49 protein-coding genes and 1 pseudogene (2 of these 50 only partly in view) are annotated in these 57,671 nt (G+C 66.0%); 24 read left to right on the forward strand and 26 right to left on the reverse strand.

Going from position 1 to position 57,671, the window contains the following annotated elements:
- Together ACYVF3_RS13500 and ACYVF3_RS13505 are read right to left on the reverse strand one after the other, a co-directional pair.
- On the reverse strand, positions 1 to 1,080 hold the 5' portion of the coding sequence (locus ACYVF3_RS13500; protein WP_461154579.1) for an acyl-CoA dehydrogenase family protein. It extends 84 nt beyond the left edge of the window; only the first 1,080 of its 1,164 coding nucleotides appear in the window; it begins with the start codon at positions 1,078 to 1,080; its stop codon lies off the left edge, out of view.
- A gap of 46 nt (positions 1,081 to 1,126) precedes the next feature.
- Positions 1,127 to 1,600: a MaoC family dehydratase gene (locus ACYVF3_RS13505; RefSeq protein ID WP_461154580.1), complete on the reverse strand. Its 474-nt coding sequence runs from the start codon at positions 1,598 to 1,600 to the stop codon at positions 1,127 to 1,129.
- Positions 1,601 to 1,905: 305 nt separating this feature from the next.
- Here ACYVF3_RS13505 and ACYVF3_RS13510 point away from each other — a divergent pair, with 305 nt between their 5' ends.
- From ACYVF3_RS13510 to ACYVF3_RS13525, 4 genes are all read left to right on the forward strand, one after another.
- A complete protein-coding gene (locus ACYVF3_RS13510; RefSeq protein WP_461154581.1) occupies positions 1,906 to 3,075 on the forward strand; it encodes an acyl-CoA dehydrogenase family protein in 1,170 nt (389 codons plus the stop codon).
- 28 nt (positions 3,076 to 3,103) lie between these two features.
- A complete protein-coding gene (locus tag ACYVF3_RS13515) occupies positions 3,104 to 4,252 on the forward strand; it encodes an acyl-CoA dehydrogenase family protein (protein WP_281456930.1) in 1,149 nt (382 codons plus the stop codon).
- Between the two features lie 26 nt (positions 4,253 to 4,278).
- A complete protein-coding gene (gene fabG / locus ACYVF3_RS13520; RefSeq protein WP_461154582.1) occupies positions 4,279 to 5,025 on the forward strand; it encodes a 3-oxoacyl-ACP reductase FabG in 747 nt (248 codons plus the stop codon).
- A gap of 109 nt (positions 5,026 to 5,134) precedes the next feature.
- A complete protein-coding gene (locus tag ACYVF3_RS13525; protein ID WP_461154583.1) occupies positions 5,135 to 5,566 on the forward strand; it encodes a MaoC family dehydratase in 432 nt (143 codons plus the stop codon).
- A gap of 139 nt (positions 5,567 to 5,705) precedes the next feature.
- Here ACYVF3_RS13525 and ACYVF3_RS13530 read toward each other — a convergent pair whose 3' ends face one another.
- From ACYVF3_RS13530 to ACYVF3_RS13560, 7 genes are all read right to left on the reverse strand, one after another.
- Positions 5,706 to 6,593 carry an HpcH/HpaI aldolase/citrate lyase family protein gene (locus ACYVF3_RS13530; RefSeq protein ID WP_461154584.1) on the reverse strand — a complete coding sequence of 296 codons (888 nt, stop codon included), beginning with the start codon at positions 6,591 to 6,593 and terminating at the stop codon, positions 5,706 to 5,708.
- Between the two features lie 142 nt (positions 6,594 to 6,735).
- Complete coding sequence (locus tag ACYVF3_RS13535; RefSeq protein ID WP_461154585.1) at positions 6,736 to 7,872, reverse strand: CaiB/BaiF CoA transferase family protein; 1,137 nt, start codon at positions 7,870 to 7,872, stop codon at positions 6,736 to 6,738.
- A gap of 96 nt (positions 7,873 to 7,968) precedes the next feature.
- Positions 7,969 to 9,318, reverse strand: coding sequence for a phenylacetate--CoA ligase family protein (locus ACYVF3_RS13540; protein WP_461154586.1), 1,350 nt, complete (start codon positions 9,316 to 9,318; stop codon positions 7,969 to 7,971).
- 54 nt (positions 9,319 to 9,372) lie between these two features.
- Positions 9,373 to 10,599, reverse strand: coding sequence for an acetyl-CoA C-acetyltransferase (locus ACYVF3_RS13545; RefSeq protein WP_461154587.1), 1,227 nt, complete (start codon positions 10,597 to 10,599; stop codon positions 9,373 to 9,375).
- Between the two features lie 88 nt (positions 10,600 to 10,687).
- Positions 10,688 to 11,845 (reverse strand): CaiB/BaiF CoA transferase family protein, encoded by a 1,158-nt coding sequence (locus ACYVF3_RS13550; protein ID WP_461154588.1) that lies wholly within the window; start codon positions 11,843 to 11,845, stop codon positions 10,688 to 10,690.
- Between the two features lie 167 nt (positions 11,846 to 12,012).
- Positions 12,013 to 13,407: an MmgE/PrpD family protein gene (locus tag ACYVF3_RS13555; protein WP_461154589.1), complete on the reverse strand. Its 1,395-nt coding sequence runs from the start codon at positions 13,405 to 13,407 to the stop codon at positions 12,013 to 12,015.
- 41 nt (positions 13,408 to 13,448) lie between these two features.
- Positions 13,449 to 14,909, reverse strand: coding sequence for an aldehyde dehydrogenase (locus tag ACYVF3_RS13560; RefSeq protein ID WP_461154590.1), 1,461 nt, complete (start codon positions 14,907 to 14,909; stop codon positions 13,449 to 13,451).
- 348 nt (positions 14,910 to 15,257) lie between these two features.
- On the opposite strand from ACYVF3_RS13560, the gene ACYVF3_RS13565 reads away from it, so the two are divergent.
- Positions 15,258 to 16,433, forward strand: coding sequence for a CaiB/BaiF CoA transferase family protein (locus ACYVF3_RS13565; RefSeq protein WP_461154591.1), 1,176 nt, complete (start codon positions 15,258 to 15,260; stop codon positions 16,431 to 16,433).
- Positions 16,434 to 16,469: 36 nt separating this feature from the next.
- Here the strand turns inward: ACYVF3_RS13565 and ACYVF3_RS13570 are convergent, their stop codons facing one another.
- Together ACYVF3_RS13570 and ACYVF3_RS13575 are read right to left on the reverse strand one after the other, a co-directional pair.
- The gene (locus tag ACYVF3_RS13570; protein WP_461154592.1) at positions 16,470 to 17,642 is read right to left on the reverse strand and encodes a LuxR C-terminal-related transcriptional regulator; all 1,173 of its coding nucleotides are present in this window, start codon (positions 17,640 to 17,642) and stop codon (positions 16,470 to 16,472) included.
- A gap of 88 nt (positions 17,643 to 17,730) precedes the next feature.
- A complete protein-coding gene (locus ACYVF3_RS13575; protein ID WP_461154593.1) occupies positions 17,731 to 18,330 on the reverse strand; it encodes a TetR/AcrR family transcriptional regulator in 600 nt (199 codons plus the stop codon).
- A 133-nt stretch (positions 18,331 to 18,463) separates the two neighbouring features.
- Here ACYVF3_RS13575 and ACYVF3_RS13580 point away from each other — a divergent pair, with 133 nt between their 5' ends.
- The 8 genes and pseudogenes from ACYVF3_RS13580 to ACYVF3_RS13615 all read left to right on the forward strand — a co-directional run.
- Positions 18,464 to 19,321 carry a CoA transferase gene (locus tag ACYVF3_RS13580; RefSeq protein ID WP_461154594.1) on the forward strand — a complete coding sequence of 286 codons (858 nt, stop codon included), beginning with the start codon at positions 18,464 to 18,466 and terminating at the stop codon, positions 19,319 to 19,321.
- A gap of 154 nt (positions 19,322 to 19,475) precedes the next feature.
- A complete protein-coding gene (locus ACYVF3_RS13585; RefSeq protein WP_461154595.1) occupies positions 19,476 to 20,648 on the forward strand; it encodes a thiolase family protein in 1,173 nt (390 codons plus the stop codon).
- An 11-nt stretch (positions 20,649 to 20,659) separates the two neighbouring features.
- On the forward strand, positions 20,660 to 21,403 hold the full coding sequence (locus ACYVF3_RS13590) for a 3-hydroxyacyl-CoA dehydrogenase (RefSeq protein WP_461154596.1): 744 nt from the start codon (positions 20,660 to 20,662) through the stop codon (positions 21,401 to 21,403).
- Between the two features lie 13 nt (positions 21,404 to 21,416).
- Positions 21,417 to 23,102, forward strand: coding sequence for a long-chain-fatty-acid--CoA ligase (locus ACYVF3_RS13595; RefSeq protein ID WP_461154597.1), 1,686 nt, complete (start codon positions 21,417 to 21,419; stop codon positions 23,100 to 23,102).
- Entirely contained in the window at positions 23,095 to 23,868 is a 774-nt protein-coding gene (locus ACYVF3_RS13600) for an enoyl-CoA hydratase/isomerase family protein (RefSeq protein ID WP_461154598.1), read from the forward strand. The genes ACYVF3_RS13595 and ACYVF3_RS13600 overlap by 8 nt, the downstream gene beginning before the upstream one ends.
- 11 nt (positions 23,869 to 23,879) lie before the next feature.
- The gene (locus ACYVF3_RS13605; RefSeq protein ID WP_461154599.1) at positions 23,880 to 25,034 is read left to right on the forward strand and encodes an acyl-CoA dehydrogenase family protein; all 1,155 of its coding nucleotides are present in this window, start codon (positions 23,880 to 23,882) and stop codon (positions 25,032 to 25,034) included.
- The gene (locus tag ACYVF3_RS13610; RefSeq protein ID WP_461154600.1) at positions 25,031 to 25,498 is read left to right on the forward strand and encodes a MaoC/PaaZ C-terminal domain-containing protein; all 468 of its coding nucleotides are present in this window, start codon (positions 25,031 to 25,033) and stop codon (positions 25,496 to 25,498) included. The genes ACYVF3_RS13605 and ACYVF3_RS13610 overlap by 4 nt, the downstream gene beginning before the upstream one ends.
- Before the next feature lie 177 nt (positions 25,499 to 25,675).
- Positions 25,676 to 25,872 (forward strand): annotated as a pseudogene (locus ACYVF3_RS13615) (FAD-binding protein); the annotation flags it as partial.
- 55 nt (positions 25,873 to 25,927) lie between these two features.
- Here ACYVF3_RS13615 and ACYVF3_RS13620 read toward each other — a convergent pair.
- The 7 genes from ACYVF3_RS13620 to ACYVF3_RS13650 form a co-directional block, all read right to left on the reverse strand.
- Positions 25,928 to 26,167, reverse strand: a complete 240-nt coding sequence (locus ACYVF3_RS13620) for a hypothetical protein (protein WP_461154601.1) — start codon at positions 26,165 to 26,167, stop codon at positions 25,928 to 25,930.
- A 256-nt stretch (positions 26,168 to 26,423) separates the two neighbouring features.
- Complete coding sequence (locus ACYVF3_RS13625; RefSeq protein ID WP_461154602.1) at positions 26,424 to 28,244, reverse strand: recombinase family protein; 1,821 nt, start codon at positions 28,242 to 28,244, stop codon at positions 26,424 to 26,426.
- A gap of 151 nt (positions 28,245 to 28,395) precedes the next feature.
- Positions 28,396 to 30,546, reverse strand: coding sequence for a cell division protein FtsK (locus ACYVF3_RS13630; protein ID WP_461154603.1), 2,151 nt, complete (start codon positions 30,544 to 30,546; stop codon positions 28,396 to 28,398).
- The gene (locus ACYVF3_RS13635) at positions 30,543 to 31,235 is read right to left on the reverse strand and encodes a hypothetical protein (RefSeq protein WP_461154604.1); all 693 of its coding nucleotides are present in this window, start codon (positions 31,233 to 31,235) and stop codon (positions 30,543 to 30,545) included. The genes ACYVF3_RS13630 and ACYVF3_RS13635 overlap by 4 nt, the downstream gene beginning before the upstream one ends.
- Positions 31,232 to 31,564, reverse strand: a complete 333-nt coding sequence (locus ACYVF3_RS13640) for a hypothetical protein (protein WP_132684210.1) — start codon at positions 31,562 to 31,564, stop codon at positions 31,232 to 31,234. Before ACYVF3_RS13640 ends, ACYVF3_RS13635 begins: the two co-directional genes overlap by 4 nt.
- Complete coding sequence (locus tag ACYVF3_RS13645; RefSeq protein ID WP_461154605.1) at positions 31,561 to 31,911, reverse strand: WhiB family transcriptional regulator; 351 nt, start codon at positions 31,909 to 31,911, stop codon at positions 31,561 to 31,563. The genes ACYVF3_RS13640 and ACYVF3_RS13645 overlap by 4 nt, the downstream gene beginning before the upstream one ends.
- Positions 31,911 to 32,114, reverse strand: a complete 204-nt coding sequence (locus ACYVF3_RS13650; RefSeq protein WP_461154606.1) for a helix-turn-helix domain-containing protein — start codon at positions 32,112 to 32,114, stop codon at positions 31,911 to 31,913. The genes ACYVF3_RS13645 and ACYVF3_RS13650 overlap by 1 nt, the downstream gene beginning before the upstream one ends.
- Before the next feature lie 181 nt (positions 32,115 to 32,295).
- Here ACYVF3_RS13650 and ACYVF3_RS13655 point away from each other — a divergent pair, with 181 nt between their 5' ends.
- The 3 genes from ACYVF3_RS13655 to ACYVF3_RS13665 all read left to right on the forward strand — a co-directional run bounded on the left by ACYVF3_RS13655 (position 32,296) and on the right by ACYVF3_RS13665 (position 34,769).
- Positions 32,296 to 32,679: a helix-turn-helix domain-containing protein gene (locus tag ACYVF3_RS13655; protein WP_461154607.1), complete on the forward strand. Its 384-nt coding sequence runs from the start codon at positions 32,296 to 32,298 to the stop codon at positions 32,677 to 32,679.
- 210 nt (positions 32,680 to 32,889) lie between these two features.
- A complete protein-coding gene (locus tag ACYVF3_RS13660) occupies positions 32,890 to 34,413 on the forward strand; it encodes a transcriptional regulator (protein ID WP_461154608.1) in 1,524 nt (507 codons plus the stop codon).
- Positions 34,398 to 34,769, forward strand: coding sequence for a signal peptidase I (locus ACYVF3_RS13665; protein ID WP_461154609.1), 372 nt, complete (start codon positions 34,398 to 34,400; stop codon positions 34,767 to 34,769). Before ACYVF3_RS13660 ends, ACYVF3_RS13665 begins: the two co-directional genes overlap by 16 nt.
- Before the next feature lie 194 nt (positions 34,770 to 34,963).
- Here the strand turns inward: ACYVF3_RS13665 and ACYVF3_RS13670 are convergent, their stop codons facing one another.
- Positions 34,964 to 35,278, reverse strand: coding sequence for a hypothetical protein (locus tag ACYVF3_RS13670; RefSeq protein ID WP_461154610.1), 315 nt, complete (start codon positions 35,276 to 35,278; stop codon positions 34,964 to 34,966).
- Between the two features lie 1,250 nt (positions 35,279 to 36,528).
- On the opposite strand from ACYVF3_RS13670, the gene ACYVF3_RS13675 reads away from it, so the two are divergent.
- The 3 genes from ACYVF3_RS13675 to ACYVF3_RS13685 all read left to right on the forward strand — a co-directional run bounded on the left by ACYVF3_RS13675 (position 36,529) and on the right by ACYVF3_RS13685 (position 40,311).
- On the forward strand, positions 36,529 to 37,119 hold the full coding sequence (locus ACYVF3_RS13675; protein WP_461154611.1) for a hypothetical protein: 591 nt from the start codon (positions 36,529 to 36,531) through the stop codon (positions 37,117 to 37,119).
- A gap of 575 nt (positions 37,120 to 37,694) precedes the next feature.
- Entirely contained in the window at positions 37,695 to 39,524 is a 1,830-nt protein-coding gene (locus ACYVF3_RS13680) for an IS481 family transposase (RefSeq protein ID WP_461154612.1), read from the forward strand.
- Between the two features lie 166 nt (positions 39,525 to 39,690).
- Positions 39,691 to 40,311, forward strand: a complete 621-nt coding sequence (locus tag ACYVF3_RS13685) for a TMEM175 family protein (RefSeq protein ID WP_461154613.1) — start codon at positions 39,691 to 39,693, stop codon at positions 40,309 to 40,311.
- A 38-nt stretch (positions 40,312 to 40,349) separates the two neighbouring features.
- Here the strand turns inward: ACYVF3_RS13685 and ACYVF3_RS13690 are convergent, their stop codons facing one another.
- Entirely contained in the window at positions 40,350 to 41,984 is a 1,635-nt protein-coding gene (locus ACYVF3_RS13690; RefSeq protein WP_461154614.1) for a transcriptional regulator, read from the reverse strand.
- Between the two features lie 236 nt (positions 41,985 to 42,220).
- On the opposite strand from ACYVF3_RS13690, the gene ACYVF3_RS13695 reads away from it, so the two are divergent.
- The gene (locus ACYVF3_RS13695; RefSeq protein WP_461154615.1) at positions 42,221 to 42,712 is read left to right on the forward strand and encodes a hypothetical protein; all 492 of its coding nucleotides are present in this window, start codon (positions 42,221 to 42,223) and stop codon (positions 42,710 to 42,712) included.
- A 1,118-nt stretch (positions 42,713 to 43,830) separates the two neighbouring features.
- Here the strand turns inward: ACYVF3_RS13695 and ACYVF3_RS13700 are convergent.
- A complete protein-coding gene (locus tag ACYVF3_RS13700; RefSeq protein WP_461154616.1) occupies positions 43,831 to 44,829 on the reverse strand; it encodes an alcohol dehydrogenase in 999 nt (332 codons plus the stop codon).
- Between the two features lie 377 nt (positions 44,830 to 45,206).
- Here ACYVF3_RS13700 and ACYVF3_RS13705 point away from each other — a divergent pair, with 377 nt between their 5' ends.
- The gene (locus ACYVF3_RS13705; protein WP_461154617.1) at positions 45,207 to 46,580 is read left to right on the forward strand and encodes an NAD-dependent succinate-semialdehyde dehydrogenase; all 1,374 of its coding nucleotides are present in this window, start codon (positions 45,207 to 45,209) and stop codon (positions 46,578 to 46,580) included.
- Positions 46,581 to 46,827: 247 nt separating this feature from the next.
- Here ACYVF3_RS13705 and tnpC read toward each other — a convergent pair whose 3' ends face one another.
- Positions 46,828 to 48,273 carry an IS66 family transposase gene (gene tnpC, locus ACYVF3_RS13710; RefSeq protein ID WP_461154618.1) on the reverse strand — a complete coding sequence of 482 codons (1,446 nt, stop codon included), beginning with the start codon at positions 48,271 to 48,273 and terminating at the stop codon, positions 46,828 to 46,830.
- Between the two features lie 189 nt (positions 48,274 to 48,462).
- Here tnpC and ACYVF3_RS13715 point away from each other — a divergent pair, with 189 nt between their 5' ends.
- Positions 48,463 to 49,254, forward strand: a complete 792-nt coding sequence (locus ACYVF3_RS13715) for an NAD(P)-dependent oxidoreductase (protein WP_461154619.1) — start codon at positions 48,463 to 48,465, stop codon at positions 49,252 to 49,254.
- 198 nt (positions 49,255 to 49,452) lie between these two features.
- On the opposite strand, the gene ACYVF3_RS13720 is transcribed toward ACYVF3_RS13715, so the two are convergent.
- The 4 genes from ACYVF3_RS13720 to ACYVF3_RS13735 all read right to left on the reverse strand — a co-directional run bounded on the left by ACYVF3_RS13720 (position 49,453) and on the right by ACYVF3_RS13735 (position 54,986).
- Positions 49,453 to 50,250: an SDR family NAD(P)-dependent oxidoreductase gene (locus tag ACYVF3_RS13720; protein ID WP_461154620.1), complete on the reverse strand. Its 798-nt coding sequence runs from the start codon at positions 50,248 to 50,250 to the stop codon at positions 49,453 to 49,455.
- 194 nt (positions 50,251 to 50,444) lie between these two features.
- The gene (locus ACYVF3_RS13725; RefSeq protein ID WP_461154621.1) at positions 50,445 to 52,277 is read right to left on the reverse strand and encodes a sigma-54-dependent Fis family transcriptional regulator; all 1,833 of its coding nucleotides are present in this window, start codon (positions 52,275 to 52,277) and stop codon (positions 50,445 to 50,447) included.
- A gap of 187 nt (positions 52,278 to 52,464) precedes the next feature.
- Entirely contained in the window at positions 52,465 to 54,093 is a 1,629-nt protein-coding gene (locus tag ACYVF3_RS13730; RefSeq protein ID WP_461154622.1) for a flavin-containing monooxygenase, read from the reverse strand.
- Between the two features lie 50 nt (positions 54,094 to 54,143).
- Positions 54,144 to 54,986: an alpha/beta hydrolase gene (locus ACYVF3_RS13735; protein WP_461154623.1), complete on the reverse strand. Its 843-nt coding sequence runs from the start codon at positions 54,984 to 54,986 to the stop codon at positions 54,144 to 54,146.
- Between the two features lie 409 nt (positions 54,987 to 55,395).
- Between ACYVF3_RS13735 and ACYVF3_RS13740 the strand changes: the two genes are divergently transcribed.
- Both ACYVF3_RS13740 and ACYVF3_RS13745 read left to right on the forward strand, forming a co-directional pair.
- Positions 55,396 to 56,565: an acyl-CoA dehydrogenase family protein gene (locus ACYVF3_RS13740; RefSeq protein ID WP_461154624.1), complete on the forward strand. Its 1,170-nt coding sequence runs from the start codon at positions 55,396 to 55,398 to the stop codon at positions 56,563 to 56,565.
- On the forward strand, positions 56,562 to 57,671 hold the 5' portion of the coding sequence (locus ACYVF3_RS13745; RefSeq protein WP_461154625.1) for a CaiB/BaiF CoA transferase family protein. 84 nt of this gene lie beyond the right edge of the window; only the first 1,110 of its 1,194 coding nucleotides appear in the window; the start codon lies at positions 56,562 to 56,564; its stop codon lies off the right edge, out of view. The genes ACYVF3_RS13740 and ACYVF3_RS13745 overlap by 4 nt, the downstream gene beginning before the upstream one ends.

The following is a 57,671-nucleotide window of genomic DNA, read 5'->3' on the forward strand; positions in this document are numbered from 1 at the left end:
GCGGACCTCCCGCCACAGCCGCTCCACGTGGTACTCCTTCGCGTAGGCGTACCCACCGTGCGTCGACAGGGCTCGGTCACACGCTTCGAAACCCGCCTCAGCGCCGAGGAACTTGGCCGCGGCCGACTCGGGGCCACAGGGCTGGTCCGCGTCGAACAACTCGGCGGCCTTCATCGCCATCAGCTCGGCGGCTTCCAGTCGGATCCACGAGTCGGCGAGCGGGTGGGCGACCGCCTGGTTCTTCCCGATCGGGCGGTCGAACACGACCCGGTCCCCCGCGTACTTCGTGGCCAGCTCCAGCGCGGCACGACCCAGACCGATGCCCTCCATCCCGACCACGGCGCGCTCGGGGTTCAGGCCGTCGATCAGGTAGTAGAAGCCCTTGTCCACCTCACCGACGACTTCATCATCGCTGACCTCGAGGTTGTCGATGAACAGCTCGTTGGAGTCGATCGACGCCCGTCCCAGCTTCTCGATCTCCCGGACGGTGATCCGCTCACGATTGAGGTCGGTGAAGAACAGGGTCATGCCGTGCAGCGGCTTGTCCTCGCGGCGCGGCGACGTGCGTGCCAGCAGCAAGATCTTGTGGGCGTTCTGGGCATTGGTGATCCACACCTTCTGCCCGTTGACCAACCAGCCACCGTTGATCTTCTCGGCCCTGGTCGTGATCCGGGAAGTGTCCACACCAGCCGTTGGTTCGGTGACGCCGAACGCCATGAGGAGCTCGCCCTTGGCGAGTTTCGGCAGCCACTCCCGCTTCATCTCCTCGGAGCCGTGCTTGAGGATCGGAGCCGGCGGGAACACGTAGAAGTGGACTGCGGAACCGCCGCTCATCCCCGCACCGGAGGCAGCGATCTCCGACATCATGACCGCTGACTCGGTCAGACCGAGGCCGATGCCCCCGTATTCCTCGGGGATCATCGCTCCGAGCCAGCCACCATCGGCGAAGGCTTTCACGAACTCCCAGGGGTATTCGTGCTTGCGGTCCTTCTCCAGCCAGTACTCGTAGTCGAACTTCTGCGCCAGCTCACGGGTCGCCTTGCGCACGACCTCGACGGTGCTCTCTTCGTGCGAAGTCATCTTTCTCCTTATGCTCTGCGCGACTGGGGTCGGCCTGCCTGCGACGTCAGGAGGCCGCTGCGGATTCAGCCGCGGACCGCTTGATCATCAGTCCGGCGCGCAAGGCGTCGCAGACGATCTCGTCGCGCTGATTGATCCCGTAGTGGCGGAAGTGCACGATGCCTGAATCGGTGCGGCTCTTGGATTCGCGCTTGCTCACGATCTCGGTGCGCGCGCGGATCGTGTCGCCGTGGAAGACCGGGTTGGGGAACTTGACCTCGCCGAACCCGAGGTTGCCCAGCGTCGTCCCCTGCGTGGTGTCGGGCACGGTGACACCGGAGACCAGGCCCAGGATGAACAGACTGTTGACCAACCGCTGCCCGTGGATGCTGTTCTTGCTGTACTCGGCGTCGAGGTGCAGCGGCGCCAGGTTCAAGGTCAACGTGCTGAACAGCACGTTGTCAGTCTCGGTGACGGTGCGCCGCGTCGCGTGCTCGATGACGGCACCGGGTTCGAACTCCTCGAAGTAAAGACCGGGCATGGCGGATGTCCTTTGCGTTCGTGTGGAAGTCCGGGTGATGACGGGACCCGCTCCAACGCGGCTCCGCCGACTCCCGGAGGCGCGGCGGGGTCCAGATCGAGCAGTGCAGATACTGAACCTTGCAAACAATATATTATGTTTACCCTAGCGCCGCAGTCCAGTCAACGACAACGCGGAGCCTCATGTCGACCTCAGGCGGCCTCTTCTTGCGCGCGCCCGCCCCAGCAAGCCGCAGCAGTGTGACTCAAGGCACGTTCACGATAAAATATTTTACATTATCGTTGATCCCGTCGATAGTGGCAGGCATGGCAGCAGTCAGTTCTGAGGACTTCGAACCAATCCTGGCTCTGGTGCGCGACTTCGTGCGCTCGAAGGTCGTACCGCGCGAGCAGGAGATCATGGAAGCCGACGCCATCCCCTCCGACCTGCGCAAGCAGGCCGAGGAGATGGGGCTGTTCGGGTACGCGATCCCGCAGGAGTGGGGCGGGCTCGGCCTGGACCTCACGCAGGACGTCGAGCTCGCGTTCGAGTTCGGCTACACCTCATTGGCTCTGCGGTCGATGTTCGGGACCAACAACGGGATCGCCGGCCAGGTCCTGGTCAATTTCGGTACCGACGAGCAGAAGGCCACCTGGCTCGAGCGAATCGCATCCGGCGAGGTGGTGGCCTCCTTCGCACTGACCGAACCGGGCGCCGGATCGAACCCCGCGGGATTGCGCACCAGCGCGGTCCGCGATGGTGACGACTGGGTGATCGAGGGGCAGAAGCGGTTCATCACCAATGCCCCGATCGCCGACCTGTTCGTGGTCTTCGCACGTACGCGGCCGGCCGACGACTCCGGAACAGGGATCGCGGTCTTCCTCGTGCCCGCGAACACTCCCGGTGTCGAAGTGGGAACCAAGGACCAGAAGATGGGTCAAGAAGGCGCTTGGACCGCGGACGTGCACTTCTCCGGTGTGCGGGTGCCCGGCTCAGCGCTGGTGGGCGGCTCCGAAGACGCCGGATACCGCGCTGCCATGACCTCCCTCGCCCGCGGCCGCGTGCACATCGCCGCCCTTGCCGTCGGCAGCGCCCAACGCGCCCTGGACGAATCCGTCGCCTACGCTGCCTCGGCCACCCAAGGTGGCAACGCGATCGGCGAGTTCCAGCTCGTGCAGGCCATGCTCGCCGACCAGCAGACCGGTGTCCTGGCCGGCCGCTCCCTGGTGCGCGAGACCGCGCGCAACTACGTCAGCGGTGCCGACACCCGCATCGGACCGTCGGCCGCCAAGCTCTACTGCACCGAGATGCTCGCCAAGGTCGCCGACCTGGCGGTCCAGGTCCACGGTGGCACCGGGTACATGCGCGAGGTCCCGGTCGAGCGCATCTACCGCGACGCGCGGCTGCTCCGGCTCTACGAAGGCACCAGCGAAATCCAGAGGCTCATCATCGGCGGCGGGCTCGTGCGCAACGCACAGCGACGCGCAGCAGGCTGAACACTCGACAGGCGGAAGTAGGAAACCGATGAGACTCAGTTCCGACGAGCAGCAGATGGTTGCCCTGGTTCGGGAATTCGTCGACGAGCGGGTGCGCCCGCGGGTCCGTGAGTTCGAAGAAGACGACATCTATCCCGCGGAGTTCATCGAGGAGATGAAACAGCTCGGGTTCTTCGGTCTGCTCGCACCCGCTGACAGCGGCGGAGTCGACGTCAGCACCGCTTGCTTCTCGCAGATCACCGAAGAGCTCGCGCGAGGTTGGATGAGCCTGGCCGGTGCGATCGGCGGGCACTCGGTGATCACGTACCTGATCAAGACCTTCGGCACGCCGGAGCAACGCGAGCGCTACCTGCCCAAGATGGCCGACGGAACGATCCGGGCGACCATGGCCCTCACCGAGCCCGGTGGCGGAAGTGACCTGCAGGCGATGCGCACGCACGCCGTACCGGACGGGGACGGCTGGTCGATCACCGGTTCGAAGACGTGGATTTCCAACGCCGCGCACTCCGGTCTGATCGGCCTCCTCTGCATCACCGACAGCACGGCCAAGCCCGCGCACAAGGGCATGAGCGTGCTGCTCGTCGAACCCGGCGACGGGCTCGTCATCTCCAAGAAGTTGTCCAAGCTCGGCTACCGCGGCGTCGAGGCCTGCGAGCTCGTCTTCGACGAGATGCACGTGCCAGGCGACGCAGTGCTCGGCGGCACGGCCCACCAAGGCTGGTCCCAGATGATGCGCGGCCTGGAGGTCGGGCGCATCCAGGTCGCCTCCCGCGCCCTGGGTGTCGGGCAGGCCGCTCTCGACGCCGCCGTCCGCTACTCCCAGGAACGCGAGTCGTTCGGCAAGCCGATCTGGAAGCACCAGTCGGTCGGCAACCAGCTGGCCGACATGGCCACCAAGATGCGCGCCGCCAGGCTGCTCACCCTCGACGCGGCCGAACGCCTCGATGCAGGTGAGCGCTCCGACATGGAGGCCGGAATGGCCAAGCTGTACGCCTCGGAGGCCGCCATGGAAGTGGCGCTCGACGCGATTCGAGTCCACGGCGGGTACGGCTACTCCAAGGAGTACGACGTCGAACGCTACTTCCGCGACGCACCGCTGATGATCGTCGGTGAAGGGACCAACGAGATCCAGCGCAACGTGATCGCCGCACAGCTGATCAACCGGAACAAGATCTGACGGACGACCACAGCAAAGGAACTGACATGGCACAGCCACTGCTCGAGGGCCGCACCGCGGTGATCACCGGAGGCGCGCAGGGCATCGGACTCGCCATCGCACAGCGCTTCACCGCCGAGGGCGCGCGCGTCGTGCTCGCCGACCTCAACGGCGACGCCGCCGAACTCGCCGCACAGCAACTGGGCGGACCCGACGTCGCCAAGGGCATCCGCTGCGACGTCACCGCCGAGCCAGACGTGGACGCTCTTCTCGCGGCCGCTGAAGAGAGCTTCGGCCCGACGGACGTCATGGTCAACAACGCCGGCATCACTCGCGACGCCACGATGCGCACGATGACCGAGGAGCAGTTCGACCAGGTTGTCAACGTCCACCTGAAGGGCACCTGGAACGGCACCCGCAAAGCCTCGGCCCTGATGCGCGAACGCAAGCGCGGCACCATCGTCAACCTCTCCTCGCTGTCCGGCAAGGTCGGAATGGTCGGCCAGACCAACTACTCCGCAGCCAAAGCGGGGATCGTCGGCCTCACCAAGGCCGCGGCCAAGGAGATGGCCCACCACGGCGTCCGGGTCAACGCGATCCAGCCTGGGCTCATCCGCACAGCGATGACCGAGGCGATGCCCCAGAAGGCTTGGGACCAGAAGATGGACGAGATCCCGATGAAGCGAGCCGGCGAGGTCGCCGAGGTCGCCTCCGTCGCGCTCTTCCTCGCCTCCGACCTCTCCTCCTACATGACCGGCACGGTGCTGGAAGTCACCGGCGGCCGCTTCATGTGAGCGCGTGGTGCCCGGACGCAGCAGAACCCGAATCGCGAGGTTCCCGCTCCGGGCACCACGGCCTTCTCAAGCTTGAAAGGGCAACAGCATGACCCGCACCTTCACCTCGATGAACGAGGTCAAAGCCGCGCTCGGTGACGAGCTCGGCCCCACAGCGCCACTGGTGGTCACCCAGGAACGGATCACAGCCTTCGCCGACGCGACCGGTGACCACCAGTGGATCCACGTCGATCCCGAACGAGCCACCGCCGGCCCGTTCGGCACGACCATCGCCCACGGCTACTTGACCCTCTCGCTGCTCCCCCACTTCGGCCAGCAGCTCTTCCACCTCGATTTCGGTACCGCCAGGATCAACTACGGGCTCAACAAGGCCCGGTTCCCTTCTCCGGTCCCCTCGGGATCGACGGTGCGTGCCAAGGCCACGTTCATCGACCTTCAGGAGGGGCCCGCCGGCGCCACCCTGACGACCCGGTATGTCATCGAGCTCGACGGGGCGACCAAACCGGCTTGCGTGGCCGAGTCCTTGGTCCTCCTGTCCTGAACCCGGCTCACCCTCCTGCTGAGTCCGGTCGTTGAACGGCCTGCTTGAGCCTGAACGACCGTTGCTCATCGAAAAGCGGAGATGGGGCGTGAGCACTGTGTGCCTCACGCCCCATCTCCGCTTTTCGATGAGCCCTTGGTTACAACCCGAGCGATTCTGCCAGCTCGATGATGCCCTCAGCCGTCTTCACGTGCGCGATGTCAATGTGCTGCCCCTCGAAGTCGACCGCCGAGCTGCCCTGCTTCTCCGCATCCCGGTAAGCCGCGATCATGCGGCGGTAGAAGTCGACGGTCTCGGGTGAAGGTGTGAAGACCTCGTTGGCGATGGCGACGTGCGACGGGTGGATGCAGACCATGCCCCGGTAGCCCAGGCGACGACCATCCTCGATGAAGCGCCGGCACCCGTCGAGGTCCTTGATGTCCTGCCAGACGCCCGTGACCGGGTGGTGAATGCCCGCGGCTCGGGCCGCGAGGATGATCCGGCTGCGCAGGTACAGAGTCTCCAGGCCTTCCGGAGTGAACTCGAAGCCCAGCTCGCGCCCGACGTCGGCGTTCGGACCGGTCGCGCCCAGCAGGCTCGACACCCGCGGGCTCGCCGCTGCGATCTCCTCGCAGTGCGCCATCGAGACCGCGGTCTCGAAGCTGACGATCAAGCCGATCGATCCCGGTTCCAACCCGTCGCGCTCCTCGATGTGGGAGACGACGGCATCGATCCGCACGATCTCCTCCGAGGTGAACACCTTGGGCAGGAACAAGCCGGCAAGTCCAGGAACCACGACGTTCTCGACATCCGCACCGAACAGTCCGCTGTCGAAGCTGTTCGGCCGCACCCAAACGTCGCTGCCCACACCTGCCTCGTCCAGGCGCTCGATCGTCTCCTGAACGGTCTTGCGCGCCTCTTCCTTGTGCGTGGGCGGCACGGAGTCCTCGAGGTCGAGGATCACCGCGTCCGCCCCGGCGGACACGGCCTTCTCAGCCCAGGTCGGTTTGTGTCCCGGGACGAAGAGCATTGATCGATACGGCTTCAACGGTGGTCCTCCTTGCGTGGAGTACGGCGGGTGTCTCCGCCCGTCGCACGGTGCCGTCTTCTGCCTCGGCCAAAGACGCCAGGTTCTATATATTATATATTAGATCGTATTCTTGCTGCCCTATGAGCCGACGAGGACTACGTCAGCGTCTTGATCCAGCGGGCTCGCCCGTCCAGGATTCGATCAGCTCCTGCACATCGACGACCTGCGCGCTGGGAGGGGCCGGTTCCCTCGCTGGAGTCCGGCTGAAGCGCGGCGCCGGCGAGGGGTGCAGCACGCCGTCGATGCTCTGGAAGACCTGCCGCTCCGCGTTGTGCGGATCTGCGGCTGCTTCCTCGAACGTCAACACCGGGGTGACGCATGCGTCGGTGCCGCCGTAGATGGAGGCCCACTCGGCCTGCGTCTTGGACGCCACCGCTCCCGCGATCAGCTTCCTCAACCGAGGCCAGGAATCCCGGTCTTGCTGGTCCGGCCAGTTGCTGGTGTCGACGCCCAGCCGCGAGATGAACGCCTGGTAGAAGTCTGATTCCAGAGCGCCTACCGCGATGTAGCGTCCGTCCGCGCAGAGGTACGTGTCGTAGTACGGCGCTCCCGAGTCCAGCCAGTTCGTACCGGGCTCGTCGCTGAACAGACCGGCAGCTCGCAGGCCCTGGAGCTTGGCCGTCAGGAGCGCGACGCCGTCGACCATCGCGGCGTCCACGACCTGTCCTCGTCCGGATCCGCGCGCCTCCAACACAGCGCACACGATGCCGAAGGCCGCGACCGTTCCACCACCGGCGTAGTCGCCCAACAAGTTGATCGGAGGACGCGGCGCCTCACCGGCCCGAGCCATGGCGTGCAGCGCCCCGGACTGCGCGACGTAGTTGATGTCGTGACCGGCCTGCCTCGACAGCGGCCCGCTCTGTCCGTAGCCCGTGAGCCGAGCGTAGACGGCAGTCGGGTTGCGCTCCAGCACGACGTCGGGCCCGAGGCCCAACCGTTCCGCAACGCCGGGGCGATACCCCTCCACGAACACGTCCGCCGACTCCACGAGCGTGAGGACTGCTTCCACGCCGTCGGGGTCTTTGAGGTCGACCGCGACGGCATCCACTCCCCTATCAGCCAGGTCGTGTTCGGGGCGCAGCCCCTCGGTGTTGGCCAGCGCACGCTGCCTCCGGTTGGCCGGGCGAACCACTCGGACGACCTCCGCCCCCATGTCGGCCAGGAGCATGCCGGCGAAGGGCACCGGGCCCATACCCGCGAGCACCACGACCCGAACACCTTCCAAAGGCCCGCTCACGCCACGCCCTCCCCAATATCCGCCGACGTAGGGCACTGCCCATCAGGATTTTGCTCGTTCACTGCACGACGCGGACACGCACGCGCTCCGCCACCGTCACACATCTCGTTCGATCAGCGCGACCTTGACGTGGTCGGGCCGCTTGAGCGTCCCGTCCGGGACCATCTCAACATTCGTCTTCACGTTGAGCGCCGAGCGGATGCGCTGTTCGAGCTTCGAACGGAGCTCATCCCGCTGGTGCTCATCCATGCCCCGCGCGTGCTCGACGACGACGGGAAGCGGGCGCTGAGTTGAATGGCCTTCGAAGTCCGGCCGAATCCGCATTTCGCCGGTCGTGTCCGGGGCGAGTTCGACGACCAGTTGTTTGATCGCCGACGGGAACACGTTGATACCGCGGACGATCAGCATGTCGTCGGTGCGCCCGATGCAACGCACCTTGAAACCCGTCCTCCCACAGGAGCAATCAGTCCCAGTGACGACGACGTGATCTCTGGTCCGGAATCGAAGAACGGGTGACGCCTGGCGGCGCAGCGCGGTGTAGACAAGCTCACCTTGCACACCCTCGACGGGGTCGAGTCGATCACCCGTGTCCGGGTCGATCAGTTCCGCGACCATGAGGTCGGGAGACAGGAAGTGCATTCCGTCGTTGGCCTCGCACTCGCCCCAATAGGTGCATGCGATGTCGGTTCCGCCGAGCATCTCCCGCGACGTCGCGCCCCACAAGTTCTCGAGGTTCTCGCGCACGGCGGGAAGACCGCCTCCGGGCTCGCCACCGACGCTGATGGCCCGGACACCGAGATCACGAGCGGAAAGGCCGACGATCTTCGGCGCCTGTTCAGCGAGATGGGCCAAGAAGTGCGGCGTTCCGATCATCGCGTTCGGGCGTTGATCGGCCTGCACCCGCAGCAATCGCTCCGCGCCCGCTTCGGCGCCGATGGGGATGTCGACGATGCCCATGTACTGCATGATCTGGATCACCGGTAGCCCACCGACGAAGCCCTTGCTCATGCCGAACGCGTGCAGCAGTCGATCTCCCGGGCGGAACCCGTTCGCGTACAGCGCGCGGGCGCCCAGCTCGCACCAGGTCTCGATATCGGTGCTGGTCAGCCCCACGTACGACGGGCTGCCCGTGGTACCGGACGACGCCTGCACCTGCACGATGTCGGCCGCGTCAGCGGCCACATGCGTGCCGAGAGGCGGCGAGGAGGCCAGGCTGTCGCGCAGTTCCTGCTTCTCGGTGAACGGCAACTCGGCCAGATCATCGACCGTCCTGATCTTGGCCGCCTCGACCTTGTGCTCGGTGAATTTGTCCTGGTAGAAGGCGCTGTTCGCCGCCAGGTACGCCAGCTGTTCACGCAGGCGTTCGTCCTGAATCGCGCGGGCCTGCGCAGGGGAAAAGGTCTCGACCTCGCTCCAGTACTGGGCCGAGAAAGGAGCGGCTGCCATTGACGCCTCCAGCGTATCTTTCGTGCTCCGACAAATGAGTTCCTGCGGCGGTGCTCACGCCGTTTCGAAGGTCGCGGCCAGCCCCTGCCCACCTCCGACGCACATCGTGGCGAGTCCAGTACCACCACCGCGCCGGGTGAGCTCGTGCAGCAGCGTGGTGACCATCCGCATGCCGGTGGCACCAATGGGATGGCCGAGCGAGATTCCGGATCCGTTGACGTTGAGCCGATCGTGGTCGTGCCACCCCCAGCCCTCCAGAACTGCCAGCACCTGCACGGCGAACGCCTCGTTGAGCTCCACGAGATCCAGACCGTCCAGGAACCCACGTGTGTCGGTGCCGGCCCGGGCGGCGAGCTTTCCGACGGCGGGCACGGGACCGATGCCCATTCGGGCCGGGTCGCAGCCAGCCGCGGCCCAGCCGCCGAGGTAGCCGAGCGGCTCCAATCCGAGTTCGCTCAACCGGTCCTCGGCGACGATCAGGCAGGCTGCTGCGGCATCGTTCTGCTGAGCGGCGTTCCCCGCCGTGACGGTCCCGTCGGGCACGATGGTCCGCAAGCGGGCCAGCGTGTCCGGAGTCGAGTCGGGGCGGACTCCTTCGTCGGTGCTGACGACGATCGGGTCGCCCTTGCGCTGCGGGACCTCGATGGGGACCACCTCGGCGTCGAACCGGCCATCCCGCCACGCCGCGCCAGCCCGTTGCTGGCTGCGCGCTGCGTAGGCGTCCGCCTGCGCCCGGCTGATGCCGCAATCGGTGGCGAGGTTCTCGGCCGTCTCGATCATCCCCGAGATCCGTCCGAAGCGGGCTTCCGGCTGCGATCGCTCACGCCCCCGGTCGAGCCGGTCGTAGAGCGAAACAGTGCCGGCGCGAGCGCCCCACCTCGTCGCTGTCGAGTAGTACTCGATCCGGCTCATCGATTCGACGCCGCCCACCAGGACCACGTCGGCGGCACCGGTCTGAACCATCATGGCGCCTGTGACCAGGGCTTGGAGCCCACCACCGCACCGGCGGTCCAGCTGCATTCCCGGAACCTGGATCGGCAACCCGGCGTGCAACGCCACCCAGCGCCCTACGCAGGGAACCTCGGAATTGGCGTAGGACTGGGCGAAGACGACGTCGTCGATGCGCTCAGCATCCACACCAGACCTCGCCACCACCTCCCGGACGACCGCGGCCGCCAGGTCCTCCACCGGCACATCGCGAAGGGCTCCGCCAAAAGCGCCGACGGGCGTGCGCATGGGGCTGACGATCGCGGCGCGTCGCAAAGAATTCGAAGCGGACACGGTTCACTCTCCTAGACTGGGCTGCTCGGCAGCTCTTCCTCTTGCTATGCCGCGACTTCGTGCCCACCGAGGCGGGTGCAAGACGTCTTCATCGATCAGCCCGTCCTGCTTCGGCGACCTCCGCGCGGATCGCCTCGGTGTCCGCGCCCAGCGCGGGAACACGGCCGTCGGGGACCTTCCACTCCGTGCCGAGCGCGGGCGGGAGGAGGACCGGCACCGGACCAACAGGCGTGCCCACTTGCCTCCAACGACCGCGCTCGGCCAGTTGCGGGTGGTTCGCGAGATCGCGAACGCTGTTCAGCCGGGCGTTTCCGATTCCTGCTTCATCGGCGAGCAGCTGGATCTCAGCCAGATCGCGCTGAGCGCACCATTGTTCGAGGATCTCGTCGAGCTCCTCACGCAGCGCCACCCGATCCGCGTTGTGGGCATAACGGGAGTCGTCCGCCAGCTCAGGGCGTTGCAGGAGGTCCCGCGCCAACCGTTGCCATTCGCGGTCGCTGGTCGTACCGAGCACAGCCGTTTGGCCGTCCTTGGTGGCATAAGCACCATAAGGCGCGATCATCGGCGACCCCATGCCCACTGGCTCGGGCTCCGGCCCACCGTGCAGCACACCGTTGAGCGCGAAGCCCATCATCTCGGCCACGACATCGAGCATCGCGATCGGAATCACGGTGCCGCGCCCACTGTGCTGACGCTCGTACAGCGCGGCCAGAACTGCGGATTTGGCGTAGAGCGCCGTCCCGATGTCGGCGATGGGCACGCCTGGTTTGGCGGGAGCGCCGGGCAAGCCGGTGATCGAGCAGGAACCGCCTTCGGCCTGGACGAGCAGGTCGTAGGCCCGCTTGTGGTCGAGCGAACCACCGGTCCCGTAGCCGGAGATGTCCACGACGATCAGCCGCGGATGGCGCGCCACCAGATCAGCCGGATCCAGGCCCAGCCGCCGCAGAGCGCCGGGAGCCAGGTTGCTGACCAGCACATCGGCCTTCGCCAGCAATCGCGCGAAGACCTCGATGTCGGAGGAGTCGGTCAAGTTCAGCGCCGCTGATTCCTTGCCGTGGTTGAGCCAGACGAAGTGCGCCGCCATACCGCGCACCACGTCGTCGTAATGCCGCGTCGAGTCACCACCGGCGGGGTTCTCGATCTTGACCACCCGCGCCCCCAGGTCTGCGAGGTGGCGAGTGCACAGCGGGGCCGAGATCGCCTGTTCGATCGACAGGACCGTGACCCCCTCCAGGGGAGCGCTCACGCAGCGGCTCCTTCCACATCAACGACAACAAAAATATATTATGCTTTCTATTTGGTTAGGTCAATGGCAAGAGATCAAACGGCCAACCCGCTTGCGCCTGGGACCAAGCACGCGGACTGCGGCGAACTCTCTGGTTCCCGTGCCTGCTTGCCGTGGGACGGCCGAGATCAGGCCCTCAGCAGTGCCGCGAACTCGGACGCCGGCGTGTCCAGGTCCTCCGTTGTGATAGCGCTCAGAAGCGCTTCGCTGCGTTCGGCGCCGATCACCGAAACGGTCAGCTCGTGGAACTTCGCGTCCAGGTCCTCCTGCGGCATCGGGTTCTCGGCGGTCCCGGTGGGGTTGTCGACGAACACGCTCTCACTGGTGCCGTCCTGGTAGCGCACCGCGATGTCGCCTACCCAACGGCCCCGGTAGGACGTGTCCAACTCCGGCTTTACCTCGATCCGGACCTTGCTCGCCAAGATCGCCACGTCGCTGCCCTCACCGATGTCGAGCCGACCGGCCATGTAGTCGTGGTGGCTTTGGAAGCCGTTGCCCTTGCCCAGCATCGACAGGGAGAACTGGTAAGGGAGGCTGTACTGGAGGTGTTCGATGATCTTCGGCGCTCTCGCGTTCGCGTTCTTGTTGCCGATCACCACGTCACCGCCGGTCTGAATTCCCAACAGCACCGATTCGACCTCGGCCGGGCGCCCGGCCAACCGACGTGCCCCGTCGATGTACGCGTGGTTGATTCCGCAGCAGCAGTAGGGCTTGACCCACACACGGGTGATCTCGAAGGTCTTGTCCAGGCCGAACGTGGCGGCGGCTTCATCGGGGACGGACCGGCCAACGAACGCGTGGAAGAAACCCTTCGCGCCGGACAGGAAGGTGGTCGGGCCGGTGATACCGGCGGCGGCCATCTCTGCCGCACGGATCCCGTTGCGAGTGCCGATCCCCGAGTGAACGCGCTTGATCGAACCTCCAGACGAGGTGTACTCGGTGGTTCCCGACGCGTGGCTGAGGCCGATGGCGAGCGCGTGCACCGTGGTCTCGAAGTCGAAGCCGCGCATCTTGGCGACCACGGCGGCAGCGCCGAAGTTCGACAGCAGCCCGTGCGGGTGGAAGCCGCGTTCGAGCAATTCGGGTGCGGCCAGGTTCCCGATCCGGGTGTAGACCTCGTACCCCGCGACGATGCCTGTCACGACCTCCCGCATCGAGGACCCGAGTTCCTCACCGATGGCGAGCGCGGCCGACACCACACAACTCCCGGGATGTGATGAGCTCGCGCGGTGGGCGTCGTCGTACTCGAAACCGTGTCCGAACGTCGAGTTGACGAACGCGGCGTCCGCAGCGCTCATCGCATCACCGCTGGTAGTCACGTGCGAGCTACCTGGAGCATGGGCCGAGCGGGTCAGGTCGAGAACTGCTCGGCTCCACGGCAGTGCCGCACTGCCGATCTGGACGGCCAGCTGGTCCTGCATCAAGCGCCGAGCCCCGGCGAGCGCGTCGGCGGGGATCGAGTCGAAGGTGAGCTCGGTGACGAGCTTCGCCGCAGCCTCTTCGACCGGGGGGATGGTTTCCATGGTGGTCGCCTTTCGCGTGCAGGGTCCGGACAGCGGCATGTTCACCGCGGCAAGCCGTACGACTTGAGTTCGACGTAGGCGTCGAAGCCCTCGAGGCCTGCTTCGCGTCCGATCCCGCTGTTCTTGAAACCGCCGATCGGTGCGGTGAAGCCGACCGGATTGCCGTTGACCTCAACAGTGCCGGTGCGGATTTGCCGCGCCACCGACAAGGCGCGGTCGGTGTCGTCTGAGAACACCGAACCGTTGAGTCCGTACTCAGAGTTGTTGGCGATCTCGACGGCCTCTTCCTCACCCTCGAACGTGTGCACCGCGAGCACCGGGCCGAAGATCTCCTCTTTAGCGATCTTCGCGTTCGGATCCACGTCGGCGAACACCGTCGGAGCGACGTACCAGCCGCGGTCGAGGTGACCGGGGCGATCCCCGCCAACGAGCAGCGACGCTCCCGACTTCGTGCCATCGGCGATGTAGCCCTCCACCCGGGCGCGCTGGTTCGCGCTCACCAAGGGGCCGATTTCGGTCTCCGGGTCGAACGGGTCGCCCACCGGCATCGACTTGATCAGCTCAACCAAGCGATCGTGCAGTTCGTCCCGCCGCGACCGCGCCACCACAATTCGTGTCTTGTTGCTGCACACCTGACCGCTGTTGCGCAAGGAAGCCGCTCGAATGGCGGGAATGACAGCGTCGAGATCGGCGTCTTCGAGCACCACTGCCGCCGACTTGCCACCAAGCTCGAGCGTCACCCTGCGCAGATCCTGGCCGCACAGAGAGGCGATCCGCCGCCCAGCCGCAGTCGAACCGGTGAACGAGACCTTGTCCACGCCGCTGTGGCGCACGAGGTGCTCGCTGGCCTCGCGCTGAGCGGGGACGATGTTCACGACCCCTTCCGGGAGCCCGGCCTTCTCGAGCAGGTGACCGAGCAGGTACGAGTCGAGCGGTGTCTCGGGCGAGGGTTTGATGACCATCGTGCATCCTGCGAGCAATGCAGGAGCGAGTTTGATCATCGTGATGAGCAGCGGTGCATTCCACGGCACGATTGCAGCGACGACACCGACCGGTTCGCGTATGACCAGCGCACTACCGGTCGCGGACTTGCGGGTATCGGCCCACGGGTAGCTGGGTGCGAGTTCCAGGAAGGCGTCCAGCAGCAGACGCGGGGCGATGGCCTGCATCTTCGTCGAGAGAGTGATCGGACAACCCATTTCGGCGCTGACCAGCTTGGCCACGTCGTCCTCGTGGGCGGCGAGCTCAGCGCTGAGCTCGCGCAACACCGCGATCCGCTGCTCGAGCGGCATGCGAGGCCAAGGCCCCTTGTCGAACGCGTGGCGCGCCGAGCTCACCGCGGCGTCGATATCGGCTTCAACGCCTTCCGGGACACGTGCCACCGGCTGCTCGGTGGCGGGTGAAATCACCTCGAAGATCCGATCGGACGCCGGCGGCACCCACCGACCTCCGACGAACAACTTGTCGTACTGACCTTGCCAGAGATCCGTCTGTCGGTTCATCGGGTCGTTCCTCTGTCTTTCACCCCGGCTCACGGAAGATCCGAACCGGTGGTCGCAGTCGCGGTGCAGGAGAGGCGAGTCACCAATGTAAACTACATAATATTTTTTCTTGACGGAAGTGCTGCCGTCCGCAGGAGTAAACTCCCAGCGCAGACCCGCATCAAGGGCACAACTTGGGCCGCTGGATACCGCCACGGCTTCACCCCGTGCCCAACGGACGCGACCCTCACGGTCGACGCCCAGGGCCCCGCGCAACCGGGCCGAGTCCGCGGCGCCCGGAGGTTGACCGACCGAGCTCGCTCATATTATATAAAATATGACAGTAACCTGGCAGTGAAGGCGGGCACCATGCAGCACAAGCCGCTCGACGGCATCCGAATCCTCGAGATCGGGGGCTACATCGCCCTCCCCTTCGGGACATCGTTCCTCTGCGCGCTGGGCGCCGAAGTCGTGAAGGTGGAGCGCCCCGTCACCGGCGAGGACTTCCGCCGTCACCAGAACGATCGGAGCCCGTACTTCCGCCAGTACAACACCGGAAAGCGCAGCATCTCGGTAGACCTCAAGACGCGTGAAGGAATTGCGGTCGTCAAGGCATTGGTTCCCTTCTTCGACGTCGTGCTCGAAAATCTCCGGCCGGGCAAGGTCGCGGCGATGGGACTCGGACCCGAGGACTGTCGCGCGTTGCGCCCGGACATCGTCTACGGCTCGGTCACCGGTTTCGGCACCACCGGTCCTTTGGCGGACCGCCCTGCCTACGACACCATCGGGCACGCTTTCGGTGGTCTGTACTCGCTGTTCAGCGACAGCGGGCGCCCGCAGCTCGCAGGCGGCTTGAGCGCGGATCTCGTCACCGGCCTCAGCACGGCGACCGGCGTGCTTGCCGCACTCGTCGGCCGCCTCAAGACCGGACAACCGCAGCGCATGGAGACCTCGATCATGGAGGCCGTTAGCGTGCTCACCACTGACGGGATCACCCAGGCCTTCGAGCTGGGCGAGGATCCGACCCGCACCAGTCGCCACCCGCAGGCCCAGAACTTCTGCGTGCCGACGTCCTCCGGTGAGTACCTGGCCGTCCACCTGTCGTCCTCTCAGAAGTTCTGGACATCGCTGTGCCGGGCGATGGATCGGATGGATCTCGCCGAGGACCCGCGGTTCGCCGAGTACAGGCCTCGCGAGGCGAACTACTTCGAGCTGACGCCGATCGTCGAAGCGGAGTTCGCCACGAAGTCGAAAGAGCACTGGGAGAAGGTGCTCACCGAGAACGACGTCCCGTTCGCTCCGGTCCTCTCGATGAACGGGTATCTCGATCACGAACAAGTCCAGCACCTCGAGCTCGTCGAACGTCAGGACGACGGCCTGGCCTTGCTCCGACCCCCGTGGAAGTTCGACGGTCAGCGCCCCGACCGCGCCGGCCGAGCTCCCAAGGTCGGAGCCGACACCCGCGAAGTGGCCTCCGAAGTCTTGACCGCTCATGAGATCGATGAGCTACTCGCCTCCGGAGTGCTGTACGCCGACGAATCGTGACCGCAGCGAACGGAGGTCAACAGGGAAATCCGCGCCTCAGGAAATGTCCTGGTTCCGCTGCTCGGACAGCCAGGCCGCGATCTGGCCGCGGGAGGTGAACCCGAGCTTGACCAGAATGTGCTCCACGTGAGCCTCTGCAGTGCGACGCGAGATCACCAGGGAGTTCGCGATCTCCTTGTTGCTCATCCCCTGCGCGACGAGCCCGGCGATCTCCTGCTCCCGGCGACTCAGCGGTGTCACGCTCTCCGCCTTCGGCGTCGGCTCGGCACGACGCTGCTGTCCTAGCGCGTATCCGAGGGCCTCGTCGACTCGGACGGCCGCGCCCTGCTCGAACGACATCGCGTAGGCACGCTCACCCAACGCTCCCCTGACCTGCCGTTCGCACTGGTCGTGGTACTCCTCGAACAACGGCAGCAGGGGACCACCTTCCTCGCCGCGGATGGTGTGGGCCAGCCCGAGCAAGCAGGCGGCTCGCTCGGGCTGGCCCTCACTACTGGTGATCCACGCCAACGCCTCGGTGCACAGCCCGGCGGTGTGGTAATCGTTGAAATCTTGCAAATTCTCGAGCGCTTCCCGCACCAAAGTGGCGGCCGTTGACGCATCCCCCTGGCGCCATGCCTCCATGCCGAGCCCCCACAACGCATAGGACTGGCGCCACTTCTCACCCCGCTCGCGGCACAGATGACGCAGCTCGTTGTAGTACGCGGTCGCCTTCTCGGAGTCGCCCAACAGCGTGCTGCACACGCCCACAAGCGCGAGCGCAGCGAACAGCCAGGAGAGCTCGTCGGACGCGCGAAGCTCATCGAGGACCCGCTCCGCCGTTTCGAGCCCAACCACATAATCGTGCCCCAGCGATGCTGCGAAACCACTCAGCACCTGGACGAACATAGTGCCCGTCTCGTCACCGAGCTCCTGGTCAAGGCGCTCAGCTTCCTGAAGCAGCGTTGTTGCCTTGGACACCTCGGTTTGCAGCAACGCGAAGTGAGCCGCGTTGATCAGCAGGCACAACCGGTTCGGAGTCGCCGCGGTTTCGCGTTCCATCAAGCGATCGCACCAGTGTCGGCCCTCGCTGATCAGTCCGCTCACGCGCCAGTAATCCCGCAGGCAATCGGTGATGCGCACACCCGCAGCGGCCTCGCCCGGTTCTCGCACGCAGAATTCGAGAGCGACTCGGACGTTGGCGTGTTCCAGCCGCATCTGCGTGAACAACTCGCCCTGGCCCGATCCGAGAGCCTCTACACCGCGGGCAACTGCTCCAACAGCGGACCAGGGTCATACCGTTCCGCCGCGGCCACGCTCAGTCCTTTATGCCCACGACGAGTTCGGGCTTGTTCTGGCCGTCGCCCGACTGGCCGAATTCATCGATGATGCGGTCGACCAAAGGCTGGAGGAAGAGCCGTCCGAGCTGACGAACCATGGTGATGATGACCTGCTCGGTGACGCTGTGCCTCGTGGAGACCAGCCCCTCGCCACGCAAGCTCTCGACCTGCGCCGCTGTCAGTGTGGTGAGCTTGCCCAGGAGGTCACCTGGATGCCCAGGGGCGCCGAGGAGCGCCCGACGAAGGTAGTCGACGACCGCTGGCGAGGCCCTGAGCATCTCCGCCACGGCGGCGTCGCGAGCGGCAACCACCTCCCGGGCGGGCAGGGAGTCCGGAACGGATGCGATGGCACCTGCGAAGAGATCGACGATGTGGGACTCGACGGCCTCACGCAGCCCATCCTTGGTGCCGTAGTGGTGGACCACGAGCCCAACCGTCACGTCGGCCGCTGAGGCGACCGCCCGCATCGAAGTGCCGCTCGCCCCGTGCTCTGCGAACAGGCCCAGCGCTGCGTTGCGGATCCGCGCTTTTGCGGTGAGGTCCTCGGGACGGGAGACCGTTTCGGTCGCATCCACCATCGACTCCTCCCTTCCAAACACTCGGCGATCGTACGCCACTCAAGGTATTGAACATTCATACGGCATCCTATACAAATGTATAGTACCGAACCATTGACGCTTCGTCCTCGGAGGATCCGTGTCCCATCAGCCCTTGGCAGGCATCGCCGTTGTGTCGTTGGCGACCAACCTCCCGGGTCCGCTCGCCGCCTCACGGCTGACCTCCCTCGGCGCCGCGGTCGTCAAAGTGGAGCCACCGCAAGGTGACCCCCTGGCAGCCACCGCGCCGAGCTGGTACGACGAGCTCGCCGCCGGGCAGGACCTCGTGACCCTCGACCTCAAGGACAATGGCGACCGGGCTCGACTCGAAGACCTGCTCGTCGATGCCGACTTGTTGCTCACCGCGTTAAGGCCCTCGGCCCTTGCACGCCTGGGCCTTCCCGAAAGCATCCGCCGCCATCGACTCGCGTTCGTCGAGGTCGTCGGCCACGACGGCGACCTCTCCGAGGTACCGGGCCACGACCTGACCTACCAAGCTGCGCACGGAACGATCGTCGCTCCGATGATGCCTCTCGTCCCGGTGGCGGACCTGCTCGGTGCGGAGCGCGTTGTGACCGCCGCCCTGGCCGCACTACGTCAGCGGGATCGTGGTGATGACGTAGCACACGTCCGGGTGGCCCTGGCGGACGCCGCCCATGACGCCGCAGCCGGAGTCCGGCACGGCCTCACCGCGCCGGGCGCGGTACTCGGAGGGGCGCTGCCCGGTTACGGCATCTACGCGACAACGGACGGATACATCGCCGTGGGTGCTCTCGAGCCCCACTTCGCCGACCGCCTCGCGACGCACGTCGGGCGGACCCGGGATGCCCTGATCCACCGGTTCGCCACGAACTCCAGCCAACACTGGGAAGAACTCGGGGCGTCGCTCGACATCCCCATCGTCGCGGTACGCGAACCGCGCGCCGTCGCCGCCCAATTCCCGCTCGCCCCAACCGCAACCCCCCAGGAGTGATCATGCACCACCTCGCCAGGCTCCTCACTCGCACGGCCCGCGGATGCCCTGAACGCATCTCGCTCAGCTGTGGCGGGATCACCCATACCTACGCCGAACTCGACCGGAGCGTCGACCAGCTCACCCACGAGTTCATCGACCGTGGAGCACTTTCATGACCCGCGAAGCAGTCATCGTCGACGCCGTCAGGACACCTGTCGGGAAGCGCGGCGGCCAGCTGCGCAACTGGCACCCCACCGACCTCCTCGCTCACACCCTCTCGACTCTGGCCGAGCGCACCGGAATCGCCCCGGAACGCCTGTCCGACGTCATCGTCGGCTGCGCCCTCCAGCGCGGTGAGCAGGCCGGCAACGTCGCCCGGAACGCCCTGCTCGGAGCCGGTCTGCCCATCGCCCTGCCCGGCACCACCCTCGACCGCCAGTGCGGCTCAGGCCAGCAGGCGGTTCACTTCGCCGCCCAGGGCGTGAAGTCCGGCGAGTACGACTTCGCCATCGGGGCAGGCGTCGAATCGATGTCCCGCGTGGACCTCGGACCGCTCTTCTCCCCCGACGGCTCCCGCGGCGACTGGTACGGCGAGCGCGCCCTGGCCCGCTTCGACGGCAACCTGCCCGCCCAAGGCCCGTCGGCCGAGCTCGTCATCAAGAAGTGGGGTTTCACCCGCGAACAGCTCGACGCCTACAGCATCAGGAGCCACCAGCGCGCCGCGGCCGCGACCACAGCCAGCCTCTTCGAGTCGCAACTCGTCCCGCTTGACGCGACGACCGCTGACGGCACTCGCGTCGCGATGACGAAGGACGAAGGCATCCGTAGCACCGTCGACCCCGAGCGGGTCGCCGCGCTCATGCCTGTGTTCGCCACCGACGGCGCGATCACGGCCGCGAACGCCTCACAAATGAGCGACGGCGCCGGTGCCCTGCTCGTCGCCGAACGCTCGGCAGCCGAGGCCGCCGGTCTGCGCCCCCGGGCCCGGATTGCGTCCATGGCCGTCGCCGCAGACGACCCGGTCCTGCAGTTCACCGCAATCGTGCCCGCCAGCCAGAAGGCGCTCGACCAAGCAGGACTCACCATCAACGACATCGACCTCGTCGAGGTCAATGAGGCATTCGCCCCGGTGCCGATGCTGTGGGCGCAGGAGTTCGGCTACCCGGAGGACCAGCTCAACGTCAACGGCGGCTCCATCGCCATTGGCCACCCGCTCGGGTCCACCGGGGCCCGACTGCTGACCCAGCTGGTCAACGAGCTGGAACGCCGCGAGGCCCGCTACGGGCTGCTCACCATCTGCGAGGGCGGCGGCATGGCCAACGCCACGATCATCGAGCGGATCTGAGGATCACGACCATGGACATCATCAATCGCACCTTCGTCGTCACAGGCGGCGCGTCCGGCCTCGGCGAGGCCACCACTCGCGCCCTCCTCGAACGCGGCGCGCATGTCGTTGCCGCGGACCTCAAGGGGCCCGCTCCTGAGGGTGCCGTCTTCATCGAGACTGACGTCACCGACGCCGACCAGGTGGCCGCCGTGCTCGACGTGGCCAAGCAGCAGGGCGGCCCGTTGTCCGGCCTTGTCAACTGCGCCGGGATCGGTGTCGCCGCCAAGGTGCTCAGCAAGGACGGCCCGCATGCGCTGGACGACTTCTCTCGCGTGCTCGCGGTCAACCTCGGCGGCACGTTCAACGTGATCCGCCTCGCGGCCGAGGCGATGAGCGACAACGAACCCGGACCGAGCCAGGAGCGCGGCGTCATCATCAACACCGCCTCCGCTGCCGCGTTCGACGGCCAGATCGGGCAGGCCGCCTACTCGGCCTCCAAAGGCGGCGTCGTCGCGATGACCCTGCCGATCGCCCGTGAACTCGCCCGACACGGCATCCGCGTCGCGACGATCGCTCCCGGACTTTTCCTCACCCCGATGATGGGCGTCCTGCCCGAGACCGCCCGCGATTCGCTCGGGCAGCAGGTGCCGTTCCCGTCCCGACTCGGCGATCCGTCAGAATTCGCCGCCCTCGCGGTCCACATCGTGGAGAACCAGATGATCAACGGAGAGGTGGTCCGCCTCGACGGAGCCCTCCGCATGGCCGCCCGCTGAAAGGAAACGCCACATGACAACGCCTGATCGACAGATCATCACCGGCTATCCGTCCACAATGGGTGACGACGTCCAGCTCAACACGACCACCCTGATCCGCCACAGCGCCCGGACACACGGCGAGCGCGAGATCGTCTACCGCACGGCCGACGGTGGTTGGGAGCGCTACACGTACGCTGCGGCGTACGACCGCATCAAGAGAGGCGCCAACGCACTTCGAGGGCAAGGTGTAGGGCCGGGCGACCGCGTCGGCATCCTCGACTGGAACAGCCGACGCCACTACGAGCTGTATTGGGCCATCCCCGGGCTCGGAGCCGTCATGGTTCAGCTCAACCTTCGCCTCGGCGCCGAGGATCTCACCTTCGTCCTTGAGGACAGCGCAACGTCAGTCATCTGCGTCGACGAGAGCCTGCTTCCCCTGGCCGAGGCCGTAGCGCCGAGGCTCCCCGGAGTGCGGGCCTGGATCGTGATGACGGACAAGCCCCTATCGGAAATCAGCACAACGCTGCCAACCGTCGGCCACTACGAGGACCTCGTGGCCGCGGCGAGCGCTGACATCGAGTGGCCCGAGGTGGATGAGAGCTCCGCGTACGGAGCGTGCTACACAACCGGCACAACAGGCCGACCCAAAGGCGTCTACTACTCGCACCGGGCGATCTACCTGCACTCGTACGCCATCGCGGCAAACATCGGGATGACGCTCGACGACTGCACGATGCTGATCACCCCGATGTTCCACGGCCAGGCCTGGGGACTGCCCCAGGCCGCCACTCTGATGGCCAACAAGATCGTCCTACCTGGCCGCTACGCCGCCGAGGACACCAAGCCGCTCACCGACGCGGTCATCGCCGAGGGCGTCACCGTCACAAACGGGGCACCCGCGATCTTCCTCCCGATGCTGCACTACATCGAGACTCTCGAGAACAAGCCCGACCTCACCAGGCTGCGGATGATGTCGGGTGCGACCGAGCCGCCGCTGTCGATGATGCGCGGATTCCAGGAGCTCACGGGCGCCGAGGTCGTGCACGCCTACGGCGCCACCGAGACGACCCCGCTGGTCTGCATGAACCGATACAAGCCAGCCGTTCGAGCGCGCATGTCCCCGGACGAGCTCTTCGAGCTCAAGCGCAAACAGGGATTGCCGGTGTCAGGCGTGGAAATCCGCCTCATCGACGCCCTCGGCGATGATGTTCCTTGGGACGGTGTCACCCAGGGGGAGATCTGCGTTCGCGGACCCTGGATCACTCGCGGCTACCACACCGCGCCTACCCAAGACGAGGACCGTTTCGTCGATGGTTACTGGCGCAGCGGCGACGTCGGGACCATCGACTCCGACGGATACCTCAAGGTCACCGACCGCATCAAGGACGTGATCAAAAGCGGCGGCGAGTGGATCTCGTCGATCGACATGGAGAACCTCCTGCTGAGCCACCCGAACATCGCGGAGGCAGCGGTCGTCGGCTTGGAGCACCCGAAGTGGCAGGAGCGCCCCTTCGTACTGATCGTCACCAACCCCGGATCCGAGGTAACCCTCGCCGACGTACACGAGCACCTCTCGAACGCGTTTGCCAAATGGCAGCTCCCGGAGGCGATCGAGATCGTCGCGGAGATCCCGCGGACGAGCGTCGGCAAAGCCAACAAGAAGCACATCCGGGCCAACTACTCCAACTTCTACCGAGACAAGGCCGCCGATGCCTGACCACGTCATTGTGGACCGTCGAGATTCCATCGCAGTCCTCACCCTCAACCGGCCCGACGCCCTTAACGCCTTGAGCGCAGAGCTCGTCGGCCAGCTCGCGGACCAGCTCGCCGAATCAGGGGCGGACCCCAACGTCCGCGCCGTCGTTCTGACCGGATCAGAGCATGCGTTCTGCGCGGGCGCGGACATTACCGAGATCCCCCGCATGAAGGGGTTCGCACCGGCCGACCGCCTCGTGTTCGACCGCCTGTTCGACGAAATCGCATCCATGCCCAAGCCGACCATCGCGGCCGTCCGGGGGCTCGCGCTCGGCGGCGGCTGCGAGCTCGTCCTCGCCTGCGACACAGCCGTAGCCGGTCGATCGAGCCGCTTCGGGCTTCCCGAGGTAAAGCTCGGGGTGATCCCAGGCGCCGGTGGCACGCAGCGACTCGTCCACGCCATTGGCAAGGCCAAGGCGATGCGTCTGCTCCTCACCGGCTCCCAGGTCGATGCCGACTGGGCCTTCCGCGCCGGCCTCGTGGCCGATCTCGTCGACGACGAGAGCGTCCTGGACCGCAGTCTGGAAATCGCCGAGCAGATCGCAGACAACGCGCCAAAAGCGGTCAGCCTGGCCGCCGACTCCGCACGCCAAGCACACGACACAGGGCTGAACCAAGCTCTCGGCCTGGAACGCCGCAACTTCCTCCTCGCGCTTGGCACCTCCGATGCTCAGGAGGGCGTCGCCGCCTTTGCAGAGCGTCGCCGACCGAACTTCACGGGAAAGTAGGAACACCTCACATGATCCTCGACAACTACCGGTCCTCCTGGGACACCGACGAACTCGACGACCTGAAAAAGCTTGCCCGGGACTTCCTCAAGAAGGAATCGGTCCCGAACCATGACCGGTGGGCGGAACAGCGTTCCGTGGACCGGGATTTTTGGCGGCAGGCCGGCGCAGTCGGGCTGTTGTGCGCCAGTATCCCCGAGCAGTACGGCGGCGGTGGCGGCACTTTCGCACACGAGGCCGTCATCATGGCCGAGCAGGCGCGGGTCGCCGACGACGCCTGGGCCAACAGCGTTCACAGCGCGATCGTCGCCCACTACCTAAACGCCTTCGGCACCGAGGAACAGAAGCAGCGGTGGCTGCCCGGAATGGCGAGTGGCGATCTCGTCGGGGCCATCGCGATGACAGAGCCCACCACCGGCTCCGACCTCCAGCGCGTGCGCACGCGGGCCCATCGCGACGGTGACGACTACGTCGTCAACGGATCAAAGACCTTCATCTCCAACGGGACCCACTGCGAACTGCTGATCATCGTGGCGCGCACGAACGACGAGCCTGGCGGCAAGGGCCTGTCCCTCATCGTCGCGGAGACCAAGGACCTCGCCGGCTTCGAACGCGGCAGGGTCCTCGAGAAGGTCGGCATGCACGGTCAGGACACGCGGGAGCTTTCCTTCGTCGACATGCGGGTCCCGGTGCGGAACCTACTCGGCGCTGTGGAAGGCCGCGGCTTCGTCCAGCTCATGGAGCAGCTCCCTCAGGAGCGACTCGCAATCGCCGTCAGCGCCGCCGCCTCATGCGAGGCGGCGGTGCGCGAAGCGACCGCCTACGCGAAGGCGCGGGAAGCGTTTGGTCAAAACCTGATGTCATTCCAGAACACCCGGTTCGTGCTCGCGGAATGCGCCGCTGACGCCCTCGCCGCCCGGACACTCGTCGACCACTGCATCACCCAGCACGTGGCGGGCGACCTCGACCCGGCCACTGCCTCGATGGCGAAGTTTTGGTGCACTGACATGCAGAACAAGGTCGTCGACCGATGCCTGCAGATCTTCGGCGGCTACGGCTACATGACCGAGTACCCGATCGCGCGGATGTTCGCGGCAGCGCGCGTCCAGAAGATCTACGGTGGCACCAACGAGATCATGAAAGAACTGGTGGCGAGGTCGCTGTGACCAATCCTCCGACGTCGCGACTGCTGGCCGAGGACCTCCCCGTCGGGAAAACCCTCGACCTTGGATCCCACTCGGTGTCAGCGGACGAGATCATCGGCTTCGCCTCCGAGTGGGACAACCAGTACTTCCACACCGACCCCGGAGCAGCGCGAGACAGCTACTTCGGGGAGCTCATCGCGAGCGGCCTGCACACGCTGTCCATCTTCCAGCGACTCTCGGTCGCAGCGATATTCCACCGTTACGACGTCATCGCCGGCAAGGAGATCAGGCAACTGCGCTTCCTTCGCCCGGTGCGGGCCGGCGACGACCTGACGGGGACACTGCACATCGACTCGGTCGGGCCGGACAGCCGCGGGCGCGCCCTCGTCTCCATGACAGGGGCCCTGCACAACCAAGACGAGCGAGCCGTCCTCGATGTTCACATGGACTCACTCGTGGCCACAGCGGAGGCGACATTCCGCTGAGCCCACCGACTGCACGGAGAATTGCTCATCCTGGGCGTGAAAGTGGCCGCGCCGACCGTCAGGACGGTATTCCAGACGGCTGGGATCCATCCGGCACCCGAACGCAACTCCGGCACGTGGGCGGACTTTCTACGCTCCCAGGAGTGCAGGACGCGGCGAAGTCGCCGAAGATCACCGGCCGCGAACCTCGACGTGGTCGAGAAGCTCGCCGACTCCCTGGGGGCCGCGGTGAGTGCGGCAGTGGACTCGGGCGACTACCCGCACCAGTTGTCGGTCAGGCCAGTAAAAACGTCTCACCGCAGCACTACATCACCCTCGGTATCTCCGGTGCAATCCAACACAGGGCGGGCATGCACACCTCGAATACGATCGTCGTCGGTGACCTGTTTCCAGGTCACACTCCCACCTCCGCCAGGATCGCCAGCACTGTCAGGAACTGATCTCCGTACAGGCGCGCTCGTACGCGCCGATGACCACGGAATCAAACCCACGATCCGGTCGCTGCGCGGCGGCCAGCATGGCCGCGGCGCGGGGGCGCTTGGTCCAGGACCACCAGCGCGAACAGCTCATGTTGAAGCACTCTGCCACGATCGTCCCGTACCCGGCGATGGTTTCCTCGGCAACTTTCCACCTGCCAGCCTCGCGACGGCGAACCACACCAGCGGCCAACGCTTGGTTCCGTGTTGCTGTTCCGGTCACAATAGGGCACCCCGCATTCCAGACCGCTGATCAAGCATTCAACGAACGTCCTCGCACACCGCGGATGACGTCCGACTCGCCACACCACCCGAACAGCACGCCCACTGAATACCCACAACCAGTCCGGCAGGGCGTCAAGACGCTGCCCGCAACACGCCGACAAACGCCGCCCGTCGACTCCCCGCACACGGTCACCCAAACTCGCACACGGGCACAGCGCCGCCTGCTACAGTTTTGGTGTGATTTCACCAAACACGGGAAATCGCACGCACTTGCGGGATCGAGTCCCCCCTCGGACACGCACACTATTCACCCGGTTCGCCGGGTGAATTTTTATTTCGGCAGCTCTCTCACCCGGCTCGTACCGAACCTGCAGGTCAACGGACTCGTAGAGGCTGGCCAGCCGCTCGGGTTTGGCGCTCGACAGCGCCGCACCGACGTCGCCGAGAGAATCGACCATCGCGTAGACCTCGGCCTCGGAGGTCGCTCCGCCGCTCGTCGGTGTGTTCTCCAGTTCGGCACGAGCTGCCGCGCGTTCCGCCTGGGCCGTGTTGATCACATCGGTCAGTGCGGCGGGGTCGACTCCGGCACCGATCGCGTCCTGGAACCGGCGCAGCCGAGCCTCGGCGTCAGCCAATCGCGTCTTGGCCGCTTCGTGCGACACCGACGAGTCCCCGGGCGACTCCTGTGACTCGACCAGCGCCGCCACGGTCTGATCGATCTGATCCGGTGCGAACAGGCCACCCAGCCACCCGTTGATCGAGTCCCTAAGTAGGTCCTCCCGCAGGTACACCGCAGGCGGGTGCTCGGCCAGCACCGGCGATCCTGGGGCGAGCGTTCGAGCCGGGCACCGGTAGTACATGCCGTGCGCCCGCGGGCTGCCTTCCATCTTCCGACCGCACACCGCGCATCGGACCCGACCTCGGAACAGATACGTCCGCTTCGTGGCTCGCCCACTGCGCTCCAGCTTGCGAGCGGCCCGCAACTTCCCCGCGCCTTTCGAACGCCGCAGCAGCTGGGCTTGGGTGAAGCCCTCCACGCTCACGATCTGCGGGTGCGCAGGCTTCCGGGAGCGCACGACGGACTCGCTGCCTGCTCGGCGGAAGCGGATCACGTACCCGGCGGCCACATCGTCCGAATCGATGAGCTGCTCCTGCCTGGTCCAGCGCCCGAAGAAGGCGTAGCCGGTGTAGCGAGGGTTCTCGAGGATCGCCCTGACCGTGCTGCCCTGCCACCCGTCAGCCAGCCGGTGCCGGTTCTGCTCCGGCCGCCGAGCCGACGGGCACGGGATCTCGTCGCGGTTCAGCCCGTTGGCGATCGCGCGGTCTCCCCTGCCGCCGAGGTACTCGGCAAAGATCCGGCGCACGACATCGACCACCTCATCATCGATGGCGAGCACCTTCAGCCGGTATCCGTCGGCGGCGCGCGATGGGTTCGGGTGTGGGCCGGCGTCCACGACCTTGTAGCCGTACGGCGCCCGACCGCCCTGGTGGCGGCCTTCATTAAGCACCTGAGCGTCCATGGCCGCCCGCACCCGGGCCTGCACGTGCTGGCGCTCCGACTCACTCATGCCGCCGAGCACGTTCATCAACATCTTGTGCGACGGGTTGCGCTCGTCGAACTTCCCGCCCAGCTCCGGCACCCACAGCTCGACTCCGTGGGCGGCGAACTTCGGGGCGATCAGGGAGAACTGGTTGCCGAACCAGCACCGAGTTCCTTCACCCACCACGACCGCATTCCACCCGCGGTTCGGGTCCTTCAGCGCCGCAAGCAACCTCTGGGCCTCTCGACGACGCTCCCACGGCACCGACCGCGACTGCCCGATGTCGAAGTACTCGGCCGCGATCGTGCCGCCCAACGGCTCGACGAACTTGCTGGCGTTCCCGAGCTGCCACCCCAGTGACGTCTCCGGATCCTGGTTGTCCTCGGTCGAGCAGCGTCCGTAGAACGCCACCGGACCGATCCCCTCCTCAACTGGCTCGACCGCGTCTACACCGAGCAGCTCATCTAGCGTCGACCAGGGGTCTCCGCTGATTTCAACAGTCATGTGATCCCTTCGCTCGGAGGCCCATCCGGAGCCTCGACCTCGGTCAGCTCGATCAGTATTGCTAGCAGTATGCGGCTCGTTTCCGGTGTTAGTACAGGCATATCGTCTGGAACCCGTACCGTGATGGCATCCGGATCTCGATCGTCGGCCGTCATTGCTGATCAGCCTCCGACTCACCTGTTGAGCTGATTTCATCAGAGATGCGGTCGACGGCGGCTCGGATGTCGGCGGTGAAGTAGCCGCGCACTCGTCGGAGCTCACCGGTTTCGTCCGGGAACCGGTGTCTGGTCGGTCGGCACTCAAGCTGGCCCATCTGCTTGGCGAAGGTGCCGGGTTCGACTTCCAGCGCTTCGGTCAGTTCGGCGCTCGGCACGAACTCGCGCTGGTCGAGCTCGTCTCCGAGGTAGTCGACGACAGAGGCGAGCGGCTCAGGTAGTTCGACGAGCGTGCGGTCGGATCCGCCAGGTCCGCTGCCTAGCGCCTTGACGACGGCCGCCCGGTCGATCGCGCGCGGTCTGTCATCGCCGGCCGCATGGCCGCTCAGGGTGCCGGCAGCCTCTCGCAGTGTTCGGCCGCGTTCGCAGATCGATCGCCACTCGGCGTTGTCCATGTAGAAGGTCCGGACCGTCACCGCGACCGTGTCGCCGCCGGATTCGGCTTCACCGTCGGGGCGGAGGATGCCGACTCCCTTGTGGCTGGGCAGCAGCGTCGAGGCGTCGAAGCCTCGGGTGTTCATCTGCTCGCCGAGGACGATGTTGGAGTCTCGCCAGTCCATCACCCGCAGCGCGAAGCGAGAACCCAGCACGGCGCGAAGCCGAGAGGGGATGGTGTTGGAGTCTGGTCGCTGCGTGGCCAGGATGACCACGATGCCGACTGCCGGTCCCTTCCGGGCGAGGTAGGTCAGCAGGTCGGCGATGTAGGCGCCGAGGGTGGTCTTCTTGCCTCCGATCTCCTCCTTGGTCGGGTTCTCCAGGTAGACCTGGACCTCGTCGATGATCACGGCGGTGATGGGCATGCCCAGTTCGCGGTCCCGCGAGATGGCGGGGGTGATCTTCGATTCCGGGCAGATCTCGTCGTCCAGCCCGGACATCCGCGAGAACCGCGCCTGTACCTCGGCGACCAGCTCGACCAGGTGGTCGCGGACGGCTTCGGCTTGTTCTTGCTCGTCGCCGCAGACGTAGCGGTGTGCGACGGCTTCGGCTGCCTGCCAGTCCTTTCCGCCTTTGCCGTCGAAGACGTACATCTGCGTGAACGGGTCGAGGATCAGGCCTGCGGCGGGCAGTCGGCTGGCGCAGGTCTTGCCCTGCCGAGGGATCGATCCGACGATCAGCGACGTCCACACCAGCTGGAGATCGATCCGCCGACTACGCGCGTCCCTCCCGAACGGAATGGCCCGCCAGGCGTCCCAGTACTCCATGTCCAACAGCGGGAACCGCAGCGCAGGACCGGAGTACGGATCCTCGTCAGCCACCCACAGGAACACCCGGCCGGCGTGACCACCTCTCCCCCGGACTCGCTCGACGATCAGCTGCAGCTCGTCCACCGCCAGAGCCGAAGCGAGAGCGTCGCGGCGCTTGAGAACGTCGGCAGCTTTGCGCGTCGCGGGTAGGTCAACGGTCACGGCCCAACCGGAGCCATCGTGGGCTGCGCGCTCGACGAGGCGGAGCGACTCGTCCTTCCCGATGAGCTTCGCGTCTCGGAACGCGTCGACGAGGATCTGCGGATCCATGGTCCAGGTCAGCGTCCGCGGTCCGGCGAGCACGGGCTTGCGCCCAGGCGCCCCGTCCTTTCTCCGTCCGTACACGGCCAGAGCGACCGCGGCGAGTCCGGCGGCAGCCCACATCGCGTGTCCGCCGTATACCGCGTACCCGACCGCGAGCACGGCGCCGACGGCCAACGTGACTGCACCGGTCACCTTCCAGCGGAACAGGGTGAGTTCACGGATCTCCACGAACTTGTCAGCTAGCTTCTCGGACTGCTCGGCCGCCTCACGGTAGTCGTGAACGCGGACCCACTGCCGCCAACCACGGACCGCAGCCACCAGCCCCCGCCCGACCGACCGGACGAACCGCCAAGGCGATCGGATCAGGAACGCCAACCCGTCCACGACCGCGTGCTTCGCGGCCTGGCGCGACTTCAGCGCCGCAGGTACGCGCGGTGAACGCAGCCACCAGTTCATGAACCGTTGCTTTCGGGTGAGATGCGGTTCCGACTCCGGGACGTCGTCGATGAGCTCGGCGTCAAAGATCTGGCGCTCTACCTCTCCCGACGCCGCCGGAGCAGGCGTCATGTTCTCGTTCATCGCTGCTCCACCTCCGCGGTCAGCGCAGCCGCGAGCCTGGACGACAGTCCGCGCGAACAACCGGTAACCTCGCGGATCCAAGCTGGCGTGACCGCGGTGTCCGGACTCCACGCCTCCCGGGCCCGACCGAGGTACTCGTCGAACGAGATGCGCCGCTTGGAGTCCTGTGAACGAGGGACAACCGGTCCCGGCACCGGCTCGCCATCGGCGTTCACGGACGCCGCGCGGACAGCCGCGGTTAGCTTGTCCCGGAGATCGGTCACCGCCTCGGCAGCGACGAAGACGACCAGCGGCGGCACGGAATGCAGGACCACCATGTCCGCGCTGCGGGCCGCGTAGGCACCCCAGGTGTTCATGACATACGTGGCCGCGAGCGTGAACCACTTAGCACCACGAACCCAGCCGACGGTGCGAATCCCATACCGGGCGGTGACCTGCTCGGCCCGCAGGATCGCCAGCAGCACCAGCGACACCATCGGATCGAGCAGCCACGCGGCCAACCACGGCAGCGACCAAGCCGCAGCACCGTTGGCGGCGAAGCTCTGGACGTTGGTCATGGTGAACGCCAGGCCGAGCAGGATTCCGCTCCAGCACAATCGGTCGACCTGCCTGCGCACCTGTTCAACAGCTTCGGCGTCGGGGCGGGTGAGCGGCCGGTGCCGCTCACCCGCTGTCTGCGGCGCGCTCATCGACGCCGCCCCTTCTTCTGCTGCGGCATGTCGACGGCGGTCACGGTCAGCGCTCTTGTCAACGTGTACGACGCGAACAGAGCCGGGACTCCGAGCACCGCGAGCAGCAGTCCTTCGTTTCCCGGATGCTTGATCACGATCCACTGCACGCCGACGATCGCCGCAGCCGTGACCACCACGCGCCCGGTCAGGGACATGAACCGGACGCTCGTTCGAGCGGCTTCGCTGGCTCGCCGGGTGGCCTTCGCGCTCGCCCGCCACACCATGACCAGGGCGAACAAGCCGCCGAGCACAGCAAGGACTTCCACAGGGGTCAGTTGGAGCATCATCGCGCAACACCCCTCTCGGCACGCTCGCCGCGGCGAAGCCAGTGCGGGTGCAGCTCCCGACGGTCGTCCGCCGACAGCCCACCCCAGACACCGACGGTGTCGGCACCGCCGGAGCGGAGCTCCAGTTCGAGGCATTCGTCTGCGACTGGGCAGCCCTGACACATCGCAGCAGCGAGCTCGCGGTCGGTCAGCTGCTGGTCCAGCCAGGCGGGTTCGTCGGCTGGGAACTCCGCCATGCAGAGCCCGTGGCCGCGAACGCAGCCAGTGAGCAGCGCCGTCGGTGCCCAGCGCAGACGGTCGAGCCGCCACGCGATTCCGATCAGCCAGAGGTCGTTGTAGGAGGTCATCACTTCCGACCTCCGTCCTGCGCCACCGCGGCACCGGACAGGAGGCGGGTCAGCTCGCTCGCGGGGATGACGAGTCGACCGTTCCTGGGTTCGGCCCGCAGTTCCCCGACGCGGATGGCACGAGAGATGGCGGACGACGGGAGGTTGAGGATCCAGGCGGCCCGGCGGACCGAGTGGAAGTCGCGGCGCCCGTTTTTCGGCATGGAAGTACCCATTGAAGAAAGCCCTTCGAAAGATTGAGAAGCTGATTTCAACATTTAATAGTTGATTTCAGCTCTCGATAAGTATGAGAAATCCGGGCCGCGCCATTTCAGGCGCGGTCATGTCACGAAATGCGTCACGGAACGGCTAACCTCTGCGCGAAGGCGGAGCGCGGAGGAATAGGTGTCGGAAGACTGGGCGGCGGTCGCCAAGGCCATCAACGAGCGCGTGAACGAGCTCGGCTGGCGACAGCGAGAGCTCGCGGAGCGCTCGAACGTCTCGCAGGCGATCGTCCGCGAGATCCAGCACCACGTGGTGGAGCGCAGACGCAGCGCCCGCACTCTGGAGTCGCTGTCCATCGCGCTCGGCTGGCACCCCCAACACCTGCTTTTCCTGCTGCAGGGCCGAAAGCCACCCGAAGCCGACGAACCGATCACGGACAGCGCCGACACGGTCTGGTCCCGCTTGGACTCGCTCGAGCAGCGCATGGAAGAGATCACCGAGCGGCTCGACGACCTCAAGGGCGACCTCGCGACGGTCATCGAGCACGTCCGCAAGAACCGTTAGCGCCGGGTGGTTCCGCTTGCTGATTGCTTCGTTTTCCATGCCTCCAATTCCAGGCCGAATCCGCCGGGAAATCGATGCACGAAAACCCCTCAGCCAGTGCTCAACCGATGCTCAACCAGTGCACAAACCCACCGCGAAGGGCCGAACGCGATGAATGTGGTGTCCAGCTGGACGGGGCGAACTGCCTGCGCGCTGCAAGCGGCGATGCGAATGAGCAACGACGAGTTCGCCGCCCATCTAGGAATCGGTTTGCGCACGGTTGCCGGCTGGCACGAGAAGCCGAACCGCCGCCCGCAGTCGGAGATGCAGCGCACCCTCGACACGGCCCTGGCCCAGGAAGACGACGCGATCAAGGCCCGGTTCGCGGAGCTGGTGAAGGACACCGCCGATGCCCCGGCGGAGCCGGCGGTCGACGAAGCCGCAGCGGCCGATGCCGAGAAGCGGCTGAGCGCTGACCCCGACATCGGCGCGGCACTGGATTGGCTGGACGAACACGCGGGATGGATGCCTGGGACCGCGCGCAAGGAAGTTGCGTGGCGGCTCGCGCGCCTCAATGTGAGCGAGCTGGAGGCCAGGGCAAGCCGTCGAGGGCGCGTTGACCAGCGCAGCGTCGCCGACGTGCTCGGCAAGTACTACGGCACGAAGGCCGGCGAGCATGGCCGGTATGCGGCCCGCTACGACGATTCCCACGCTGAGACGAGCGTTCTGACCTGCTCTGATTGGCTCGATCTTGCGTGCCCGTTGTTCGCGAGGCACGACCGACTCAAGGTCACCAGCTCGGCGCGCCACGTGTTCGCCGAGCTGGACTCCGGCGCGGCGGGCCGCGCGGCGCAGCGATTGGCGGAAACCCTGGCCATGGGCACACGGCTGGTCGACAAGCCGCTCTACCGCCTGCTCGACATCTCCCCCTCGCCGGATGCGATCAACGGCCTGGTGGGCACGTCGCGGTTCGTCGAGTACGCGGTCACCATGGACCTGCTCGAGGGAGAGCTGGTCGACGCGATCTCATCCGACGCCACGACGGCACACGGGTCCCTACCGCTGCGCGACCAGTACCTGCCCGACATCGCCTCCGTGACCGACGTGGCCAACCGGCTCTGCGCCGGTGGCCCGCTCGCCCTGTTCGCGATCGCCCGGCCTGCCAGTCCGTTCCGCGGCGAGGCCGACTACGTGCTCCTGGTGCAAGAGCGCTCGGGCAACGTGCTCAATGCAGCACGCCGGCTCGCGGTCATCCCCAAGGGCTTCCACCAGCCGATGACCGATCTGCGCGTCGACGCTCAGGTCGGCGCGACCCTACGGCGGGAGGTCGAGGAAGAGCTCTTCGGCCGAGACGAGATCGACAACACCACCAACGAACAGCGCTCCGCAGACCCGATGCACCCGAGCCGGGTGTCGGAGCCGATGCGATGGCTCATGGAGGATCCGAGCCGACTCCGCATGGAGTGCACCGGGTTCGGCCTGAACCTCCTGAGCGGCAACTTCGAGTTCGCCAGCCTGATCGTCATCGACGACGAGGAGTTCTGGGAGCGATACGGCGGCCGGGTCGAAGCCAACTGGGAAGCGGCCGGCCTGCACCAGTACTCAAGCCGCGATAGCGACCTGATTTCCGAGCTCATCGCTGATGTAGCGTGGAGCAACGAAGGGCTCTTCGCCCTGCTGCAAGGACTTCGACGGCTCGCCCAGATCGGCGGCGACCGGGTGAGTCTGCCGTCGATCGAATGGGAGGTTCGGTAGTGAGCCGCAACTGGCACCACGGAAACGCTGCAGAAGACGGCAGCGAAACCCGCGGCTGGCTGCTCGGCCACTTCATCGACCCCACCGAAGGCGGAGTCCGCTCCACCAAGGACCTCGAAGTCAAATGGGGCGTCCACCCCGCCGGCGACAAACGCCCCGAATGGACCACCGACGACCAGCGCACCACCATGCTCCTCCTGGTCGAAGGCCACTTCCGCCTGCACCTCACCGAAGGCACGGTCGAACTCGCGAAGCAGGGCGACTACGCGGTCTGGGGCCCCGGCATCGACCACTCCTGGGAAGCCCTCACTGACGCCGTAGTCGTCACCGTGCGATGGCCATCTGCATCGAACTAGCGCGTGACATTGTGCGTACCGCCCAGGGCCCATAATCTGACGGATACAGGTTCCGTCTCTGCGGTCGTCTGACACCGGTTGCCAGCACGGCTCATGATCAGCATGGATCGCGTCCGCAAATGCCCATCGTGGTGGGTCATCTGCGGACGTTTTTCGTCGTTTCGTACACATAAGGTGCACGGCAGGTGGGCCGATCAAGCACTGCGAGGAGCGACGGCTTTCGCCGGAACCAGCTGAGTGACGACCAGCCCAGACTTACCGGTGCAGTTCGACAGCTCGAAGGTCGCGAGCGCCCACCAGTCGCCGACGCAGGTCTGATGCCAAGCCAGCAGGACGCCGGGCACGGTCGTGACGATGTCGATACCGCCCGCTCGCACTCGCTGCGGAGTGTCGCCGTAGCCAACACCCCACTGCGGCGGCAGGACCTGAACCAGGCGGATCCAGATCGGTTGCGGGACGTCCGGTCGCCGCCGCGTGCCTTGCCACTCTCCCCCGCTTTCTTTCCCCACCTGGTGCCCTGCCCGACGCGAAGTTTGGTCGGGTCGGCCAGAGAGGTGCAGCGACCGACCCGTGACGGACCTTCTGGATCTTCCCCATCCTCGAGCCCGACAACCAGGGCCAAGAACGTATGTGCGACAGATCGCCAGTCGTGGTTGCACCCGAGTACACCCGCCGTCAGGTGGACAGACTCCCGCGCCTGCCCTGTGGCCGACGATCAGAAGTTGAAGCGGAACGACTACCAGCGGATTCGCTACCTGCGGCTTCGAGCTCGAAACGGTGTCTGACCTGCCAAGACGTTGTTCTTAACTTCTCGACGTTTGCCGCTCGTTTTTGGCCTACTGACGAACGACTGACGAATGGCGAGCCCGCCGGGCTAGTGCCTGCCCCGGCTTGGCGGAGCTGTCTCAGCGTGACGGCAATGCCAGCCCGGCGACTGCCCCGCACACGACGGGTAACCGCGCTTGGTGATGAAGTGCACCACGGGGTTCTCCAACCAGCGACAACGCCCCCAAGAAGCACCTTGACCAGGAAAAACAGCTGTGGTCGTTTGTCGTTGCATTTCGACGGCCGCCAACCCGACTTGTACCGGATATGTACCTGGTGGACCCACGACGAGGTGACCTGATCAAGCGCCGCGAGGAGTGACGGCTTTCGCTGGGACTAGCTGAGTGACGACCAGCCCGGACTTGCCGGTGCGGTTCGTCACCTCGAAGGTCGCGAGCGCCCACCAGTCGCCGACGCACGTCTGATGCCAAGCCAGCAGGACGCCTGGCACGGTGGTGGCGATATCGATCCCGCCCGCTCGCACGCGCAGCGGAGTATCGCCGTAGCCGACTCCCCGCTGCGGTGGCAGCGTCTGCACAAGGCAGACCCAGATCGGTTGCGGGGTGTCCGGCCGCCTCCGCGTGCCCTGCCACTCTCCCCCGCCTTCATCCCCCACCTTGTGCCCTGCCCGACGCGAAGTTTGGTCGGGTCGGCCAGAAAGATGCAGCGACCGACCCGCGCCGGGCCTTCTGGATCTTCCCCATCCTCCAGCCCGACACCCAGATCATAGAACACGTGTGCTAAATATCGCCACTAGCGGTCGCTGCCGCGCGCAGATAGTCCCGCCCCGCCGCAAGGACGACCTGCTGTGCTTACTGTGAAGCTCTACACCGTCAATTCTTGACCGCCCGGACAGGAGATAGACCACACGGGAACGAGGACAGAGGGTTCCGCTGCACAGGAGGCAGCCTGATTTTCCGAATGAGGTCTCATCATGGGAGCTTTTCTCGCATTTCTCGCTGACAAATCGATCCCATTGGTCAGCATTATTATGACGGGCCTAGTTGCCATCTTTGCCCCGAAGATCGCAGGCGGCCAGACGAGGGAAACTGCGAAACAGACTCATGATCTACAGGAGCGGGCAGCGCGCGAGAGACGCCGGGAAGAGCGCAGGGCGGAGACCTATGCAGACGTCGCTAAGCTAATGCAAGATCACGGCAAATTTCTAACTGATCAGCATCGAGGGAAAATCCCTTTTGAAGAGACCCCTGATCACCTTCACAGCACAGCCCTTGACGCTCGCATTGCCCTCTTCGGCAGCGAAGAAGTCAGAAGTCACGTAGAAGATTGGGTTCGGAAGTTTAGCCGCGCGAGCAGAATGAGCCGTGAAGCGAAGGACGCCATGGCCGAAGGTGGCGACCGAGTGACTCACCTTCTACAGCTTAGAGATGAAGCGTGGAAATCGTCGCGGGATCTCGCCAAAGAGATCATCGATCTGATGCGACGCGAGGTGGGAACCAGCGAAGAGGCTGGTCGCCCCCTGAAAGGAGTTGAGCCGCGCAAGAACGAGGGGGCTAACAAATAGATCCTGCGTACTGCTCCACCTGCAAGGGAGGGCCTCTGTCCTCACCCCGTCGACCTGGCGAAGCCCTCATCAGCTCGTGTCAAGGGGGCAACCGGCGATGTCAGCGGGAGATGCCGGCATGAAGCTTGCCCCCTTGACGCGGGCTGATAGCCCTTGTGGAGGTCGATGGGGTGAGGACAGAGCAGCCACGACCGAACCGCAGCCGATGCGCCTGTCACCTCACCCTGTTGGCCTGCCCGTCCGGCGAGGACATCTCTTTGCGCCTGAGCGTGGACCGTTCTGGCGGTGCGGGGCCGCCTGCCTTCCCGTGTGGCCGGGGCGCGGGCGCCGGGACCGGCCGCCAGGCCGCATGCCCGGGGTCCCGCTGCCCCGGCCAGGGAAACAGCAGGTAGGCGGCCCCGCAGGGGCCGCCCTTGATGAAGTAGAGAAACTCTGAACACACGCACAGTGCATCAAGTGTGCTCCGTCGGGTGATGTGCGACAGGTGTCCGTCAGCTGATGTGCGACACCGGCCATGATCGGCTTCCTCGTTCGGGACGTTTCCGTGGGACGTCCCTGGTTCAGGGAGGCCGGGATTGGCACTGGTCGTCTTGTCTGTCGTGGAGCAGCGTCTGGATGCGGTTCGGGCCGTGTTGGCGGGCGCGGAGGTCACCGAGATCGCGAGCCAGCTCGGGGTGCATCGGTCAACAGTGCATCGATGGATCGCGCGGTATTTGTCGGGTCAGCTTGCGGGCTTGGCGGATCGCTCGCATCGCCCTGTCTCGTGTCCGCATCAGGTCGACGAGACTGTGGAAGTCGTGGTCACCGAGATGCGTCGCGAACATCCGCGGTGGGAGTCGCGGCGGATCCGTCTCGAACTGCTGCGACACGGCGGGCCCTGGCAACGTGGTGATCTCGCGGTGCCGTCGGAGCGCACGATCGATCGGATTCTGATCCGGCAGGGCTTGGCGCGGGCCCGACCGCTGAAACGGCCTCGGGATTCGTTCCTGCGGTTCGAGAGGCCGGGGCCGATGCAGTTGTGGGGCATCGACATCGTCGGTGGCATCGAGCTCGTCGACCCGCTGTCGGGGATGGTGCGGGAAGCGAAGATCGTCACCGGGGTCGATGATCATTCCCGGTTCTGCGTGCTGGCCGCCGTGGTGGAGCGCGCGACCTCGCGAGCGGTTTGTGTCGCCTTCGGCGAAGCTCTTGCTCGCTATGGGGTGCCCGAAGAGGTGATCACCGATAACGGCAAGCAGTTCACCGGTCGGTTCGGGCGTGGGCCGCAGCGGGGCGAAGTGCTCTTCGACACGATCTGCCGCCGCAACGGCATCACGCATCGACTGACCCAACCCGCCTCGCCGAACCAGAATGGCAAGGTCGAACGCTTCCACGGAACCTTCCGCCCCGAGATCAGCGAGCAGGGCCCGTTTTCGTCGCTGTTGGCTGCGCAAGCCGCCGTGGACACGTGGGTGGCCGAATACAACACCGAACGCCCCCACCAGGCGCTGGACGAGCACCAGCCGGTGGTGCCAGCCGACCGATTCCAACCTGCCGTTCCGGCCACTGCTGACCTTGAGTTGTGGGTGCCGCCTTCGCTTGTGCCCAAGCCAGCCCCAGAGCCGGAGTCGCTCGTCGAGCCCTCAGTGCTGGAGCGTCAGCCCGGGGATGCGATCGAGCTGGACCGGGTGGTGCCGCCCTCGGGCAACCTGTGGGTCGGCGGTCGGCAGTTCTGGCTCGGCCCTGCCCGTTCAGGGCAAATTGTGCGGTTCTGGCTCGATTGCGAGTGGGTCCACCTGTCGGTCGGCGGGCAGCGGGTGAAGTCGCTTCGGTCCCGGTTCGCCACCAGCGACCTCGACACCCTCGCCTCGCAGGGCGCGATCCCCGCCGGGCCCGAACCGGTCGCATCCCGAGGCGGGCCGGGCAGCCGGGCAGTCCGTCGGATCGTCGAGGTCGAACGCACCGTCGCCAAGGCCGGCACCGTCTCTCTCGGGGCCCACCTCGTGCTGGCTGCGGAGATTCTGGCTGGACGCCGAATCGGGATCTACATCGAAGAAGGCGCCCCACTGTTGTTTTTCGACCCCGACACCCGCGAACTCCTGCGCACCCGCCCCAACCCGCTCACCCACGACGACGCGATCCGCCTGCAACGGTCCCGCCCGCCAGGCCCGGTTCCGCGTCCCTCCACCGAACCGGTCACCGTGCAACGCCGCGTCAGCGCCGTCGGCACGATCACCGTCTGCGGCCAGACCATCGCCCTCGGCCGCACCCACAAACACCACACCGTGACCGCCCACGTCGCCGACACCACCATCGCGATCGACCTGCCCGACGGCGAAACCACCACCGTCCGCCGCACCACAGATCAACCCGTCCGTAGTCTCAAGGGCCAACGGCCACGGACCGCTACACCCTCAATTTCCTAGGCCGAGTGACGCACATCAGGTGGCAGACCGACGTCGCAGATCAACTGACGGATCACACGCAGCGCATCAATGTCGTTGTGCCTGGTAGAACCGCCTCCGACTCACGTCGGTGGATACCGGCGTGAGTCGCCATGCTCGACGGCGGGATTTCGGTCAGTCTCGGGGCGTGGCGGTCGAGGATGACGACTCGGGGCAGGACGGGCGGGTGCTCGCCCTGTCCGACGGCGTTTTCGCGATCGCGGCCACCCTGCTCGCCCTCGACATCCGCGTTCCGGAAGGGCTCAACACCCGCAGCCTGCACGATGCACTGCGCGGACTCGCACCCGACCTGGCCGGATATGCGATCGCGTTCCTCGTCATCGGCGTGCTGTGGCTGGGACACCGCGCGCTGTTCACCGACATCCGGCGCATCGTCCCCTCGGTCGCAGCGGTGAACATGGTGCTGCTGGGCTTCGTCGCACTGCTGCCGTTCCCCTCATCGCTGCTGGCCAACTACGGCGACGAACCGGTCGCCGTGATCAGCTACGCCACCAACGTCGCCGCGATCGCAGCGCTGCAGCTGGTCATCGTCACCATCGCCCGTCACACCAGGAACTTCCGCGCCGGGACGCAGGCACTGTCGGCCTACGCACCCTCGGCGGTGACGATCATCGGCTTCGTCGCGTCCATGCCCGTAGCACTGGTGTCTCCCACGTGGGCGCCGGCTTGCTGGCTCCTGCTGATCCCCGCCCACGCGACCATCGGCCGCATCGAGAGCCACAGGGTCGGAAATCACCGGGAGTCCTAGCCGACACCCCGCCCGCCTGCGAAATATCGCGTTGGACCTCAATCTCCAGGGCTGACCTGAATGAACGGTAGTTTCGCTCGCACCTCGCTGGTTTCACCCATACGGAGGATCCCTTGCAAGAACGCGAAGATGCCCTCATTGCTCCAGGACTCGTCTGTGATCAGGTCGCCGACGAGTTGGTGGTCAAGGCTGGAGTACAAGCGGAGCCCCGACGCTTCCCAATTCGCCTCAATTTCTCCGCCGTAGCGGGTCCAGAACTCATCGTCCTCGATGACCAGGAGACACGCGAACTCGTAGTTGCCACTCACGAGGTTCAGGCCGAATCCGGTGCACTCCATGCGTACCCGGGACGGGTCCGCCATGAGCCAGCGCATCGGCTCAGACATGCGTCCTGGATGCAGTGGTGCCGCTGCGCAAATGCCATCCACGGTGTTGTCGACGTCGATCCGGCCGAAGAGCTCCTCTTCCACCTCCCGCAGGAGCGTCGAGGTCAGCTGGGCATCCGCGTACAGGTCCGTCATTGGCTGATGGAAGCCCTTCGGGATCACCGCGAGCCTCTCCGCAGCGTTGAGCACGTGGCTTGACCGCTGTTGAACCACGATTGCGAAGTCACGCTCCCCGCGATAGGGGTCTGGCGGGCGTGCGATAGCGCAGAGCGCGAGCACTCCCCCTGCGCACAGCCGCCCGGAGAGGTTGATGGCGGAGTCGAGGTTCGGCAGGTAGTGGTCCCGCAGCGGGAGTTGGTCTGGCGTGCCGGCGGCAAGAGCATCGATCAGCTCGTTCTCGAGAAGATCCATTGAGACCGCGTACTCGATAAACGGCACTGTCGCGACCTCGGCTGAGATCGCACCTGGCCGGGCCTCCAGGTGCAGCAGCCGGTAGAGGGGCATGTTGGCCATCCGAATCCCCTGTGCCGTGGCTTCGGCGAGCCGGTCAATCGCTCGGTCTGACGTGACAACATGTTGAGCGACCGATGTGTCGGTGCGGAGTGCGACTTTGTCATTCCCTCTGCCGAGCTGACATCCAAGGTCGAGCCATCGGTCGCATGTCAGAACACTCGTGCGGATCTCGGAGTCGCCGCAGGTGGCGCTGTAGAAGTCGTGCCCGGTCTCCGCGGCCCCGTAGTAGTCAGCTACTGCTCTGGCGATCTCGCTTCGGCCGACCTTGCGGCGCCGCGCGGGTCTGTCGAGCACTTCATCGGCGGTCAAAGAGGCCAGGCGGGACGTCACCTTCCTTCGCGTCGTTTCAGAGCTCCACCCGCTTCGGGCATCAAGCCACGCGAATGACTGCGCCATGTCCACCCGCGCATCAGGGGTTTGAACTGCCGGTGACCCTTCCCGCGGAGCACCCGTCGGCCCTGCTCCAATGTCGAGGAAGGGTTGCCATGACGTGTAAGCGTCCTCGTGCGCGGTATCAGACTCTGGCGCAGCCAACAGAACATCGATTCCCACACCGAAGATGGCTTCGAGCAACCTCACCGTCGCCGGCCGAGGTCGTCCGACTGGCTTTCCGCTCGCCGTCTGTCCGGCGACGAGGCGCTGCAGGTGGCGGACACTCAACGTTCCTGGCTCATCGTGCTCGCGCGCGAACGCCTCGGCCCACTCCGTGAACTCTTGCAGCGTCTGCCGCCGCTCCCAGATCTTCTGCTCGAGAACAGTACGCGCCGTCTGCATTGCAACCCCTTCCCCACAGCCGCTCCCGTTATGTCGCGGGCCCGTCACCTTCGCGTCGTTCCGCTGACCGAGAGCTGATGTCAGCATGATTTCAGTCTGACATGGACCGCTCACAAACGGTCACGAAATCCCTCCGGCGGCGTTGCGCAACCACTCCCCGACCGCCGCCGGATGCCGGTCGCGGCCAGGCACACCTCCATGCCTGGCCGCGGCCACCCCTCGAACGGAGATCACGAGTGAACGCATCAGCAGAACAAGCCGTCTGGTTCCAATACCGCCCCGGCGTAGTGGTCGAGTCCCTTCGCGTTGCCCACTGCGCCGCACCAACCGGCACCAACACCGAGGTTCAGTCCTGGTGCCGGCTGAAGTTCGATCCTGCAAACCTCGAGCTGGCCGCAGGGCCCGGGGAGCCTGCGACTTCCGAGAGGGCACCAGCTTGCGCACCGTGTGCCGCGTGCCTTCTGCGGCTCACCTCGGCGACGAATACCGGCACCGAAACGCCTGAGCGCAGTGCGGAAGCGTCCGACGACAGCAAACTCGCGGTCGTACTCCGGAAAGCCCAGTGGTTGCTCGACGACGCCGCGCACTACCTCCCACAGGGGAACTACGCCCAGCGGGAACGTCACGCGCTCGCCGCCACGCTCGACCAACTCGCCGGGCTGATCCGCGAGCAAACTCCCGAACGCAAGAGCGCGGCCGAGCAGTCACGAACTCAATCCCAACTGTGATCACCAAGACGAGCCGTGGCCAGTGCGAATACAGAACCGCTTGGACGGGCGATCTCGCCCCGGACCTGCCGACACAACGCCTGCCCCGCATCGACACCCCACACCGTGAGGAGGACTGGCCAACACCGAGGCCACCTCTCAGCCTTCTACGCGCCGTGCTGGAGGGGCTAAAGCGGCTCTAGCCATGCAAACGGCACTACCGACGGAGTACCACCATGCAGCCTGCCACCTGCCAAGGATGCGGGGAGCCGCTGCCACCTCCTTCCCCAATCGGGCGCCCCGCTCGCTACCACGGACCGGCCTGTCGGCAGCGAGCACGCCGGGCACGGCTTCGGGCCCAGACCATCGACCACGACTGGGCAGCGCTCGACGAGGTCGACACCGCAGTTGCCGACGTACGCCGACGGATGGCCACTGGCAGTGACCCGCGGCCTGCCGTCGCACGCTTGCTAACCGCCGCGCTCGGAATCGCCTCCGTCCACGGCGTACTCCTGGTTACTGAGCCACCCCGCAACTATGAGCGTTGACCGACCAGTCCATCTGTTGCCTCAGCACGCAAGCCTGGCGCGGGGACCGTGCACACTGTGCGGTCCCCGCCTGGTCCCGCCCGGGCGTTCAGGGACTGCGCAGCGGTTGTGCCCCCGCAAGTCGCACGTGTGGATCGTGCGCACCGTGCGATCCTCTCTGGGCCCCCGCGGCTCGACTTGACCAATGTGGATTCATTCACTACTGAAATTTGGCCCTCCTGCTCCTTCCGTGGGTCCAGATTGAGTGCGCGGAGCGCTCGATTTGTTGTCGTGCTTGCGATGCGCGTTGCGGAGGGCAGGCCTTTGGCCTGCCCGTAAGCTGCCCTCTTTGAGTGCCGCAGAGGCTCCGGGGTCAAGGGCGGCCGTGAGGCCGTCGCGGTAGCGATGCGAAGCACCCTTGACGTTGGAGGGGCGGCACTCGTAGGCAGCGCAGCGCGAGCACGACACCCCCTTCCGCCCGAAATGGGCGGAATGTCAACCCACGGATGTGACAGAAGAGCCCAAAAGCTTCAGATCAACGAGTTCGAATGGTCCTGGAATGCGCTCAGGACACCGAAAACCAGCAGGACCGCCTCCCCGTGGGAGGCCGGGTCATCCGACGACATCCGCGTCCGCGGCACGCAGCACGATCCGGCCCGGCACGCCACCTTCCACCAAGCGATCCAGCGAGGTTTGGACGGATTCGGCGTTGAGAGCCGCTTCCAGGATCGGAATGTGCGGCAGCGCATCGCGCTTGGCCAGCTCCACCAGGGAGCGAAGGTCGGCCGGCGTTCCCACGAAACTGCCGCGGACGGTGACCATCTTGAGAGCCATCAGCGCTGTCGGCACGGTCAGCTCACCACCGAACAGCCCGACCTGGATCAGCTGGCCGCTCTTCTGGAGGGCGTCGAAAGCCGCTGTGGCAGTGGCTCCGTTGTTGACGAAGTCGATGGCGGCGGCCACAGGCCCGTTGCACGCCTTGATGATCTCTTTGCTCATGGCGTCTCCGCCCGCGAGCACCGTCGTCGACGCACCGAGTTCGGAGGCGACGTCCAGGTTGGCTTGCGAAAGGTCAACGGCACAGATGGTCTCGTGTCCAAGCGCTTTCAAGGTCGCGATGGCGGTGAGACCGACGCCGCCCGCCCCCAGCACGACGACCGGTTCTTCCGGAGGCAGCGGAAGAACCTTGTTCACCGCGCTGAACGCTGTCAAACCGGAGCACGCCAGCGTGGCCGCCCAGCTGAGGTCGAGTCCCTCGACATCGACCAGGTACTTCTCGTCGGGCACGAGGACGTACTCGGCATAACCGCCATGCCTGGCGACGCCGAGGTTCTTTCCCGCCGGGCAGTGGTTGTCCCGCCCTTCGCGGCACTGCCGGCACTCACCGCATCCGATCCACGGGTACACGAGGCGAACGTCGCCGGGGCGGTGCGCGGTCACGTTCTCCCCCACCTGCTCCACCGTTGCAACGACCTCGTGCCCCATCACCAGCGGGTACGTGAGACCACGATCGGCGAGCCGCAGGCTCCCACGGCTACCGAGGTCGTACGAACCCTGGCGCAGGTGCGTGTCGGTGTGGCAGACGCCAGAACGCACGACCTTGAGCAGCACTTCCTCGCCGGTCGGGACGGGAGTCGGCAACTCCACCTCTTCGACGGCGCCATCGGCCTCGGTGATCGCGAACGTGTGCATGTTTCCTACCTCGCTTGTGCCGCGTTGTCCGTGACGTGCTCGCCACGCCATGAGTTGCCCTCACGAGGCGGAGAATTTCTCCACCCGCTGTGCTGGGGGAACCTTTGGTACCACCGCGCCCACAGCCGGGCGGTGTTTCACTTCGGCACACTTCCGCGCGTGAGCTGTGCCGCACGCTTGCTGTGATCGCCGCTCACCTGTGCCGTTGGCGATGTCGCGGAACGGAAAAGCCGACAGGCCGAGGATTCGCCTGACAGAGCGAAAATTGTTCTGGCGAACGGAAATGAGGACGCTTGATGACCAGCTACCGCACTACCAATCCTGCGACCGGAGAACTCGTCAAGGAGTTCCCGCTCGTCTCCGACGGGGAGGTGGAACACGCCCTTGCCAGCGCTCACGCCGCTTATCGCCAGTGGCGAGGAGTTTCGCTGGAGCAACGCGCCGAACTGCTGCACCGAGTGGCGCAGCTGCACCGCGAACGCGCGGACGAACTCGCCGAAATCCTGACCCTGGAGATGGGAAAACCGATCACTCAGGCGAAGGGCGAGGTCTCGCTGGTGGCCTCCATCTACGAGTACTACGCCGAACACGGTGCCAGGTTCATGGCTGATGAGAAGCTGGACGTCGCCGGTGGCGGTGAGGCGATCGTCCGCACCGAGCCGATTGGGGCGCTCGTCGGAATCATGCCTTGGAACTTCCCGTACTACCAGGTCGCGCGTTTCGCCGCACCGAACATCATGCTCGGCAACACCATCCTGCTCAAGCACGCGCGGAACTGCCCGCAGTCGGCACTGGCGATCGAATCACTCATAGCAGAGGCCGGAGCTCCGGACGGGGTCTACACCAACCTGTTCGCCGACAGCGCGCAGATCGCGGAGATCATCGCAGACCCGCGGGTGCAAGGCGTGTCGTTGACCGGATCCGAACAAGCAGGCTCCGCCGTCGGCGAAGTGGCCGGCCGGCACATGAAGAAGTACGTGCTGGAACTCGGCGGTTCTGACCCGTTCATCGTGCTCGACGCCGAGAACCTGGACGCGACCGTGGCCGGAGCGGTGAACAACCGGCTGTTCAACGGCGGCCAGGCGTGCACAGCTTCCAAGCGCTTCATCGTGCTCGAGGACGTCTACGACGCGTTCCTCGACAAGTTCGTCCGGGCGATGCGCGACGTCCAGCCCGGAAACCCGACGGATCCCGCCACGCGATTCGGCCCCTTGTCTTCGCAGAGCGTCGTGGACGACCTCACCGAGCAGGTGGAGGACGCGCTCGCGCTGGGCGCCACCTCGCACACCGGTGGTCACCGCGCCGAAGGGCCGGGGGCCTACTACGAGCCCGCCGTGCTCACAGGCGTGACTCCGCAGATGCGCGCCTACTCCGAGGAACTGTTCGGCCCGGTCGCCGTGGTCCATAAGGTCGCCTCAGCGGAGGAAGCCATCGCGCTGGCGAACGAGTCGCCATACGGTCTGGCGGCCTCCATCTACACCGCCGACCTCGCGCAGGCCCGCTCTCTGGCCCGAGATCTGGAGACCGGCATGGTCTGGATCAACGGCACGAGCAAAAGCTCCCCGGACCTGCCCTTCGGTGGTGTGAAGCGGTCCGGAGTGGGCCGCGAGCTCGCGAAATTCGGCATCAACGAGTTCGCGAACAAGAAGCTCGTGCGAATCCCACGCTGAACCGCGCCCGGGCCCGTGCCCGGTCATGACCGGGCACGGGCGTCGTCGCCCTCCATGCGATGCAGCATCTTGCGGTAAGACCGACCGGCGCGTGCCAGAGTGGCCGCCAGCCTAGGTCTAATTCCTCGACGTCGACCAGGTGCTTCTCGTGGGGCGCGCGGATGTAAACATTCAGGTGGTTTGACTTGGGCATGCTGAAGCCCGACGCCGGTGGAGCGGGTGTGGTGATGAGAAACCTGCCGGGTGTTTAGGTCGGGGTGGGCAGGGTTGGTCGCCAGGGGTTGCCGGTGATGGCCCGGTGTAGTGCGGTCATGACGTTGACGCCCTGTTTGCGGGCGGTGTCGATGTAGGTGTGGATGTTCAGCCGGTCTTGGGTGACGGTTTCGCTGGTCAGCCGCCCGGAGATCTTCTGCTGTGTCTTGGTGGGCCGCAGGTCGCGCTCGCTGATGTTGTTCGTGGGCCAGATCCGCGTGTCGGTGCTGAAGCGCAGAACGTCGGCCTGCCGGTCGCGGCAGAATTCCAGCAGCTCCCGCCCGGGACGCTGAGCGGTGGAGTTGCGGGGGCCCGGCACCCGCGGCACCCGGGAAATCCCGACCTTGACCGCGTGATCGAACTCGGTGATCAGCGGACCGGACAGCTGCGCATCGATCTCGGCCACACCCGTCCGCCTGGCCTCATGCCAGGCTTTGATCAAGCTGCGCAGAGCACGCTGGGCCTGGTGCGGCCAGTGCTCATCCGGGTAGGCCTCCGCGGCGTCGGCGAAGTCCCGCAGCAGGTGAGCAACACAAGCCTGATGCCCTGCCAGGTGCTGCCAGCGTGAGTGAAAGTAGTTGCTGTAGCGGTCATGCACCGCGATCCCAGCGAAGTGGGGCAGGATCGCGGCGTCGGCGAACGAGTCCAGATCACGTCCGCCCATGTGATAGGCGGTGGCGGTCTCGGTGGAAGCCGACAGTACATATTTGCGGGTGGACCCGGCGGGTCCGACACGCAGGGTGGTCTCGTCGAACCCGGCCACGTGCGCCATCGTGATCAGCGACCGGATGGTGTTGACGACCTCGTCGGTCGCGCGGGCGCATCGGGTCAGCATGCCGTGCACGAACCCGCCCGACGGGCCCTTCCCGCCGGTGAGATCGGCGATCAGCTGGACACAGCGTTGCACCGGAATGTGTTGGTAGACCAGCAGATACACCACCAGTGACCGCAGATTCGGTCCATAACTCAAGGGCGTGTCCGGTACTTCACCGGGCAGGGCACCGAGGTGTTCGGTGCCGCAGGCGCATCGCACTCGATGCACGTCGTGCTGCCACACCGTGAGACGCACTTCGGGCAGGTCGTGGACCTGGTGGGAGCGTTCGACACCCAGGTCCTCGGCCACAGCCAAATCCGCACCACACCCGCATTGCCCACTCGGGCGATACGGCACGGTCTCATCCGGCACCGCCCACGACATCGCACTGCCCGCAGCGCCTTGTTGCTTGCCGCGTTTCCGGCCGGCCCGCTTGGCCGGTTTCGCCGCGGGCGAGGTCCGGCCGGGCAGATCATCGGTAGAGGGAGGGATCGAGCTGTTCGCGCTGTTACGGCTCACCCGCCGTTCCAGCTGCTTGACCCGCTGTTCCAGCGTGGCGTTGGACTCCAGGAGCCGTTCGACAAGCGCGATCAGCTCCTCACGCGAGAGCTCTTCCAACCCAGCCACGAGTCAAGCTGACCACACACATGCGTCCAAGATCAACTCCAGCCACCTGAATGTTTACTCCCCTACGTCGGTTACCCGAAGTCCCTGAACGCACTCACCCTCGTCAAGAAGGTGCTCGCCGAACGTGACGACGTGCAGTAGGCCACCCGGACAGCCCAAGACTTCTTCCACGTCGCAAAGGAGCACGTCATGCACCTGGTGATCGGCCTGGGGCCGATTGGCGGAAACATCGGTATCCACCTCGCCGAACAGGGCCGCGAGGTCTACGGCTACGACCTCGACACCGCACGCGTCACCGACTGGGCACAGGAATCGGGCTCGCCGTTCGCCGGCTCCGAGCTGGCCGCGGTCCCCTGGGACGAGATCACGTCGGTCAACATCGCCGTCCGCCTGGCAAACCAGGTCGAAGCAGTACTCGACACCTTGCAGGACACCACGGCCAGGTCGCTGAGCGTCTTCATCAACACGACGCTGACCCCGTCCGATGCCAAGAAGATCGCCACACGGGGCGACGAAGGATGGCGCATCTTCGAGTCTCCGGTCTCGGGAGGACCGGCAGGCGCTCGCCACGGCACGATGAGCATCTTCTTGGCCGGACCTGCCCCGACCGACGACGAGGAGAGGCTGCTCGCCGCTCAGGCGGGACATGTCTTCCGCCTGCCCGAGTACGGCCAGCCCGCGATGGTGAAGCTGCTCAACAACACGCTCGCCACCTACAACCTCACCGCCACCGCACAGGTGCTGAACCTGGCCGACTCGCACGGTGTCCCGGCGGAAAAGCTGGCCGAGGTTCTCGCGGTCTCCACGGGCCAGAGCTGGATGAGCGACAACATCGAAGACGTCGCGTACGACCTGCTGCTCAAAGGGGTCGAGCTGTTGCGAACCGAGATTCCGGGCATCCCCGTGACGGACCTGGCCGGCAATGTTGAGGGGCACATCCTCGCCGCTCGTGAGGCCCTGGGCGTTGAGACGAAGTCGTGATCAAGGCGACGAGGATCTGCGCATCAACGCGTTCGCGAAATAGAGGCTCATCGGATCCAGGCTGAACGCCGTCCCACGCCGTCGCGGTGACCGGGTGGGACGGTGTGGCACTCATCGAGGCGATGCGATCGCATTTCGCCGAGGTCGGGCGCAGTGCCTGGGCCTCGGTTTCCCGCATGCCTCAGCGCCGCCTGCTGTTCATTGAGTGGTGAAACCGCCGTCGACGACCAGCTCCGCTCCGGTGACGTAGGAGGATTCGTCCGAGGCGAGGAAAAGGGCGCATGCGGCGACCTCCTCGGGCTTTCCCGCACGCCCCATCGGCGTCGCTTGGAGGAGCCCGTCGAGGGCGTCCTGCGGGAGCTCTTCGTCGATCATGGGCGTGGCGATCACTCCGGGATGCACGGAGTTGACCCGGATAGACTCCGTGGCGTACTGAACCGCCGCCGTCTTGGTAAGGATGCGCACCGCTCCCTTGGTGGCTTGGTAGGCGGCCGCTCCACCGCTGCCGATCAATCCGAAGATGGACGAGATGTTCACGATGGAGCCGCCTCCGGCACGGCGCAAGGCTGGCACTGCCGCCTTCATGCCGAGCCACGTTCCGGTCTGGTTCACCGCCACGATCTGGTTCCAGGTGTCGAGGTCGGTGTCCTCCACACCGGCCATGGTCAGGATGCCCGCGTTGTTCACCACGACGTTGAGCCGCCCGTACTGCGTCTCAGCCTTCTGCACCGCCGTGGACCACGCCTCTGGGGATGTCACGTCCAGGACGCACTCCGCCACCTGGTGGCCCTTGCCGCGGAGTTCCTCTCCGAGTTCCTCGAGCGCGCTCTCCTGCACGTCGCTGATCACCAGACGCGCGCCGTTCTCGGCGAAGAGGCGTGCCTCAGCAGCACCTTGTCCCCGTGCGGCACCCGTGATCAGGACGACCTTCTCTGACAACCGATTCGACATGAATTGCAGTCCTTCCAATTTTCTGACTATTTCAAATGACGGCACGACGCAAGGCCCTGCGTGAAAGCGCCCGTCAAGGTCATGAGCGGAGGCGGCACACGGATCTGCCCCGCGACAGTGCTCAACGCACGCCGAGGGCCGATTTGTGCGTGTGCGAGACGAGTGACCGAAGCGCGGAAATCGAAAAGCAGTTCTGTTCGCGAAAGGAGTCGACTAGGAAATCGTGCTGTTCTCGGTGGTCAATCGAGGCGGTAGAACCGCATCTTGCGGTAAAGGGTCGTTCGGCCAATCCCCAGCGCGGACGCCGCTTGGGAGCGGTTTCCTCCCGATTGGCGCAGAGCAGTGCTGATGGACTCGCGTTCGGCGGCCTCCATCATGGTCAGCTGGCGATGCGGAGCGGTTTGCTGCATGCGCGTCGGCAGATCACCGGCAGCCACGGTCGTGCCGGGCATCCGGTGGGCGAGGAATTCGACGGTCTTGCGGAGTTCAGCGATGTTGCCGGGCCACGACCAGGACATCAGAAGCTGCAGGGCTTCGGAGGAGAACGTGGGTCTCCGCTCGGCGTCCGGGATCGCGGCGAGCATGCGGGCGACGAGTGAGGGCAGTTGCTCGGGCATCTCCGCGAGTGCTGGAAGCCGCACTGTCGTGGCCAGTTGGTCGACGAGGGTGCGGGTGGGCTCCGGCGCGTTCTGGGTGTCGATGGTGAGGATGAGCGGAGCCGAGCTGGTGCCGTGCTCCTCCTGGGAACGCTCGGCGATCGCCTTGATCCGGTTCAACTCGCTCGGGGCGCTGTCCTGCAGATGGCGCAGCACCACACCACGTCCCGTGGTGAGCGCCTCCATTGCCGAGGTGAACCAGCTGTGCCCGTTGTCGCGCCGGCAGGTCGACAGGTCGAGCACGAGCGGCGGTGTCCCCGGAAAGTGCGTGGCGAAGATTGCGGTGGCCACGTGGAGCTTGCCGGCGCCGGGCTCGCCGTCGAGGGCGAGACATTCCCGGTGCCGGATCGCAGTGGAGAGCTGTTCCTCGATGTCCGGCCGCGGGTGTACCGACTCAGGCGGGGAGCCTACCCCGGCACGCGAGTTCCTACTTGCTGTGCGCTGAGGTGCAGCTGTGTCGTGAGGCTGCACGGGCAACAGGCGGACGCAGTACGCCGAGCGCTCCCCCTCCGTACCGTCGACGTGTTCGACGACCGCGTCGTGCCATCCGGACGGGAGCGGCACTCGGATTTGCTGTGGCTCCCGCCGCACGGCCGAGTCCCGCAGATGGGTCCACAGCAGTGCGTGTGTCTCGGAGCTCACGTGGCGCAATCCGAGGGTGTTGGCGAAGACGGTGCGTTCGTTGAAAACGATGACCGGGTGCTTCTCCGACTTGTTCGCGAGGAGGTAGGACTGGATGAGCGCACGTTCCTCGGCTCCGAGCAGAGTGGTCAGGTTGCTCTCGATCTGGCGGCCGACATCGGTCGCGATGGCTGAGATCAGCGGACTGGTGTCATCGGCTCTGCAGGCCAACGCGAACGTGCCCAGGATGCGCTGGCTGAAGGGTTCGAAGATCGGTGTTCCCGCGCAGGTCAGAGTCTCCAGCGCGTCGTTGTAGTGCTCGCTGCCTCGCACGAGGAGCGGTCGGCGCTCCGCGATCACGGTGCCGAGGCCGTTGGTGCCGATCGAGCGTTCGGAGAAGTCGAAGCCCTCAGCGGCCGACGCGTTGTCGAGCTGGTTGCGCTGACGGTGCTCCGCCGCCTTGCGCATGACGATGTGCCCCTTGTCGTCGCTGAGGAACAGCGCCACTCGCGCGTCGGCGAGGTGCTCGCTGAGCCGCTCCAGCACCGGCCTCGCGGCGTCCACCAGGATCGACTGCCGCTCCGCGGCATCCCAGGAGCCGTTGAACCGCGGCTGTGCTGGCACTCCCTCGCCGATGCAGCGCCGCCAGCTCCGTTCAATGATGTCCCGCACTCCTGGTTGCGACACCGGCGAGGTAAGCAACCCGTTGGTGAGCAGGGCTTCCTTGGCCCTCCGCACCGCGTCCTCATCGAAAGGCAGCGGCACCGGTCGGCCGGTTTCATTGATGCCGTTCATGACGCTCGGTCACCCCTCGGCCTTGCTGGCAACGCAAAATTGCTGTGCTTTGGGTCACAGATTACCTGCTGCCGGGAGAGCCCCGCCCCAAGGCGCACCGGGCCCCACACGGCACCTCTTTCCACTTACCGAAGATGCGAGCAGGCAGCAACGCCGTCATCCCCGCCATCGCTGCCTGCTCGTCGAGTCACGCTGAGATGCTTTGGTCCGACCTCTGCTGGTGGAATCCCTCGTAGCCGTTGTCCCTGACCTCGGACAACTTCTGCCGGTAGGCGCCGAGCCCGGCCATGTAGAACATGACGGTGTTCTCCTTGCCCGGGATGTTGGCGCCGAAGATCCACGACTCAGCCTTCGGGAAGAGCGTCATGTTGGCGATCTCCTGGCAGGTCGCCGTCCAGCCCTTCTCAGCTTCCAGGGTCGGCTCAACGGTGGAGACCCGAGCGCGTTCGGCGTGGCCGATGAACTCCCCGATCCACTCGACCTGTGCCTCGATGCTCGGGGGCAAGTTGGTGAACGGGCCGTTGGGTCCGAGGATCATGAATTTGTTGGGGAAACCCGCCTTCGAGACGCCCAGGTAACTGGTGGGACCGCCCGCCCAGTGCTCGTTGATGTGCTGTCCGCCGCGTCCGCGCAGGTCCATGGCGCGGTAGTTGCCGTCGACGGCGTCGAAGCCGGTCGCGAAGACGAGCACGTCGAGTTCGTGCTCCACGCCGTCAGCCGTGCGCACGCCGGCCGGCGTGATCTCTTCGATCGGGTTTTCCTTGATCGAGACCAGGTTGACGTTGTCGCGGTTGTAGGTCTCGTAGTAGCGCTCGTTGCACAGCGGCCGCTTGGCGTAGAGATCGGTCGGCGTCAGCTTCCGGGCGGTTTCCGGGTCCTTGACGATCTCGGCGATCTTGGAACGGATGAACGCCGCAGCGGCCTCGTTGGCTTCCGGGTTAGTGGCGATGTCGCAGAACGTGCCGAACATGAACCGGAAACCATTGCCCTTGTCCCAGTTCTCCTGGAACACGCGGCGTCGTTCTTCCTCGGACACGCTCGCAGCCTCGACACCGCTCTCCTCGAAGCCGAAGGCGACGACCGAGTTGCGGACCTGCTGCCAGATCTCGTCGAAGTTCTTCTTGGTCTCGTCGACCTCGTCCTGGCGGACGGGGCCGTTTCCGGATGGGACGACGTACTGGGGCGAGCGCTGGAACACCGTCAGGTGGTCTGCCAGTTCTGCGGCGGCGACGATGAACTGGGTGCCGGTGGAACCTGTGCCGATCACGCCCACCCGCTTGCCGGTCAGGTCGAGGTCTTGCGGCCAAGCGTTGGTGTGCACGAGCGAACCCGCGAAGCTGTCCCGCCCGGGGATGTCGGGAAGGTTGGACTTCGCGAGCAGGCCGAGTGCCGTCACCAGGTACTTGCTCGTGAACTCCTCGCCGGTGCTCGTGCGGACCTGCCATACATCGCGCTGCTCGTCGAACACCGCGCCCGTCACCTCGGTGTCGAGCTGGATGTCACGGCGGAGGTCGAAGCGATCCACGACGTGGTTGAGGTAGTTCTCGACATCGGGCTGCTCCAGGTAGCGGGTGGTCCAATCCCAATCCTGAAGCAAGTCTTCGTCGAAGGAGTAGCGGTAGACGAAGCCCTCGGTGTCGGACTTGGCACCGGGATAGCGGTTGAAGTACCAGGTTCCGCCAACGCCGCCACCCTTCTCGAACGCCCGAACCGTCAAACCGAGCTCGTTGCGCAGCTTGTGCAGCATGTAGATGCCGCCGAAGCCAGCGCCGATCACGATCGCGTCGAAGTCCGTGGTCGTCGTGGTTTCGTTCATGAAGGTGCTCCTGTGAGTGCTGATGTGTCAGTGAGTGCGATCGAAGCGGGCTAGGCGCGGTACCAGGCGGCGAGCTCGGCGAGCGCGGCGTCGGCCTCCGGCGCACGACCGGCGAGGAACGGGTAGACGTGCTGCATGCCCGCAGCGACCGTCAAGGTGACGTCGACTCCGGCGGCCTCGACCCGCGCTGCCAGGCGTGTCGCGTTGTCGAGCAGGGACTCCGCTCCTCCGGCGTTGATGTACAGCCGGGGGAAGCCGGCGAAGTCGGCGTAGAGCGGATTGGCCAGCGGCGTCTTCGGGTCGATCTCTCCGCCGGCGAGGACACCGGCGACCATGCCTTCGAGCAGCGGAACCGTGATCAACGCGTCCGTGGCGTCGTTGGTCACCAGAGTTTCGCCCGAGTTCTCCATGTCCAACCACGGAGAGAACGCGATGACACGCCCGGGCAGCGGCAAGCCCTGCGCCCGCAAGGCGAGCGGAATCGCCACGGCCAGATTGCCTCCGGCGGAGTCGCCGATCGTCGTGATGTCCTGCGGGGCGATACCGCGTGCGGTCAGTGCGGTGAAGACGGCGACACCGTCCTCGACCTGCGCGGGGTGCGGGTGTTCGGGCGCCCTGCGGTAGTCGAGCACGAACGCCGTGACACCGAGCGCCTTGGCGACATGGGCTGCGAGCTTGCGGTGGCTGGACGCCGAACCGACGGCGAAGCCTCCGCCGTGCGTGTAGAGCAGGACTTTCGTCTTGTCCGCCCCGATCGGCGTCGCCCAGATACCCGGAACGCCACCGACCGACTCCTCGGCGTAGGTCACTTCTTCGGGCTCACGGGTCGGCTGGTGCCACTCGTCGAAAAGGCTACGCAGGAGCCGCATCGAGAGCGCTGGATCACCAGCCATGATCTGGGACCAATCGGAATAGAGGCGTTCGAGGAACCGAGCCTCCTCCGAAACCTCTGACGAACGAGTCGCGTGAATAGATGTCACGTCGATACTCCTTTGTATCCCTCACCGGACGTTCTCGAATGGAAGAATCAATCCGGGTTGGTAACGGACCTTGTGATGGCGTTCACTGTCATGCGCAGGCGCCTTTTGTTGTTGTTCCGATGTGGAACACCTGGCGTTCAGGCGCGGTTGACCGCATCGCAGGTGTGAACGGTCGTTGTTGCGGAGCGACCGATGCGTGGCCTCCAACGCGCGCAGCGCCCACAAGATCCATGCGTTTCACCTGTATTTTTACCATTTCCGTCTTAACTAGGCATCTATTAAGTATTGGACTGCTATCAATCTCTGGGCCATGGTGTGTTGCATGGACACCGAAGTTCCCGACGACGTCTTCCGCGACGTCCTCGCCCAGATCTCCGACTTCGTGCGCACCCGCGTGCTGCCCCGCGAGATCGAGATCATGAACACCGACGCGATCCCCGCCGACCTGCGCACCCAGGCCGCCGAGATGGGCCTGTTCGGCTACGCCATCCCCCAGGAATGGGGCGGTCTGGGCTTGAACCTGGTGCAGGACGTCGAGATCGCGATGCAGCTCGGCTACACCTCGCTGTCACTGCGCTCGATGTTCGGCACCAACAACGGCATCGCCGGCCAAGTCCTGGTCGGCTTCGGCACCGACGAGCAGAAGCAGCAGTGGCTGCCGCGCATCGCCTCCGGCGAGGTCGTCGCCTCCTTCGCACTCACCGAGCCCGGTGCGGGTTCCAACCCCGCCGGCCTGCGCACGACCGCGACGGCCGACGGCGACGGCTGGATCATCAACGGCAGCAAGCAGTTCATCACCAACGCGACCGAAGCCGGGCTGTTCGTGGTCTTCGCGCGGATGCAGCCCGCACCGAAGTCGGGCAACGGCATCGCGGTGTTCCTGGTGCCCGGCGACGCGCCGGGCGTCCAGGTCGGCGCTCACGACGCGAAGATGGGCCAGGAGGGTTCCCGCACCGCCGAGGTCACCTTCTCGCAGGTGCGCCTCGGACCGGAGGCGCTCGTGGGGTCGAACGGCGAGGTCGGCTACAAGGCCGCGATGACCTCGCTGGCCCGCGGCCGCATCCACATCGCCGGACTGGCCGTCGGCTGCGCGCAGCGGGCGCTGGACGAGTCGGTGTCCTACGCCGCCTCGGCCACGCAGGGCGGCACGCCCATCGGCGACTTCCAGCTGGTGCAAGCCATGATCGCCGACCAGCAGACCGGCGTGCTCGCCGGTCAGGCCCTGGCCCGCGAGGCGGCGCGCAAGTACGTCAGCGGCGAGGACCGCCGTATCGCCCCCTCCGCGGCGAAGCTGTACTGCACCGAGATGGCGGGCAAGGCCGCCGATCTGGCGGTGCAGGTGCACGGCGGCAACGGCTACATGCGCGAGGTGCCGGTCGAACGCCTCTACCGCGACGTCCGCCTGCTGCGGCTCTACGAGGGCACCAGCGAGATCCAGCGCCTCATCATCGGCGGCGGACTGGTCCGCTCCGAGAAGAAGCGGGCGTCATGACGCTGCCGCTGGAGGGTTTCACGGTCGTCTCGGTCGAGCAGGCCGTGGCCGCGCCGCTGGCCACCCGCAGTCTCGCCGACCTCGGCGCGCGGGTGATCAAGGTGGAGCGGCCCGATGGCGGGGACTTCGCTCGCGGCTACGACCACGCCGTGCATGGCACCGGAGCGCACTTCGTGTGGCTCAACCGCGGCAAGGAGTCCCTCGCGGTCGACCTCAAAACGGAGCAGGGGCGCGCCGTGGTGCGCGATCTCGTGGCCCGGGCCGACGTGTTCGTGCAGAACCTCGCGCCGGGTGCGGCCGAGCGCCTCGGCCTCGGCGCAGACGAGCTGCGCGCCGCGCACCCCGAGCTGGTCGTGGTCAACCTGTCCGGTTTCGGTTCTGGCGGCCCGATGGAGCAGCGCAAGGCCTACGACATGCTCATCCAGGCCGAAGCCGGCCTGATCGCGATCACCGGAACCCCCGACACCCCGGTCAAGACGGGCATCCCCACCTCCGACATCGCCTCCGGCATGTACTGCTCGCAGGCGGTGCTGGCGGCGCTGCTGCGCCGGTCGCGCACCGGAGGCGGGGCGAGCATCGATGTGTCGATGCTCGAAGCGACCGTCGAGTGGATGGGTTATGCGCTCTACACGCAAATGCACACCGGCATCCAGCCGTCGCGGATGGGCTTGAGCCACAGCTCCATCGCACCGTACGACTCCTTCCCCACCCTCGACGGGCAGATGCTCATCGGCGTCCAGAACGACCACGGCTGGCGGACCCTAGTCACCGACGTGCTCGGCGTGCCCGAACTCGCCGGCGACCCGCGATTTGCCACCAACGTCGAGCGGGTGCGCCACCGCGCCGAGTGCGACGCGGCGGTGGGCGAGCAGACCGCGCGCTGGAACACCGACGAGCTCGACGAGCGTCTCGCCTCCGCGGGCGTGCCCGCCGCCCAGCTCAAGGAACTCGACCAAGTGGTCAAGCACCCGCAGCTGACCGCTCGTGACCGCTGGCGCACGATCGGCACCGAGCACGCCGAGGTGGACGCGCTGCTACCGCCTGCGACCTTCGCCGACGTCGAAGCCCGCATGGGCAGCGTCCCCGCGCTCGGCCAGCACACCCGA

The organism is Saccharopolyspora tripterygii (assembly GCF_054778355.1).

Coding starts and splice junctions, on each gene's coding strand:
- ACYVF3_RS13585 (WP_461154595.1), top strand. CDS start 19,476: ATGACCCGCGAAGCAGTCATCGTCGACGCCGTCAGGACACCTGTCGGG.
- ACYVF3_RS13565 (WP_461154591.1), top strand. CDS start 15,258: ATGCAGCACAAGCCGCTCGACGGCATCCGAATCCTCGAGATCGGGGGC.
- ACYVF3_RS13660 (WP_461154608.1), top strand. CDS start 32,890: ATGAGCAACGACGAGTTCGCCGCCCATCTAGGAATCGGTTTGCGCACG.
- ACYVF3_RS13725 (WP_461154621.1), bottom strand. CDS start 52,277: ATGAACGGCATCAATGAAACCGGCCGACCGGTGCCGCTGCCTTTCGAT.
- ACYVF3_RS13510 (WP_461154581.1), top strand. CDS start 1,906: ATGGCAGCAGTCAGTTCTGAGGACTTCGAACCAATCCTGGCTCTGGTG.
- ACYVF3_RS13605 (WP_461154599.1), top strand. CDS start 23,880: ATGATCCTCGACAACTACCGGTCCTCCTGGGACACCGACGAACTCGAC.
- ACYVF3_RS13730 (WP_461154622.1), bottom strand. CDS start 54,093: ATGAACGAAACCACGACGACCACGGACTTCGACGCGATCGTGATCGGC.
- ACYVF3_RS13635 (WP_461154604.1), bottom strand. CDS start 31,235: ATGAGCGCGCCGCAGACAGCGGGTGAGCGGCACCGGCCGCTCACCCGC.
- ACYVF3_RS13675 (WP_461154611.1), top strand. CDS start 36,529: ATGGGAGCTTTTCTCGCATTTCTCGCTGACAAATCGATCCCATTGGTC.
- ACYVF3_RS13505 (WP_461154580.1), bottom strand. CDS start 1,600: ATGCCCGGTCTTTACTTCGAGGAGTTCGAACCCGGTGCCGTCATCGAG.
- ACYVF3_RS13540 (WP_461154586.1), bottom strand. CDS start 9,318: ATGGCAGCCGCTCCTTTCTCGGCCCAGTACTGGAGCGAGGTCGAGACC.
- ACYVF3_RS13740 (WP_461154624.1), top strand. CDS start 55,396: ATGGACACCGAAGTTCCCGACGACGTCTTCCGCGACGTCCTCGCCCAG.
- ACYVF3_RS13650 (WP_461154606.1), bottom strand. CDS start 32,114: ATGCCGAAAAACGGGCGCCGCGACTTCCACTCGGTCCGCCGGGCCGCC.
- fabG (WP_461154582.1), top strand. CDS start 4,279: ATGGCACAGCCACTGCTCGAGGGCCGCACCGCGGTGATCACCGGAGGC.
- ACYVF3_RS13705 (WP_461154617.1), top strand. CDS start 45,207: ATGACCAGCTACCGCACTACCAATCCTGCGACCGGAGAACTCGTCAAG.
- ACYVF3_RS13590 (WP_461154596.1), top strand. CDS start 20,660: ATGGACATCATCAATCGCACCTTCGTCGTCACAGGCGGCGCGTCCGGC.
- ACYVF3_RS13715 (WP_461154619.1), top strand. CDS start 48,463: ATGCACCTGGTGATCGGCCTGGGGCCGATTGGCGGAAACATCGGTATC.
- ACYVF3_RS13690 (WP_461154614.1), bottom strand. CDS start 41,984: ATGCAGACGGCGCGTACTGTTCTCGAGCAGAAGATCTGGGAGCGGCGG.
- ACYVF3_RS13525 (WP_461154583.1), top strand. CDS start 5,135: ATGAACGAGGTCAAAGCCGCGCTCGGTGACGAGCTCGGCCCCACAGCG.
- ACYVF3_RS13640 (WP_132684210.1), bottom strand. CDS start 31,564: ATGATGCTCCAACTGACCCCTGTGGAAGTCCTTGCTGTGCTCGGCGGC.
- ACYVF3_RS13735 (WP_461154623.1), bottom strand. CDS start 54,986: ATGGCTGGTGATCCAGCGCTCTCGATGCGGCTCCTGCGTAGCCTTTTC.
- ACYVF3_RS13575 (WP_461154593.1), bottom strand. CDS start 18,330: ATGGTGGATGCGACCGAAACGGTCTCCCGTCCCGAGGACCTCACCGCA.
- ACYVF3_RS13515 (WP_281456930.1), top strand. CDS start 3,104: ATGAGACTCAGTTCCGACGAGCAGCAGATGGTTGCCCTGGTTCGGGAA.
- ACYVF3_RS13630 (WP_461154603.1), bottom strand. CDS start 30,546: ATGAACGAGAACATGACGCCTGCTCCGGCGGCGTCGGGAGAGGTAGAG.
- ACYVF3_RS13600 (WP_461154598.1), top strand. CDS start 23,095: ATGCCTGACCACGTCATTGTGGACCGTCGAGATTCCATCGCAGTCCTC.
- ACYVF3_RS13645 (WP_461154605.1), bottom strand. CDS start 31,911: ATGACCTCCTACAACGACCTCTGGCTGATCGGAATCGCGTGGCGGCTC.
- ACYVF3_RS13595 (WP_461154597.1), top strand. CDS start 21,417: ATGACAACGCCTGATCGACAGATCATCACCGGCTATCCGTCCACAATG.
- ACYVF3_RS13625 (WP_461154602.1), bottom strand. CDS start 28,244: ATGACTGTTGAAATCAGCGGAGACCCCTGGTCGACGCTAGATGAGCTG.
- ACYVF3_RS13665 (WP_461154609.1), top strand. CDS start 34,398: ATGGGAGGTTCGGTAGTGAGCCGCAACTGGCACCACGGAAACGCTGCA.
- ACYVF3_RS13555 (WP_461154589.1), bottom strand. CDS start 13,407: ATGGAAACCATCCCCCCGGTCGAAGAGGCTGCGGCGAAGCTCGTCACC.
- ACYVF3_RS13560 (WP_461154590.1), bottom strand. CDS start 14,909: ATGAACCGACAGACGGATCTCTGGCAAGGTCAGTACGACAAGTTGTTC.